Origin of the sequence: Arthrobacter sp. fls2-241-R2A-200, assembly GCF_030209745.1 — a bacterium.
Lineage (GTDB): Bacteria > Actinomycetota > Actinomycetes > Actinomycetales > Micrococcaceae > Arthrobacter.
Window position 1 is genome coordinate 167420 of record NZ_JARVRJ010000007.1, and the last position, 55553, is coordinate 222972.

At 62.5% G+C, this 55553-nt stretch carries 55 protein-coding genes (1 of these 55 cut by a window edge); 21 read left to right on the plus strand and 34 right to left on the minus strand.

From position 1 onward, the window contains the following. On the plus strand, window positions 1-196 hold the final stretch of the coding sequence (locus QRN42_RS08450; RefSeq protein ID WP_284978800.1) for a mannitol-1-phosphate 5-dehydrogenase. It extends 953 nt beyond the left edge of the window; only the last 196 of its 1149 coding nucleotides appear in the window; its start codon lies beyond the left edge, outside the window; its stop codon occupies window positions 194-196. 88 nt (window positions 197-284) lie between these two features. On the opposite strand, the gene QRN42_RS08455 is transcribed toward QRN42_RS08450, so the two are convergent. Genes QRN42_RS08455 through QRN42_RS08470 form a run of 4 tightly spaced genes read right to left on the minus strand, consistent with a single transcriptional unit; the run spans window position 285 to window position 2545 of the window. Further along, a complete protein-coding gene (locus QRN42_RS08455; RefSeq protein WP_284978801.1) occupies window positions 285-1046 on the minus strand; it encodes an ABC transporter permease in 762 nt (253 codons plus the stop codon). Beyond that, the gene (locus QRN42_RS08460; protein ID WP_284978802.1) at window positions 1043-1852 is read right to left on the minus strand and encodes an ABC transporter ATP-binding protein; all 810 of its coding nucleotides are present in this window, start codon (window positions 1850-1852) and stop codon (window positions 1043-1045) included. Before QRN42_RS08460 ends, QRN42_RS08455 begins: the two co-directional genes overlap by 4 nt. Then, complete coding sequence (locus QRN42_RS08465; RefSeq protein WP_284978803.1) at window positions 1849-2214, minus strand: DUF1048 domain-containing protein; 366 nt, start codon at window positions 2212-2214, stop codon at window positions 1849-1851. The genes QRN42_RS08460 and QRN42_RS08465 overlap by 4 nt, the downstream gene beginning before the upstream one ends. Window position 2215: 1 nt before the next feature. Continuing rightward, on the minus strand, window positions 2216-2545 hold the full coding sequence (locus tag QRN42_RS08470) for a PadR family transcriptional regulator (RefSeq protein WP_284978804.1): 330 nt from the start codon (window positions 2543-2545) through the stop codon (window positions 2216-2218). A gap of 125 nt (window positions 2546-2670) precedes the next feature. Between QRN42_RS08470 and QRN42_RS08475 the strand changes: the two genes are divergently transcribed. From QRN42_RS08475 to QRN42_RS08485, 3 genes are read left to right on the plus strand one after another with little or no spacing between them, the layout of a single operon-like run. Then, window positions 2671-3153 carry a GNAT family N-acetyltransferase gene (locus QRN42_RS08475; protein ID WP_284978870.1) on the plus strand — a complete coding sequence of 161 codons (483 nt, stop codon included), beginning with the start codon at window positions 2671-2673 and terminating at the stop codon, window positions 3151-3153. A 42-nt stretch (window positions 3154-3195) separates the two neighbouring features. Further along, the gene (locus QRN42_RS08480) at window positions 3196-3639 is read left to right on the plus strand and encodes a MarR family winged helix-turn-helix transcriptional regulator (protein ID WP_284978805.1); all 444 of its coding nucleotides are present in this window, start codon (window positions 3196-3198) and stop codon (window positions 3637-3639) included. Between the two features lie 24 nt (window positions 3640-3663). Continuing rightward, complete coding sequence (locus QRN42_RS08485; protein ID WP_284978806.1) at window positions 3664-4890, plus strand: MFS transporter; 1227 nt, start codon at window positions 3664-3666, stop codon at window positions 4888-4890. Between the two features lie 62 nt (window positions 4891-4952). Here QRN42_RS08485 and QRN42_RS08490 read toward each other — a convergent pair whose 3' ends face one another. Both QRN42_RS08490 and QRN42_RS08495 read right to left on the minus strand, forming a co-directional pair. Beyond that, window positions 4953-6422 carry a sugar porter family MFS transporter gene (locus QRN42_RS08490; protein ID WP_284978807.1) on the minus strand — a complete coding sequence of 490 codons (1470 nt, stop codon included), beginning with the start codon at window positions 6420-6422 and terminating at the stop codon, window positions 4953-4955. Window positions 6423-6624: 202 nt separating this feature from the next. Continuing rightward, the gene (locus QRN42_RS08495; RefSeq protein WP_284978808.1) at window positions 6625-8277 is read right to left on the minus strand and encodes an MDR family MFS transporter; all 1653 of its coding nucleotides are present in this window, start codon (window positions 8275-8277) and stop codon (window positions 6625-6627) included. A gap of 226 nt (window positions 8278-8503) precedes the next feature. Between QRN42_RS08495 and QRN42_RS08500 the strand changes: the two genes are divergently transcribed. After that, window positions 8504-9802, plus strand: a complete 1299-nt coding sequence (locus QRN42_RS08500) for an MFS transporter (protein WP_284978809.1) — start codon at window positions 8504-8506, stop codon at window positions 9800-9802. Between the two features lie 16 nt (window positions 9803-9818). On the opposite strand, the gene QRN42_RS08505 is transcribed toward QRN42_RS08500, so the two are convergent. From QRN42_RS08505 to QRN42_RS08515, 3 genes are all read right to left on the minus strand, one after another. Next, window positions 9819-11063 (minus strand): FG-GAP repeat domain-containing protein, encoded by a 1245-nt coding sequence (locus tag QRN42_RS08505; protein ID WP_284978810.1) that lies wholly within the window; start codon window positions 11061-11063, stop codon window positions 9819-9821. Window positions 11064-11245: 182 nt separating this feature from the next. Further along, complete coding sequence (locus QRN42_RS08510) at window positions 11246-12397, minus strand: FG-GAP-like repeat-containing protein (protein WP_284978811.1); 1152 nt, start codon at window positions 12395-12397, stop codon at window positions 11246-11248. Between the two features lie 51 nt (window positions 12398-12448). Next, window positions 12449-13573, minus strand: coding sequence for an FG-GAP repeat domain-containing protein (locus QRN42_RS08515; protein ID WP_284978812.1), 1125 nt, complete (start codon window positions 13571-13573; stop codon window positions 12449-12451). Between the two features lie 264 nt (window positions 13574-13837). On the opposite strand from QRN42_RS08515, the gene QRN42_RS08520 reads away from it, so the two are divergent. From QRN42_RS08520 to QRN42_RS08530, 3 genes are all read left to right on the plus strand, one after another. Then, complete coding sequence (locus tag QRN42_RS08520) at window positions 13838-14446, plus strand: TetR/AcrR family transcriptional regulator (RefSeq protein WP_284978813.1); 609 nt, start codon at window positions 13838-13840, stop codon at window positions 14444-14446. Window positions 14447-14704: 258 nt separating this feature from the next. Next, window positions 14705-15904 carry an NAD(P)-dependent malic enzyme gene (locus tag QRN42_RS08525; protein WP_284978814.1) on the plus strand — a complete coding sequence of 400 codons (1200 nt, stop codon included), beginning with the start codon at window positions 14705-14707 and terminating at the stop codon, window positions 15902-15904. Between the two features lie 102 nt (window positions 15905-16006). Further along, window positions 16007-16510: a DUF456 domain-containing protein gene (locus tag QRN42_RS08530; RefSeq protein ID WP_284978815.1), complete on the plus strand. Its 504-nt coding sequence runs from the start codon at window positions 16007-16009 to the stop codon at window positions 16508-16510. A gap of 12 nt (window positions 16511-16522) precedes the next feature. Here QRN42_RS08530 and QRN42_RS08535 read toward each other — a convergent pair whose 3' ends face one another. Both QRN42_RS08535 and QRN42_RS08540 read right to left on the minus strand, forming a co-directional pair. After that, window positions 16523-17470 (minus strand): polysaccharide deacetylase family protein, encoded by a 948-nt coding sequence (locus QRN42_RS08535; RefSeq protein WP_284978816.1) that lies wholly within the window; start codon window positions 17468-17470, stop codon window positions 16523-16525. Continuing rightward, entirely contained in the window at window positions 17467-19062 is a 1596-nt protein-coding gene (locus QRN42_RS08540; protein ID WP_502869485.1) for a purine-cytosine permease family protein, read from the minus strand. Before QRN42_RS08540 ends, QRN42_RS08535 begins: the two co-directional genes overlap by 4 nt. A 109-nt stretch (window positions 19063-19171) precedes the next feature. Between QRN42_RS08540 and QRN42_RS08545 the strand changes: the two genes are divergently transcribed. Continuing rightward, window positions 19172-20632, plus strand: coding sequence for a PucR family transcriptional regulator (locus QRN42_RS08545; RefSeq protein WP_284978818.1), 1461 nt, complete (start codon window positions 19172-19174; stop codon window positions 20630-20632). 12 nt (window positions 20633-20644) lie between these two features. Here QRN42_RS08545 and purU read toward each other — a convergent pair whose 3' ends face one another. Genes purU through glyA form a run of 7 tightly spaced genes read right to left on the minus strand, consistent with a single transcriptional unit; the run spans window position 20645 to window position 29512 of the window. Continuing rightward, window positions 20645-21541: a formyltetrahydrofolate deformylase gene (purU, locus tag QRN42_RS08550; RefSeq protein ID WP_284978819.1), complete on the minus strand. Its 897-nt coding sequence runs from the start codon at window positions 21539-21541 to the stop codon at window positions 20645-20647. A gap of 2 nt (window positions 21542-21543) precedes the next feature. Beyond that, window positions 21544-22935 carry an L-serine ammonia-lyase gene (locus tag QRN42_RS08555; RefSeq protein WP_284978820.1) on the minus strand — a complete coding sequence of 464 codons (1392 nt, stop codon included), beginning with the start codon at window positions 22933-22935 and terminating at the stop codon, window positions 21544-21546. Then, window positions 22935-23579 carry a sarcosine oxidase subunit gamma gene (locus QRN42_RS08560; protein WP_284978821.1) on the minus strand — a complete coding sequence of 215 codons (645 nt, stop codon included), beginning with the start codon at window positions 23577-23579 and terminating at the stop codon, window positions 22935-22937. The genes QRN42_RS08555 and QRN42_RS08560 overlap by 1 nt, the downstream gene beginning before the upstream one ends. Next, entirely contained in the window at window positions 23572-26517 is a 2946-nt protein-coding gene (locus tag QRN42_RS08565; RefSeq protein ID WP_284978822.1) for a 2Fe-2S iron-sulfur cluster-binding protein, read from the minus strand. The genes QRN42_RS08560 and QRN42_RS08565 overlap by 8 nt, the downstream gene beginning before the upstream one ends. A gap of 2 nt (window positions 26518-26519) precedes the next feature. After that, window positions 26520-26885 carry a sarcosine oxidase subunit delta gene (locus QRN42_RS08570; protein ID WP_284978823.1) on the minus strand — a complete coding sequence of 122 codons (366 nt, stop codon included), beginning with the start codon at window positions 26883-26885 and terminating at the stop codon, window positions 26520-26522. A gap of 27 nt (window positions 26886-26912) precedes the next feature. Next, the gene (locus tag QRN42_RS08575) at window positions 26913-28133 is read right to left on the minus strand and encodes a sarcosine oxidase subunit beta family protein (RefSeq protein ID WP_284975017.1); all 1221 of its coding nucleotides are present in this window, start codon (window positions 28131-28133) and stop codon (window positions 26913-26915) included. Beyond that, entirely contained in the window at window positions 28130-29512 is a 1383-nt protein-coding gene (gene glyA / locus QRN42_RS08580) for a serine hydroxymethyltransferase (RefSeq protein WP_284978824.1), read from the minus strand. Before glyA ends, QRN42_RS08575 begins: the two co-directional genes overlap by 4 nt. 152 nt (window positions 29513-29664) lie before the next feature. Between glyA and QRN42_RS08585 the strand changes: the two genes are divergently transcribed. The 4 genes from QRN42_RS08585 to QRN42_RS08600 all read left to right on the plus strand — a co-directional run bounded on the left by QRN42_RS08585 (window position 29665) and on the right by QRN42_RS08600 (window position 34107). Next, window positions 29665-30336, plus strand: coding sequence for a GntR family transcriptional regulator (locus tag QRN42_RS08585; RefSeq protein ID WP_284978825.1), 672 nt, complete (start codon window positions 29665-29667; stop codon window positions 30334-30336). Between the two features lie 213 nt (window positions 30337-30549). Continuing rightward, complete coding sequence (locus QRN42_RS08590; RefSeq protein WP_284978826.1) at window positions 30550-31905, plus strand: MFS transporter; 1356 nt, start codon at window positions 30550-30552, stop codon at window positions 31903-31905. Between the two features lie 28 nt (window positions 31906-31933). Then, on the plus strand, window positions 31934-33190 hold the full coding sequence (locus tag QRN42_RS08595; RefSeq protein ID WP_284978827.1) for an aminopeptidase P family protein: 1257 nt from the start codon (window positions 31934-31936) through the stop codon (window positions 33188-33190). Between the two features lie 83 nt (window positions 33191-33273). Then, window positions 33274-34107, plus strand: coding sequence for an IclR family transcriptional regulator (locus QRN42_RS08600; RefSeq protein WP_284978828.1), 834 nt, complete (start codon window positions 33274-33276; stop codon window positions 34105-34107). Between the two features lie 90 nt (window positions 34108-34197). Here QRN42_RS08600 and QRN42_RS08605 read toward each other — a convergent pair whose 3' ends face one another. Beyond that, window positions 34198-34674 carry a DUF4383 domain-containing protein gene (locus tag QRN42_RS08605; protein WP_284978829.1) on the minus strand — a complete coding sequence of 159 codons (477 nt, stop codon included), beginning with the start codon at window positions 34672-34674 and terminating at the stop codon, window positions 34198-34200. 157 nt (window positions 34675-34831) lie between these two features. Between QRN42_RS08605 and QRN42_RS08610 the strand changes: the two genes are divergently transcribed. After that, on the plus strand, window positions 34832-35803 hold the full coding sequence (locus tag QRN42_RS08610) for a tetratricopeptide repeat protein (RefSeq protein WP_284978830.1): 972 nt from the start codon (window positions 34832-34834) through the stop codon (window positions 35801-35803). 3 nt (window positions 35804-35806) lie between these two features. On the opposite strand, the gene QRN42_RS08615 is transcribed toward QRN42_RS08610, so the two are convergent. Further along, window positions 35807-36454 (minus strand): LysE family translocator, encoded by a 648-nt coding sequence (locus QRN42_RS08615; protein ID WP_284978831.1) that lies wholly within the window; start codon window positions 36452-36454, stop codon window positions 35807-35809. Window positions 36455-36555: 101 nt separating this feature from the next. Here QRN42_RS08615 and QRN42_RS08620 point away from each other — a divergent pair, with 101 nt between their 5' ends. Continuing rightward, window positions 36556-37011 carry an Lrp/AsnC family transcriptional regulator gene (locus tag QRN42_RS08620; protein WP_284978832.1) on the plus strand — a complete coding sequence of 152 codons (456 nt, stop codon included), beginning with the start codon at window positions 36556-36558 and terminating at the stop codon, window positions 37009-37011. A gap of 6 nt (window positions 37012-37017) precedes the next feature. On the opposite strand, the gene QRN42_RS08625 is transcribed toward QRN42_RS08620, so the two are convergent. Further along, complete coding sequence (locus tag QRN42_RS08625; protein ID WP_284978871.1) at window positions 37018-37476, minus strand: Lrp/AsnC family transcriptional regulator; 459 nt, start codon at window positions 37474-37476, stop codon at window positions 37018-37020. 401 nt (window positions 37477-37877) lie between these two features. On the opposite strand from QRN42_RS08625, the gene gluQRS reads away from it, so the two are divergent. After that, window positions 37878-38765 (plus strand): tRNA glutamyl-Q(34) synthetase GluQRS, encoded by an 888-nt coding sequence (gene gluQRS, locus QRN42_RS08630; protein ID WP_284978833.1) that lies wholly within the window; start codon window positions 37878-37880, stop codon window positions 38763-38765. Window positions 38766-38804: 39 nt separating this feature from the next. Here the strand turns inward: gluQRS and QRN42_RS08635 are convergent, their stop codons facing one another. Next, entirely contained in the window at window positions 38805-39416 is a 612-nt protein-coding gene (locus QRN42_RS08635) for a TetR/AcrR family transcriptional regulator (RefSeq protein WP_284978834.1), read from the minus strand. Window positions 39417-39535: 119 nt separating this feature from the next. Between QRN42_RS08635 and QRN42_RS08640 the strand changes: the two genes are divergently transcribed. After that, window positions 39536-40324, plus strand: coding sequence for an SDR family NAD(P)-dependent oxidoreductase (locus QRN42_RS08640; RefSeq protein ID WP_284978872.1), 789 nt, complete (start codon window positions 39536-39538; stop codon window positions 40322-40324). Between the two features lie 69 nt (window positions 40325-40393). Continuing rightward, a complete protein-coding gene (locus tag QRN42_RS08645) occupies window positions 40394-40930 on the plus strand; it encodes a phosphohydrolase (RefSeq protein WP_284975030.1) in 537 nt (178 codons plus the stop codon). 29 nt (window positions 40931-40959) lie between these two features. Here QRN42_RS08645 and QRN42_RS08650 read toward each other — a convergent pair whose 3' ends face one another. From QRN42_RS08650 to QRN42_RS08675, 6 genes are all read right to left on the minus strand, one after another. Continuing rightward, window positions 40960-41835, minus strand: coding sequence for a fumarylacetoacetate hydrolase family protein (locus tag QRN42_RS08650; protein WP_284978835.1), 876 nt, complete (start codon window positions 41833-41835; stop codon window positions 40960-40962). 130 nt (window positions 41836-41965) lie between these two features. Next, a complete protein-coding gene (locus tag QRN42_RS08655) occupies window positions 41966-42637 on the minus strand; it encodes a FadR/GntR family transcriptional regulator (RefSeq protein ID WP_284978836.1) in 672 nt (223 codons plus the stop codon). A gap of 127 nt (window positions 42638-42764) precedes the next feature. Then, complete coding sequence (locus tag QRN42_RS08660) at window positions 42765-44273, minus strand: amino acid permease (protein ID WP_284978837.1); 1509 nt, start codon at window positions 44271-44273, stop codon at window positions 42765-42767. Window positions 44274-44411: 138 nt separating this feature from the next. Next, a complete protein-coding gene (locus QRN42_RS08665; protein ID WP_284978839.1) occupies window positions 44412-45845 on the minus strand; it encodes an aspartate ammonia-lyase in 1434 nt (477 codons plus the stop codon). A 13-nt stretch (window positions 45846-45858) separates the two neighbouring features. Further along, window positions 45859-46881, minus strand: a complete 1023-nt coding sequence (locus QRN42_RS08670; RefSeq protein WP_284978840.1) for an asparaginase — start codon at window positions 46879-46881, stop codon at window positions 45859-45861. 11 nt (window positions 46882-46892) lie between these two features. Continuing rightward, window positions 46893-47621: a FadR/GntR family transcriptional regulator gene (locus QRN42_RS08675; RefSeq protein WP_284978842.1), complete on the minus strand. Its 729-nt coding sequence runs from the start codon at window positions 47619-47621 to the stop codon at window positions 46893-46895. A 92-nt stretch (window positions 47622-47713) separates the two neighbouring features. On the opposite strand from QRN42_RS08675, the gene QRN42_RS08680 reads away from it, so the two are divergent. Next, entirely contained in the window at window positions 47714-48220 is a 507-nt protein-coding gene (locus QRN42_RS08680) for a hypothetical protein (protein ID WP_284978843.1), read from the plus strand. 71 nt (window positions 48221-48291) lie between these two features. Further along, on the plus strand, window positions 48292-48897 hold the full coding sequence (locus QRN42_RS08685; protein WP_350224868.1) for a hypothetical protein: 606 nt from the start codon (window positions 48292-48294) through the stop codon (window positions 48895-48897). A gap of 679 nt (window positions 48898-49576) precedes the next feature. Here QRN42_RS08685 and QRN42_RS08690 read toward each other — a convergent pair. From QRN42_RS08690 to QRN42_RS08710, 5 genes are all read right to left on the minus strand, one after another. Beyond that, window positions 49577-50503 (minus strand): hypothetical protein, encoded by a 927-nt coding sequence (locus QRN42_RS08690; RefSeq protein WP_284978873.1) that lies wholly within the window; start codon window positions 50501-50503, stop codon window positions 49577-49579. Window positions 50504-50522: 19 nt separating this feature from the next. Continuing rightward, complete coding sequence (locus tag QRN42_RS08695; RefSeq protein WP_284978845.1) at window positions 50523-51188, minus strand: DUF6318 family protein; 666 nt, start codon at window positions 51186-51188, stop codon at window positions 50523-50525. Window positions 51189-51347: 159 nt separating this feature from the next. Then, a complete protein-coding gene (locus QRN42_RS08700) occupies window positions 51348-51725 on the minus strand; it encodes an RNA-binding S4 domain-containing protein (protein ID WP_018779945.1) in 378 nt (125 codons plus the stop codon). A 54-nt stretch (window positions 51726-51779) separates the two neighbouring features. Continuing rightward, complete coding sequence (locus QRN42_RS08705) at window positions 51780-52883, minus strand: sulfite oxidase (RefSeq protein ID WP_284978846.1); 1104 nt, start codon at window positions 52881-52883, stop codon at window positions 51780-51782. Between the two features lie 163 nt (window positions 52884-53046). Then, window positions 53047-54081 (minus strand): aldo/keto reductase, encoded by a 1035-nt coding sequence (locus QRN42_RS08710; RefSeq protein WP_284978847.1) that lies wholly within the window; start codon window positions 54079-54081, stop codon window positions 53047-53049. A gap of 247 nt (window positions 54082-54328) precedes the next feature. Here QRN42_RS08710 and QRN42_RS08715 point away from each other — a divergent pair, with 247 nt between their 5' ends. Further along, window positions 54329-54820, plus strand: coding sequence for a flavin reductase family protein (locus QRN42_RS08715; protein WP_284978848.1), 492 nt, complete (start codon window positions 54329-54331; stop codon window positions 54818-54820). A 2-nt stretch (window positions 54821-54822) separates the two neighbouring features. Here QRN42_RS08715 and QRN42_RS08720 read toward each other — a convergent pair whose 3' ends face one another. After that, on the minus strand, window positions 54823-55479 hold the full coding sequence (locus QRN42_RS08720; RefSeq protein ID WP_284978849.1) for a hypothetical protein: 657 nt from the start codon (window positions 55477-55479) through the stop codon (window positions 54823-54825). Between the last annotated feature and the right edge of the window lie 74 nt (window positions 55480-55553).

Below are 55553 nucleotides of genomic sequence, written 5' to 3' on the forward strand. Positions count from 1 at the left end.
TGTGGCGTTGCTCGCGGCAATGTCTGCGGCGCTGCGCTTTGATGATGCCTCTGATGTCGAGGCGGTGGAGCTGGGCAAGTTGCTTTCCGAGCTGGAGCCGGGTGCCGCCGTCGAACGCTTGACGGAACTGAAGCCGGAGCACCCGCTGTTCCCGGCGGTGAAGAAGCTCATAGAGGACCGCCAAGCCGAAGTGTAGGCGTCCGGTACTTGTGTTTCGTGAAGCTCCCCGGCGGGGAAGCGAGTGCGCTCGCTGGCCTCCGTCGGGGAGTTTTTTCAGCTCAGCCTTAGGCCATTTTGCGGCGGTACGCGGCATTGGCGAACGCGTAGGCGATGACGAGGATGCCCAAACACCAAGCGAGGGCGATCCAGAGATCGCTTCCCACCGGACGCTGGGCAAACAGGTCCTGGATGGAGTTCACGATCGAGGTAACGGGTTGGTTCTCGGCGAACCAGCGGACCGGTCCTGGCATGGTCTTGGTAGGCACGAAAGCAGAGCTCACGAACGGCAGGAAGATCAGGGGATAGGAGAAGGCGCTGGCACCTTCGATGGTGCTGGCACCGAGTCCCGCGATCACGGCCACCCAGGTCAGGGCGAGCGTAAACAAGACCAGGATGCCTCCCACAGAGAGCCACGCCAAGGGACCGGCCGAAGTGCGGAAGCCCATCATTAGGCCCACCAGCACGATGATCACCACCGAGAGGAGGTTGGCGATCACGGAAGTGAGCACATGGGCCCACAGGACCGAGGAGCGGGAGATGGGCATGGAATGGAACCGCTCGAAGATACCGCTTTTCAAATCCATGAAGAGCCTGAAGGCGGTGTAGGCGATGCCGGAAGCGATCGCGATGAGCATGATGCCGGGCAGCAGGTAATTCACGTAGTTGTCCGTGCCTGCTTTGATGGCTCCGCCGAGTACGTATACGAACAGCAGCATGATCGCGATCGGGGTGATCGCAGTGGTGATGATGGTGTCCGCGCTGCGGAAGATATGCCGCAACGAGCGCCCCAGCAGCACTGAGGTGTCGGAGAAGAAGTGAGTGCTCATGACATGTCCTCCACAGATTCCCGGCTTCCCACTGACGCCCTATCGCCCACTGACGCCCTGTTGCCGACGAGCGCCAGGAAGATGTCCTCCAGGCTCGGCTGCTTCTCGACGTATTCGATTTTGGCCGGCGGTAACAGCCCTTTCAGTTCGGCGAGGGTGCCGTTCGCGATGATGCGCCCCGAGTGAAGGATGGCGATCCTGTCCGCGAGTTGCTCCGCTTCATCGAGATACTGGGTGGTGAGCAGGACCGTGGTCCCTTGGTTGGCCAGCTTCTTGACGATTTTCCAGACCTCGAGGCGGGCTTCCGGATCCAATCCGGTGGTGGGCTCGTCGAGGAAGATTACCTTCGGGTCGCCGATGAGGCTCATGGCGATGTCCAACCGCCGTCGCATCCCGCCCGAGTACGTGGCCACCCTGCGGGACCCCGCATCCACCAAATCGAACTGGGACAGCAGGTCCTCGGCAACGTGGCCGGGGTTCCTTACGTGCCGCAGCCTAGCCACGAGGACCAGGTTCTCCTTGCCGGTCAGGATTTCATCCACAGCCGCGAATTGCCCCGTCAGGCTGATGGACTCCCGTACCTGCCTGGCTTCGCCCACGACGTCGAAACCCTCGACGGCGGCCGAACCGGCATCGGCTTTCAGCAGCGTGGACAAGATCTTCACGATCGTCGTCTTGCCGGTGCCGTTGGAGCCGAGGAGGGCGAAGATAGTGCCGGAGGCCACCTCGAAGTCGACGCCGCGGAGCACATGTAGATCTTTGTACGACTTCTCCAAACCGCGCACGTGGATAGCCGTTGTGGTCATGACTCAGCCTCTTTCGCCTTGTCGACTGCTTCAGTGAGGCGGGCCTTCTCCTTATCAATCCAGCGTTTGCCGCCGTAGGCCTGAGCGAAGCTCTCGGCAAACTCGACGGGATCTTCGCCCACGATCTCGCTGACGGGTGTGCCGTCGACGGCGGCGCGTTCCCAGAGATCCGCGAGATCCGAGAACATCTGCACCATAGTGTCGCCCTCGGTGACACCGGCGTAGTACATGAGGTAGCGGTTGAACGCCGTAGCCACGGAGAGGTAAGGCTGGGGGAGGGCTTCCATCCGGGCCTTGGCTTGCTTGTACTGCTTTTTCTGTTCGAGCGAGCCGGTCACCAGCTCGATCCACTTTGCCGCCATGTCAGTTTCCTTCCCTGCGGAGCTGTTCAAGCCGTTCGGACAAGAAGCTCCAGGTGTTCCAAAATTCGTTGAGTTCTTTTTCACCCCGGGCGTTGAGCGTGTACACCTTGCGGGGCGGCCCCTTTTCGGATGGTCGCTTCTCCACGTCCACCAGGCCCTTTTGCTCGATCCTGACCAGCAGCGCGTACACGGTGCCCTCAGCGATCTCGGTGAAACCCTGTGCCCGGAGCGAGGTGGTGATCTCGTACCCATAGGCGGGGTTTCCGGTCAAGAGAGCTAAAACGATGCCCTCCAGTGTGCCCTTGAGCATCTCGGTCATTTGCTTGCCCATCGGACACCTCCTTGCTACTCAGTAGTGCTAGCTACCACTACATAGTAAAACTAGGTAGCACTACTTAGCAATACTGATAACCCGAAAGGTGCCATGCTGTCAGGGTGACCACCAACTCTTCGGACATGCCCTCCTTCCTGGCTGTCGACGTCGGCTCCGGCATCTTCAGCCTCCGGCGCGCCGTGCGGGCGGACCTGCCACGCATCCTCCAGTTGCTTGCCGATGACCAGCTAGGCGCGGCCCGCGAAAACGTCGATGACTTGGAGCCCTATGAGCGGGCGTTTGAGGCGATCGACGCCGATCCCGCCCACATCCTGATCGTCGGCGAGCTCGGGGGTCAGGTGGTCGCGACATTCCAGCTCAGCTATCTCCCGGGCCTCTCGCGCGGAGGATCCTGGCGCGCGCAGATCGAGGCGGTCCGGGTGGCTGAGGCGTTGCGGGGCCGGGGTGCGGGGGCCCTCATGATTGGATGGGCCGTCGATCAGGCCCGCCAGCGGGGCTGCACGCTGGTCCAGCTCACCACCGATAAGTCGCGGGTTGGGGCGCATCGGTTCTACGAGCGGCTCGGTTTCGAGGCGAGCCATGAAGGTATGAAGCTCACACTCTGAAGGCTTGACTGTTAGGGGTCCTAACTATTAGGCTACCTAAGTATGAACGGTAATTTTGATCCTCGTCTTCTGGAACTCGCCAAGGGCTTCCGTGAAGCCCTCCGGCTAGGCGTGTATATGTTCCGCCGACTGGACCCCGAGGGCGAACTTACTGCCGCGCAACTCAGCCTGTTATCGATGATTTACGACGGCGGCCTCCGTGTGGGGGACATTGCCAAGAACCTGGGCATCAGGGTCCCAAGCGCCACTGAACAGATCATCAAGCTCGAACGTGCCGGACTGGTCGGCAGACAGCCGGATGCGGATGATTCCCGCGCGGTCCGGGTGGTCATCAGCGGCGCCGGGAGTGCCGCCGTCGACTCCGCCAACCAGCGCCGTAACGCCATGGTCGCCGGGCTGTTGCAAGACCTAAGCACCGAGGAAATCGAACAGCTCGAAGCTGCGCTGCCCGTCATCAGCAAACTCAACAGCGCCTTCCAAAACTAGATGCAAACCGACAAGGAGCCTTTCATGTCACGCCAGCTGGCTGACGCCTCAGCAAGCGCCGGATCCACCCTTGAGGCCGAGAAAGCCTCGTTCCTTAAGCAGCCCAAGGCGGTGTGGGCAACTGCCCTTGCGGCCGTCTTCGCGTTCATGGGCATTGGCCTTGTGGACCCGATCCTCCCGGCCATCGCCAAGAACCTCCAGGCTTCCACCAGCCAGGTCTCGCTCCTGTTTACCAGCTACTTCCTGGTCACTGCTGTGGCCATGCTGATCAGTGGCTTCGTCTCCTCGCGGATCGGAGGCAAGAAGACGCTGCTGATCGGCCTGGTGATCATCGTGGTGTTCGCGTCCTTGTCCGGTTTGTCCGGCAGCGTCGGGCAACTGGTGGGCTTCCGCGCCGGCTGGGGCCTCGGCAACGCCCTGTTCGTAGCAACGGCCCTGGCCGTAATTGTCGGAGTGGCCAGCGGTGGTACGGGAACCGCGATCATTCTCTACGAGGCCGCCCTTGGCTTGGGCATTTCACTCGGCCCGCTGCTGGGCGCGCTGTTGGGTGGGTGGCAGTGGCGTGCACCGTTTTTTGGAACCGCTGCTTTGATGGCTGCGGCCTTCATCGCGCTCCTCGCGTTGCTCCCCAAAACTCCCGCACCCGCTACCAAATCGCGTCTGCGTGACCCGCTCCTTGCCCTCGGCCACAAGGGCCTGCGTACCACCGCCGCCAGTGCCTTGTTCTACAACTACGGCTTCTTCACCATCTTGGCATTCACGCCCTTCATCCTGGGCATGGACGCCTACGGCATCGGGGGAGTGTTCTTCGGTTGGGGCGTGGCCGTTGCTGTGTTCTCGGTGTTTGTGGCTCCTGCGCTCCAAAAGCGCTTCGGGGCGGTCAAAGTCCTGACGGGAACGCTTGCGGTGCTCATGCTGGACCTGATCGGGCTGGGCCTGGCAGCGGGGCACTCGGTGCCCGCCGTCGTCGTGCTCGTCGTTGCGGCCGGCGCCCTGCTGGGGATCAACAACACGATCTTCACTGAATTGGCCATGGGTGTCTCGGATTCACCCCGCCCCATTGCCTCCGCCGGTTACAACTTCGTGCGCTGGATGGGTGGCGCGCTGGCCCCGTTCATGGCGGCGCAGCTGGGCGAGCACTTCGGCCCGCAGGTGCCGTTCTTCGCTGGCGCAGTTGCCATGGTGGTCGCGATCCTTATCGCCTTCGGGGGCCGGAGCTACCTGAAGTCGCACGAGCCGCATCTCGTGTAAACCCCCACCAAGTAGCGGCAGAGCGCGTTGTGAGATCCATCTCGCAGCGCGCTCTGCGCTTTCTAGTGTTGGTCGCCGGTGGTAGTCGGCAAGGGTGGGACGTTACGGCCTTTAGGGACGAACAATGTCTCGGCTTGTTCCAATGACATGCCGTTCGTTTCGGGGACCTTGAACATCACAAAGAAGAACGACGCCGCTGCAAACGCGGCGTACATGGCGTACGTGAGGGGCAGCGAACCCGCTGCCATCACGGGGAAGCTGAGTGTGACGGCGAAGTTGGCGATCCATTGGGCCGCAGCCGCCAAGCCCAAAGCGCGGGCGCGGATGCGCGAGGGGAAAATCTCGCCAAGAAGCACCCAAACGAGCGGGCCCCAAGACGCACCAAAGCTCACTACGAACACGTTTGCCGCAATCAGGGCCGCCGGGCCCCAACCGCCGGGCAGGCTGATGTTGGCTCCCGAACCGGTTGCTGATGAAAATGCCAAAGCCATCACGCCAAGGGAAAGAGCCATGCCGATGGATCCCGTGAGCAGGATGGGCCTGCGGCCCACGCGGTCCACCAGGGCGATGGCCACGAGCGTCACCAGGATGTTGGTGATCGATGTGGCAACAGAGATCGTTAACGAGTCCTTCTCATGGAAGCCCACGGCTTTCCACAATGTAGTGGAGTAGTAGAAGATGACGTTGATCCCAACGAACTGCTGCAGGACGGACAGGATGATGCCGATCCATACCACCGGTTGCAGGCCGAACCGCTTGCCCCGCAGGGAGCCTTTCCTGCTGGAGAGCTTGTCTTCTTGAATGGACTCACGGATTTCCCGGATGTGGCGCTCTATGTCGTCACCGGGAATGAGGCGCTCGAAAACCTCCCGAGCGTTGTCCTCCTTGCCGTTGAGGACGAGGAAGTGCGGGGATTCCGGAAGGCGGAAGGCGATCAAGCCGTAGACCGCGGCGGGCACAGCGCAAGCGATGAACATCCACCGCCAGGCCTCAATACCCAACCAAAACTCTGACCCTGCCCCACCTGCGGAGTTGGACAGAACGGCGTCGGACAGCAGTGCCGCGAAGATGCCTGTGGTGATGGCGAGCTGCTGGAGCGAGGCCAGTCGCCCACGGACGTGGCGCGGGGAAATCTCGGAGATGTAAGCGGGGGCGATCACAGACGCGAGCCCGATGCCTAAGCCGCCCACCAACCTCCAGAAGATGAGGTCCCACACGCCGAAGGAAAGCCCGGTGCCCACCGCGCTCACCAAGAAGAGGACCGCGCCAAGCTTCATGGCGGGGATGCGACCGTAGCGGTCTGCCACCCGACCGGCCGTGTACGCGCCAACTGCGCAGCCGAGCAAAGCGACGGCAACAGCAAAACCTGTCACAGCCTCGCCAAGGGCGAACTGGGCTTTCATGGCATCCACGGCCCCATTGACCACGGAGGAATCGAAGCCAAAAAGGAAGCCGCCCACTGCACCGGCGACCGCCAAGCCAATCACTTTCCGGGAAACGTGGGCAGTGGCTTCGGTACTGGATGTGGACATGGGACTCCCTACGGCTGGTCTTGTGGAAGCGGCTGCGGGACGTCATTGGCTGTTCCGGCTGGGATGCCGGCGCACTCGCGCTACACAGTGTGGCATGGAGTACCACCAACTGCCAGTCACACGGAACCAACGAAGAAGCGGCAGGCGGCCCGTAGGCCGCCTGCCGCTTTGTTCAGGGGAGAAAAACCCTTTGTGCGATTCCCTAGTGGGCCGGGACCGAGTCCTTGGCAGCAGCCTTCGGGTCCGTGAGCTTCTTGTTGGGCAACGCGAAGCTGATCAGGAATGCGACGATCATCAGGCCGGCAGCGGTGAGCATGACGACGTCGATCGACTGGGCAAAGCCCTCTGTGATCGGCCGGGTGAGCGTGCTGTTTGCCGAGTGCAGCCAGCTCGTGTCGTTCAAGGAATCGTTGCTGGCACCGTTCTTGAAGAAAGCAAACAGCTTCGCGTTGGCCGGATCCGCCGCGACTGCCGGATCATGCATGACAGCCAGGTAGTCCGGGCTGGCTACTGCAGTCTTCATGCCGTTGGCGATCTTGTCCGCAGCCGTGCTGAACAGCATGGAAATGAACACTGCCGTGCCTACTGCTCCGCCCATGGACCGGAAGAACGCGGCCGTGGACGTGCCTACTCCCATGTCCTTCGGCGGCACGGAGACCTGCATTGCGAGGGTGAGCGGCTGCATGCAGAAGCCAAGGCCCACACCAAAGAAGACGGCGATCAGCCCAGGAACCCAGAGGCCTGTATCTACTCCGAGGACAAAGCCCATGACGCCGGCTGCACTTGCCAGTATCGCGGTGCCCAAGATCGGGAAGACCCTGTAAACGCCCGAAGAGGAGATGGTCCGTCCGGCAGTGATGGAGCCGAACAGGATTCCGACAGTAAACGTGATCATCATCAGGCCTGCCTGGGTGGGGGTAAGCCCCTTAACCAGTTGCAAGTACATGGGCAGCATGGCGATAGCGCCGAACATGCCCACGCCGATGATGAAGTTCAACAGGGACGACAACCCGAAGGTCACGTTCTTGAAGAGGCGCAACGGGATCAATGCGTAGTCGCCCGCACCGCGTTCGATCAGCAGGAACGCCACAATGCCTACGACGCCGAGTCCGTAGCAAAGCCATGAACCACCCGAGGACCAGCCCCAAGTGCGGCCCTGTTCGGCGACCAGGAGGAGGGGGACGATGGCCAAGGTGATGGCAGCCGCGCCCCAGTAGTCGATCTTTTGCTTGACGTGCCGGGCAGGCAGATGGAGGTGGAGGAAGACCACCACGAGTGCCGCCAAGCCGATGGGCAGGTTGATGAAGAAGACCCAGCGCCAGCCATCGAAGCCCAGGATATTGGAAGCCCCAGCGAAGGCACCGCCAATCACAGGGCCCAGAACGGAGGAGACACCGAAGACAGACATGAAGTAGCCCTGGTACTTTGCCCGGTCCTTCAGCGCGACGATGTCGCCGATGATGGTCAGGGCCAGAGCCAGCAGGCCACCGGCGCCAAGGCCTTGGATACCGCGGGCCACGGCCAGTTCGGTCATGGAGTGGACCGAGCCGGCGTAGAGGGAGCCGGCAAGGAAAATCACGATGGCCGTGAGGTACAGCGGGCGTCGTCCGAAGATGTCGCTGAGCTTGCCGTACAGCGGGGTGCTGACGGTCGAGGTGATGAGGTACGCCGTGGTGGCCCACGCCTGGAGGGACAATCCGTCAAGGTCGTTGGCGATGGTGTAAATGGACGTGGACACGATGGTCTGGTCCAGGGATGACAGGAACATGCCGAGCATGAGTCCTACCATGACGGTAAGCGTCTGACGATGGGTCAGCACTTCACCAGCGGCCCTGACGGGCGTGGATTTGGACATATCTACTCCAAGGTGGCAGGGAGGGGAATAAGCACGATAGTTGCTTTCAGTAACTATCCTAATGCCAGTTTGATTCCCGGAAGTACTTAATTCTTTTTCACAAGCTTTACGACGCCGGAGGAAGGTCGCCGAAGAGGGCGCACTGAATGGGGCGCACTGCCGCACCGCTAGGCTGGGTGCAGTCATTGAATGGTTCGGGATCGTCGAACATAGGGGGAAACCAGCAATGAGCCAGTCCGACGTGCCGGAACCACATCCGGTCGAGCCCGGTCATGGTCCGGCTTCGGCGCTCCTGGAACCAGTAGAAAAAGTCCGGGCGGTGTGGATCACCGGCGTCGTCCTGGTGAATCTGGGCATCAACGCGGCGTTCTTTGGGCCGTTGCAAGTGCTCCTGGGCCAGCAGGCTGCCCACTTCGACGAGGGGCAGAAGGAAGCGATCCTGGCCTTGGTCACCGGCTGCGGTGCAGTAGTTTCCTTGGTGGCAAACCCGTTGTTCGGGGCTTTCAGCGACCGGACCGCTTCCCGCTTTGGCCGCCGGGTTCCGTGGGTCGTTGTCGGCGCCATTCTGGGAGCGACGGCGCTCGTTGCGCTGGCAGGCGCTCCGAACGTGGCCGTCATGACGGTTCTGTGGTGCCTGGTCCAGGCAGGAGCCAATGCCATGTACGCGGCCATCACGGCCGCTGTGCCGGACCGCGTCCCTGTGCCTCAGCGCGGAACCGTGGGAGGTCTGGCCGCCATGGGACAGACCGTCGGCATCCTGCTCGGCGCGGTGATTGCCGCCGTCGTTGCTGGAAATTTCGCCGTAGGTTACTGGCTCTGCGCCGCTGCCTTGCTGGCCGGCGTCGTTCTGTATCTTTTCAAAAACGACGATCCCCAACTCCCCGTGACTGCGCACCCTCCCTTTAGGCTTGGGGCGTTCGCCAAAGGGTTCTGGATATCCCCGGCCCGCTACCCGGACTTTGGCTGGGCATGGATGACCCGACTGCTGGTGAGCACCGGAAACCACATGATCACGCTGTACCTGCTCTTTTTCCTCATCGATGCCGTGCACCTGCGGGAAACAGAGAACATTGATCCCGCGTTCGGTGTTCTTATCCTCACGGGGCTCTATGCCATCACGGTGATCATCACCAGCGTGCTGGGGGGACGGCTGAGCGACAGGATGGGGAAGCGGAAACCGCTGGTGATAGCGTCATCCGTCATCATCGCCGTCGCCTCCCTCATCTTGGCGTTTGCGCCCACGTGGGCTGGCGGACTGACCGGCGCGGTGGTCCTGGGGATCGGCTTCGGTGCCTACCTCGCCGTGGATTTCGCGCTCATCACCCAGGTCCTTCCGACGGCGGCGGACCGCGCCCGCGACCTGGGCGTCATCAATATCGCCAACTCGCTGCCACAGGTGATCGCCCCGCTCATTGCCTTCCCGTTCGTCACCTACTGGGGCGGCTATGTCTCCCTGTACATAGCCGCCGCGGTCATAGGCCTGTTGGGGGCGGTGTTCGTGGTGAAGATCAAGAGCGTGGACTAGGCCTGTAGGGATAGGCCTAGAAGACGCCGGTGAAGGCGCCCCAGCCCCAGCCGACTACTGGGGAGCCCTTCCACCGGTAGCCGTAGATTCCGGCGCTCAAAAATCCACTCGTGTCCCCGAGGTACATCGTTAACCTGCCGCTGGAGTCAATTCCCCAGACGTCCGGATCGCCGTCGCCGTTAAAGTCTCCGGCCACGCCGAAGCGGGAGACGGATTCCCAGCCCCAACCTATGTTTCCGGCGTAGCTGCCTGGCATGCCGTAATCCTCGAACCAGCCATTGCGGTGTCCCGTGTGGGCTCCGATGTTTCCGGCAGTGTCGCGGCCAAGAACAACCAGATCCGCGTTGCTGAAGAAATGGCCTGCACCGACGGCGGAGAGACCGTTCCAACCTTGGCCGATTTTCTGGGGTGCGAGCCAGCCACCGTGGCCATTGCCCGGGTAGAGGAATATGTTTCCGGCATAATCCTTGGCGATGATGTCATTGGTGTCATCTCCGTTGAAGTCGCCGGGTGCTATCAGGTCCGTAAACCCCTGCCAGCCCTGCCCGATCTGGAAGGCTTGCTTCCACCCACCCGAACCATTTCCTTGGTAGAGGAAGAGCCGGCCTTGGTTGTCGCGCGCCATAACATCGACGGTGCCGTCGCCGTCGAAGTCACCGGGAGAAACGAGCAAGTTGAAAGCGTTCCAGCCCCAACCGATGACTTGGGTAGGTTGCCAGTTACCGTGACCGTCGGTGGGGTACAGCAGCAACCTGCCCGAGGAATCGCGCGCGAAGATGTCCATGGTGCCATCTCCATTGAAGCCCCGTTCGCGGGCGGTTGCAGCGATCCTCAAGGGGTTGGCTGCTTGGACCGTGGTCTGTGACGCGGAGTCGTAAGTAACCGTGAGGTTACCGGCCACCACGTGCCCCAGATCATATGCAGTCGGCCGATAGCTCTGGCCAGTCACTCCCGGCATGACGGCTCCGTCGCGGGTCCACGAATACGAGATCGACGGGGTTCCACCTGCCGGAGAGACGTAAGCCCTGGTCAGGGACACATCGACCGTCAGGAGTCCTCCCACGCTTGCGTCACCCCGTAGTTGAGGTGCGGAGTTGATGAAGACATACCGGGAAGCGGCAGCCCCGCCCGTGCCAGCCTGCGCCGGCAACACGGTACCCAGGAGTGTCGTGGGTGCGAAGGTGGTGGCGTCGGCAGTCGCAGGAGATGCGGCGCTGAGACCCGCCACCAAGACGATGCTCGCCATCAAAGTGGCAAGCATGCAGCGGACACGGCGAGGTGAAGTGCTCTCCAAGGATTCCCCCAAGTCAGGTCGGCCAGAATGGCCGGCGAGTATAAATGACTTGAGAGTACAGCTAAGGAATCGAAATCTGGGTATTACCTGAGAATATTTCCACCCCGGAGCGTCCTACGCTCCGAAAACAACCGGAATCGGGTGCGGAACTAGAAGATCCCGTTGAATCCGCCCCAGCCCCAGCCGATCGCCGCGGATCCGTTCCAACCGCCGTCGCCGTCCCCGTAGTAAGCGAGCAACTGGCCGGAACCGTCCACTGCGTAGACGTCCACGTTCCCATTTCCATCGATATCACCGGCCGCGCCAATGGTGGACATGCCACCCCAGCCTTGGCCGATGACGCTCATGCCGCCCCAGCCACCGGAACCATTGCCACGGTAGAGGCGCAGGCTGCCGGACGTGTCCCTGCCGAGGATATCTACGGTGTTGTCACCGTTGAAGTCGCCCGGAGTGGCCACTTGATTGACCACATTCCATCCCGTGCCCACGACCGAACGGGTGAGCCACCCGCCGTGTCCGTCGCCCGGGTAGAGGTAGAGCACGCCGTTGGCATCACGGGCCAGGACGTCGTTGTTGCCGTCGCCGTCAAAGTCGCCCGGTGAAACGATCGACGTGAAGCTGTTCCATCCACTGCCTACCTGACGGCCGGCCTGGAAACCGCCGTTGCCGGTTCCCGGGTAGAGGAACAAGCGGCCCGCCGCATCGCGGGCCAGGATGTCATTGGTACCGTCGCCGTTGAAGTCGCCGGGGGAGAGAATGGTGTTGAATCCGTTCCAGCCGGGTCCGATGGTGCGGGGAGACTCCCAGTTGCCGCCCACCCGTGCGTACATCAGCAGGGTGCCGTCTTGGCGTCGGGCCAGCAATTCGAACGCACCCCGGCCAGTGAAACCGTTGGCCCGGTTGGAGGCCGAGATAGGTGCGGTTTCTGCGCTGGCGACCTCGACGGGGTCGCAACGGTTCGGGCTGGCCACGAGGTGGGCGACAATTGTTGCTCCTTGGTCATCCTCCGTGACGACGTAGTTCGGCCACTGCCGGGAAACGGTGACGCCGTCGCGTGTCCAGTAGATGCTGTAGTCCGGCCCGGCAGCAGCGCCGCAGCCACTGAAGGAGCCCTGTTCGATTTCAACGGTCAGCTTGGAACCGACGAAGGGGGAGCCATGAATCACCGGAGGTTCCGGGTTCATCGTCGCCACTGCGGGAGCGGCGGAAGATGCGACGGCGGTTACAACGGCAGCCATTATGGCAGCGGCAGTTCCCAATACGCGCCGCACGCCGGACGTCGGGCGTGATGAAGTAAACATGGTGTCCTCCCCAGACTTTGTGCGATTAATGGTACCGCGGCTGGGATTTTGCTAAAAGATTGCTGTGAATCCACCCCATCCGTTGCCCACGACCTCAGAGCCTTTCCAGCCCGTACGGCCGTCGCTGTAGTAGCTCACCAAGCGGCCTTGGGCGTCAACGCCATAGACGTCCGCAAAGCCGTCGCCGTTGAAGTCACCGGCTGCCCCGAGGAACTTCAGCGCACCCCATCCGGTACCGATCAACCAGGACCGGGTCCAGCTGCCGGCACCATTGCCGCCGTAAAAGTACAGATATCCATTTCGGTCACGCGCCAGGACATCGACCTTTCCGTCCCCGTTGAAGTCTCCCGGAGTCAGGATGGCGTCCATGACATCCCAACCGGTTCCGACGACGGTGCGCGTCAACCAGCCCCCGGCACCATTGCCGGGGTACAGGTAGAGGGTGCCGTCCTTTCCGCGGGCGAGGACGTCGTTGGACCCATCCCCGTTGAAGTCGCCGGGACTCACGATGGAGTCGAAAACGTCCCACCCTGTGCCGATGACTTGCGCCGGTTTCCATCCGCCCGTTCCGTCTCCGGGATACAGGTAGAGGACTCCCGAAGCGTCGCGTGCGATCAGGTCGCTCTTCCCGTCGCCGTTGAAATCACCGGGCGAGAACACAAGGTTGAAACCGTTCCACCCCCATCCCACGGTGCGCGGGGCGTCCCACGCTTTGCCGGTCCGGCCGAACAGGGAGAGGGTGCCGTCAGTTCCGCGGGCCAAGAGTTCGAAGGTCCGCCCGGTGAAGCCGCTCGCCCGGTTAGCTGCTCCGACAGGGCTGGTTTCGGCGCTGTTGATCGTTTCGGCGCTGCACGCTGTTCTGCTGGCAGACACGTGGGCAGCCATGCGGGAGCCTGCGTCACCGGGCCGGAGGACATACGTGCGGCCGGTTTCACCCGCCACCAGGAACCCGTCACGCGTCCAGTAAATGGTGAAATCCGGTCCTGTTCCGCCGCCGCAGCCGTAGAAGGTGTAGGGGCCGATCACGGTGCCCAGCGTCTGGCCCACGATCGCGGTACCGGTGACCACGGGATCGGGACCGCTGGGCGCCGCCGACGCCGGCAATGGGCTGATTGCCATGGCAGTGACGACCGCTGCGAGAAGCGCGACTGCCATCCGGCGTCGAAGTGTTCCCATGCTGTTCCTCCTGTGTGTATCCAACCAGCCAGGGATAAACCCGGAATGGCTCCCTAGGGGGTGGCGTGGTTGGGGTCGAGTCTTCATGAAGTGTATGTGGGGCACGAAGCGATCGCGGGCAGCGGCATGGCCAATGGCCGGACCGACCTGGCTGCTCTCAGGAAACGGTCACTTTGCTCCCGTATCATGGATGCGATCGGCCAGCCCTGTCCATTGGGACCGAGCACGCCGCTTCCTTGTCAGCTTGCCAAAAGATCGCCGGAAATGACCGCACCGAACTCACTGGAACCGTACTCCCTTGATCTGACCACGGGCTTGCCCCGCATGGCTGCCGCGCCCACCACGCCGCGACAGCAATTGCGCTATGCCCGCATCTTGAAGACCGCGGCGGGATTTGCCCAACGTCAATTCGACACGTTAAGCCTCTCCGATGTCGCTTCACGGGCGGACGTTCCGCTTGGCACGCTGTACCGCTACTTTCCCTCCACTGCCCACCTGATGCTGGCCGTGTACCGGCAACAACTGCGCGAACTGCGGGACGGGTTGCGCAAGCGAGTGGGTAAGGGCCATGACCTTGCCGGTGTGATGATGGAGATCTTCCACCTAAGGGTCATGCAACCCGGTGTTGAACATTGTTTGATCCGCCCCGCAGGCAGGGACGAGGACACTACCCAGTTGCTCCGGGAGATCGACGCACTGTCCGTCGAAGCGGTTGGCTCCCTGAGTAAGGACACCGCGAACGACGCCGTCCGGGCTCGGATTCTGCTACATCTGGTCAGCGGTTTGGTCCAGGCTGTCCGCTGCCGCCGGCTTTCGCTGTTCGAAGCCGAGAAGGACCTGAAGAGGGCCTGCACGCTGCTTACCGCCAGCTAGCGCCGGGGCTCGCAACTAACGAAACCTGCATGAAGCACGTCACACTAACCGATGGTTAATCGTTTTACTCTCGAATCATCTCTGTTGGTATTGAATCTTGTCCCCGTTGCAACTCCTTAGGCTGGAGACACCGAAGCGGCTAGCAGCCCCCTTATCTGCAGAAGCAACGCCGGGCCAGTCACCCTTGGCCCGCTACCGCAGTTCTGTTCCTGCCCGAATCATGCCGTGGGTCCACGGCTAGCCTGAGGAGACAAAGACGTGTCCATCGAGACAATTGCAACTGATAATGACGCCCTGGTACTGAGCGAAGAAGAGATTTTTGCAGCCCACGAAGGCGGCAAGCTCAGTATTTCCAGCACCGTTCCGCTGAATAACAAGCGTGACCTTTCCATTGCGTACACCCCCGGTGTGGCCCAAGTCAGCCGCGCCATCCACGCCAACCCCGAACTTGCCCGCACACACACCTGGGCAGAGCGCCTTGTTGTGGTGGTCAGCGATGGCACCGCCGTTTTGGGCCTTGGCAACATCGGCCCCAGCGCTTCCCTGCCAGTCATGGAAGGCAAGTCCGCGCTGTTCAAGTCTTTTGGCGACCTGGACTCCATCCCGTTGGTGCTCAACACCACCGACGTCGACGAGATCATCGAGACTTTGGTACGACTCCGCCCGAGCTTCGGTGCGGTAAACCTCGAGGACATCTCCGCACCCCGCTGCTTTGAACTCGAAGAGCGGCTCATTGAAGCACTCGACTGCCCCGTCATGCATGATGACCAGCACGGCACCGCCGTCGTGGTTCTTGCAGCCCTGACCAACGCCGCCAAGGTGACCAAGCGCGAGCTGGCCGGCTTGAAGGTTGTTGTTTCCGGCGCAGGTGCCGCAGGCATCGCCATCGCAGAAATCATGCTTGCTGTTGGAATCAAGGACGTCATCTTGCTCGACTCCAAGGGCGTGGTCAACGCCGAGCGCGCAGACCTCGTTGCCGATCCGCACAGTGTGAAGGCCCGGATGGCCCAGCGCACCAACCCCCGCGGCGTGAGCGGTGGCCCTGGGGAAGGCCTCACGGGGGCCGACGTCTTCGTAGGCGTTTCCTCCTCGAAGGTCGACGAAGCGCACCTGAAGCTGATGAACGATCAGTCGATCGTGTTCGCCCTGTCCAACCCGGACCCGGAAGTTCTTCCCGAGGTCGCGCAGAAGTACGCAGCCGTGGTTGCCACGGGCCGGAGTGACTTCCCGAACCAGATCAACAATGTCCTCGCCTTCCCCGGCATTTTCCGCGGCGCGTTGGACGCTGGCGCCCGCCGTATTACCCAGGCCATGAAGATCGCTGCCGCCAACGCCATCGCTGAGCTGGCTGCCGAGGAGTTGTCCGCAAATTACATCGTGCCCAGCCCGCTGGATGCCCGCGTGGCACCCGCCGTCACCGCTGCGGTCGCCGCAGCCGCCTCGGCGGCGGACGCCTAACGCTACAAGCAAGACCGACGACGGCGACGCCCCCGCTGGGGAGCGTCGCCGTTTGTCCTGCTGAAGAACAGAGCCAGCCTTTCCCGACCGTAGACTGGGCCCATGAATGCCGAACTCGCGGTGACGATCTTGTGCGGCCTGGCCATTGCGGTGGGCGTGGCCGGAGTCATCATCCCTGTCCTGCCAGGCAGCATGCTCATCGGTGCGAGCCTGCTGGCTTGGGCCATCTGGGGCGGTGCCGGCCCACTAGGCTGGATTGTCTTCGCAGTCGGCATGGTGTTTGTGGTTGCCGGGATGGCTTCAAGCGCTGTCTTAACTGGTCGCAGGCTCAAGCAGCACGGCGTTCCCAACAGGTCGGTGCTGATCGGTGTTGCGCTGGCGGTCGTGGGGATGTTCGTGATTCCGGTGCTGGGCCTCTTCATTGGTTTCGCCCTTGGTTTGTTGCTCAGCGAAGTCCAACGCACCCGTGACTTCCGGGCTGCGCTCCGGTCGAGCGGTGCGGCGCTGAAGGCCACCGGCGTCGGAATACTGGTGGAGTTTGGCCTTGCCTGCGCCGCGGCGAGTACGTGGATCATCGGTGTGTGGATCCACGCCGTGACCGGCTAAAGCCCGGATTGGTTAGCGAAGTGAAGGAACGCTGACTTGAGCCGGGCGGAATGTTGCTCCGGCGCCCGGGAACAGCGGCACATCGATCCGGGCGTGCGTGTGAACTTCCTGCACAGTGGACTTGGTGTGCCCCGCGATCTCCGCCAACGTGGTGACCCACATTCCTTCAAGGTCTTTCACCCGCTCGATCAGTTGTTCCAGGGCCACCGCGCGTGACGGCCTACCGGAGATAAACGGATGGTTGGTCAGTACGAAGCAACTGCCTTGGGCGTGGTGGGCTTGGGCCTCCAGGGTCCACATTGCCAAGGCCTTGGCCGGGTTCTCGATCACGCCGCTGCCGGTTACGCCGGGGTAGAACGCGTACTGCTCCCAGTCGTCCAATGCCCAGTCGACAGGAATCTCCACGATGTCCCGGGAGTCATCTTCGGCGACCGCCATACGGTAAGGGGCATCGCCGTCGAGCAGGCTTGAATCGTAGAGGAAGCCGCGGTCCGCCAACAGGGCCGGGGACTGCCAGTTCAGTTCCCACCAGGGTGCCCGGTAACCTACCGGCCGCACGCCGGCCACACGGGCGAGCGCCTCCAGGCCGCGATCGAGGTAGCTGGCTTCGGTGGCCGCATCAATGCCCTGCATGGGCTCGTGGAGGTAGCCGTGGTGGGCGATCTCATGCCCGGCGTCCGCGATCCTGCGGACGACGTCGGGGTAGCTGTCAGCCGTGAACCCGGGAACGAAGAATGTTCCCTTGATGTCCTGGCGGTCCAGGATCTGGAGGAGCCGCGGGACGGCGATTTTGGGCCCATAGGACTGATGGCTCATGAGGGACATCCGCCGCGTGCTTGCGGGATCATGGGCGATGGTGCAGGACTCGGCATCGACGTCGAAGGTGAAGGAGGCTGCGGCTTTGAAGCCTTCCGGCCATACAACCGGGTGCAGCGAATCGGCGAATGCGGGATGGTTCATGCTGTGGTCCTTTCCGGAACGGCCGGTGAGCCAGGTGTTGCCGGCGTTGGCGGTGTGACTGAAACGTGGTTCGCGTCGGCACGCAGGAACTTCCGGTGGGCCCGCGGCCCGAGGAGTGCGTAGGCTCCGGCGCTGGTGAGTCCGCCGGCCAGCCATGAGAGGTCCCAGCCGCCCAAAGCCACCGCAATGGGGCCTTGCATGATGGGAATCAGCCCATACATGAATAGCCAGGTGGCGAAGATGCCAAGGACCAGGGAGGTGATTCCTGCCCAGTTGACGACGGGGAGCCGGCGCGTACCGATCGGATCAAAGAGCCGGTCGACCTTGGCGGGCCAGCGCTTCTCGAGCCAGAAGTAGTGCACCAGCATGATGCCGCCCCACGCAGCTACCCAGGCAACGAGCCCGATCAGCCAAGCATCCAGTACGGAGGCGAAGTCTTCCTGGAAGATGAAGAACACCACAGCAAGAAGTGAGAAGACGCCCACGAAGAGGTTGAGCTTGCGGCGGTTGATGTTGATATCCAGCGCCTGCGTGGCCACCGAAAAGGTGTAGATGTTGAGGATGTTCGTGGCGATCGGGCCGTGCAGTACAAGAAGGAGCACGGGCAGTGCCATGGCGCCGAAGTTTTGCACGATCAGTTTGCCGGGATCAATCTCGCCGCTGTTCGTTGCCAGGCTTGCGCCGAGGACACCGAGCCATACAACGGGAATGAATTGGCCCAGAACAGATGCGAGGTAGACCTTGCGCTTGGGAACCGAGGTACTCACAAAGCGTGAGTAGTCTGCTGCGTAGGTGAACCAGGTGATTCCCCAACCGATTCCAATGGCGGTCATCACGGCGCTCATTGCGGCAATCCGGTCAGGTCCGGCCAGGATGTGTCCGGCAGGGCCGGGGTAGCCCCAGTCGATTTTCATGCCGAACCACGCGACGGCTGACATCACGGCAAGGATGATGATGGTTGGCGGAACTGTCCACTTCTCAAAGGCGGCAATGGCCTTGTAGCCGAACCAGGCGATCGCCACCTGTGCTGCCATAATCACCGTGGCGACGCCGATCTTCCAGGCGTAGTTGTGGGCGGTGGGATCCACCCAGCCGAGCGTTCCGAAAAGGGCCATGACCAAGTCCAGGATGATCCACGTGTTGACGGCACACCAGCCGATCACCAGGAGCGCCTGGATGGCAGCCGGCAAGTAGTTGCCGCGACGCCCGAACGCCGCACGCGCCAGGACCATGCCGGTGGCGCCGGTCTTTTGGCCCAGGAGCACGAAGCAGCCGAACAGCAGCATGCCGATCAGGTTTCCCAGGACCAGGACGGTCACGGTGTCCGCGAACCCGAGTCCGAGGTTGATTCCGAGCGCCCCGAGCACCCAGTTGATGGGCGCGAGGTTGGCGCCAGCCCATATCCAGAACTGGCCGGAGACCTTGCGGGTGCGGTCTGATTCGGGGATGGGTTGGAGCCAGGCTTCGCTGTCATGGCCCGGCGCCATTGCCGGACCTGACTGCGCTGTGCTGTCTTGGGAGGAAGGGCTGTGTTGGGAAGCTGGGCTGTGTTGGGAAAAACTTGGTGACGCAGGAGAGAGGTTGTCTTGCATGGGGAGAGCCTCCGTATGTGAAAGGGACCCCCTAAGGCTATGTGCCCCAGATCACAGCAACAAGATACGATGTGTCTAAAGAAACACCGGTCACAGCTTACGGAGTGTCATGTCAATTCTGCTTGGGCAAGCCCTGAACAGTGAAACCCTTCAAGGTGCGGATCCCCGCATCATGTGCGCGGCAGACGGCGCCCTTACAAGGCCCGTCCGCTGGGTTCACTCCAGCGAGGTCCTGGACATCGCGCCGCTGCTGCGTGGCGGGGAACTGCTCCTGAGCGGGGGCCAAGCGCTCGCGGGTCAACCGGCGGAACGCCGCGTCGAGTATGTCCGGGGGCTGGCCGCCCGGGGCATCGCGGCCCTGGCTCTGGAAACCGGCCCAGCCCTGCCGGCCATCCCCGCCGAAATGTTGGAGGTCGCCCAGTCCGCCGGGCTGCCGATCATCGAGCTCCGTCACGTTGTCCCGTTCGTTGCCGTGATGCAGGAAATCAACTCACTCCTGGTCAGCGAGTCAGTGGAGCATCTCCAGCGCGGCGATCAGGCCAGCCATGCCATGGCTGCCGAGCTGGCCCACGGCGGCGGGCTGGATCAACTGCTGGCTGTCTTGGCGGAAACCACCGGGGCTGGCGCAAGGCTCGTCTCGCCGTCGGGCATTACCCTCGGGGCGGCCGCTGGACCCGGCGCGGGCGGGACGGTCACCACCGTTGATGTCCCGGTCCGCGGCGTGCTGGCCGCCCGCCTCGAGTTGGAAGTGCCCGACGACGGCGACAGCGGCCTTGCGCGCGTGGCAGGCGAGAGGTCCGTGGACATCCTTGGCCTGGCCCTGTTGCAACGGATGCCGCCGGGATTGAAGGAATTGGCTGGCATTGAGTTGATGCGCGCCATCAATTCGGGCAGCCAAACGTGGCAACTCCGGCAACTGGGGCCGGCGTCGGGCTTTTCGGTTGATGGGCCCGTCGCTGCCGTGGTGATCCGGTCTGCACGGGCCGGGCATCTTCGAGCCGGTTTGGATGCGTTGATGCGCGAAGTCGTGTCCCACAGCGCCAGTTATGCCAACAACGCGGAGCTGATCGCGCTTGCCTCACTCAGCGGTGGCACATCGACGCGCGCTGCCTTGGTGGCGGGGCTGCGGGGTTTGGCGTTGCCCGCCGGATCAGCCATTGCCGTGGGGCCCCTTGGCAATGGCATCGATGAGGCACCGTGGTCCCTGGCTGAAGCGCGCCGCAGCCTTGATATGGCCGGGGACGAAGGCAGCCTGGTGGACGCTGAAGCCTACGCCGTGGAGCGGCTTGCCGGGGAACACCTGGACGTCGCCTCCCGGGGCTCGTTCGTTCAGCGTCAGCTGGGGGCCGTCGTCGAACATGACCGGCTGAGGCGGTCCGAGCTCCTCCGCACGCTGACAGTGTGGCTGGATACCGGGTGCAACACTGCACAGGCGGCGCGCGAACTGCACCTGGAGCGGCAGTCCATGCACCACAGGTTGCAGAAGATCTTCGAGCTCTGTGGGGGCGACCCCAGGGGAACCGGCCGGCTGGCCGGACTCCACCTGGCAACGAAGTTGGCGCGGTTGTAGGTCCTGAGGGGCCTACTTCAGCACGATCGTACGGTTCCCGTTCAGGATGATCCGGCCCTCGCAGTGCCAGCGAACCGCGTTACTCAGCGCCTTGCACTCGGTATCCCGTCCGGCGGCTACCAGATCATCCGGTCCGAAGGTGTGGTCCACCTCCACCACCTGCTGGGCGATGATGGGTCCTTCATCCAGCTCGCCGTTCACGTAATGCGCAGTGGCGCCTACGGTTTTCACTCCCCGCGCATAAGCCTGGTGGTAAGGCTTGGCACCCTTGAAGCTGGGCAGGAATGAGTGATGGATGTTGATCGCACGGCCGTCGAGCTTCCGGGCCAGGTGATCGCTGAGGACCTGCATGTACCGGGCCAGCACAATGAGTTCCACGTCCAGTTCGTCAATGATTTCCAGCAGGCGCCCCTCGGCGGCGGGCTTTGTGGCGGCCGTGACCGGCACGTGGAAGAACGGAATCCCATGCCACTCCACAATGCCCTGATGATCGGTGTGGTTCGACACCACCCCCACCACATCAATGGGCAGCTCGCCGATCCGGGCGCGGAACAGGAGATCGTTGAGGCAGTGCCCGAACTTGGACACCATGATCAGCACTTTGCGCTTGTAGCCCTGGCGTTCCAGCTGCCATGACATGCCGTACTTTTCGGCCACCGGAGCGAAAGCATTCCGCAATTCATCCAGCGTGGAGGAATCGCCGGCGGACGCGAAGTGCACGCGCATGAAGAAGTGGCCTTCTGCGCGGTCGCCGAACTGCTTGTTGTCGATGATGTCGCAGCCGTGCTCCAGCAGGAAGCCGGACACGGCGTGCACAATGCCGGGGCCTTCGGGACAGTCAAGGGTGAGCACATGCTCCACCGTGGTGTCCGGCGAAACAGCAGCAGTTTCAGTTTGGATGGCAGTCATGGCTAGCACTCCACTACGTTGACGGCGAGGCCTCCGCGGGAGGTCTCTTTGTACTTGGTTTTCATGTCTGCGCCTGTCTCGCGCATGGTCTTGATGGCTTTGTCCAGGGACACCTTGTGGCTGCCGTCTCCGTGCAAGGCAAGACGGGCCGCATTGATCGCCTTCACGCTGGCAATGGCGTTGCGCTCGATGCACGGGATCTGAACCAACCCGCCCACGGGGTCGCACGTCAAGCCAAGATTGTGCTCAATGCCCACTTCTGCCGCGTTCTCCACTTGCTCGGGCGTACCGCCCAGCACCTCGCAGAGACCAGCGGCGGCCATGGAACAGGCAGAACCCACCTCGCCCTGGCAGCCCACCTCGGCACCGGAAATGGAGGCGTTGATCTTGAACAGAATCCCGACGGCGGCCGCCGCGAGCAGGAAGCGAACAACGCCGTCGTCGTTGGCTCCCGGAACGAACTTCATGTAATAGTGCAGGACGGCCGGAACGATGCCCGCAGCCCCATTGGTGGGTGCGGTGACGATCCTGCCGCCCGCCGCATTTTCCTCGTTTACTGCCAACGCGAACAGGTTCACCCACTCCATGGCGAGCAACGGGTCGGCTGATCCTGCACCCTTCAGGTCTGCGTCAGTGGCAGCCAGGGTCTTAAACAACGACGGCGCCCGTCGCCTCACGTTCAGACCTCCCGGCAGGATTCCCTCGGCCGAGCAGCCGTTGTCCACGCACTCACGCATCACGGCCCAAATGCCCAGCAACTTTTCGCGGAGCTCGTCCTCGGATCGCCACACGAGTTCGTTGGCCAACATGATGTCCGAGATGGATTTGCCTTCGCGCTCGCAGATGCCCAGGAGCTCGTCGGCGGTGGTGAAGGGGTAGGGGAGCACGGTGTCATCGGCTACTACTTTGTCGGCGCCGGAGACATCGCCGTCCACCACGAAGCCGCCCCCGATGGAGTAGTAGCTGCGCTCGCGCAAAACAGCGCCCGAGTGGTCCAATGCCCGGAAAGTCATGCCGTTGGGGTGGGCGGGGAGCGATTTGCGGCGATGCAGCACAACGTCCTCGTCCCAGTTGAAGTCCACCCGGTGATCGCCACCGAGGTGCAGCTCGGCGTCGAGGGCTGCTGCTGCCACCTGGTCATCCGCTGTTCGCGTGTCCACGGTTTCGGGTGATTCACCTTGAAGCCCGAGCACCACGGCCTTGTCCGAGCCGTGGCCCCGGCCGGTGGCGCCCAGCGAGCCGAAGAGCTCAGCTTGGACGCGCACCGTTGCCGAGAGCTGGCCCGACGATTCAAGACCATCCGTGAACTGCTTTGCCGCCCGCATCGGGCCCACCGTGTGGGAGGACGACGGCCCGATGCCAACGGAAAACAGGTCAAGCACACTCAATGCCATTAGGGGACCTCGGGCGAGGCGTACTCCCGCATGGCGTCCAGGATCCAGCGTCCCAGGAAGTCGGCAAAGGATGCCCGCGGGAAGACCCGGTAGCTCTCCTCGCCTGTCTTCCACAGCAACACGGGGATGTGCGCCAGCTCGGTGGCCAGAGCAGTTCCGGCCTTGAAGACCCGCGGGTGCAAGTCCAAGGAACAGGTCTTCTCAAGGACTGCGCGTGCCCGGCTGCCCGAGAGTTCATACGTGGTCCGGTTAGCGGAGAGGTCCACCACCTGGCCTGGATCACTGCCCAGCGCCGCGGTCAGGTCGGCAACCAGGGAACCACACAATGAATCGTGGGCCTCTTCCGGCGCCACAACCAGGAACTCGGCCGGGCCGAGCCACAGTGAGTTGATTGAACCTGCGCCCGTTACCTCACCGCACGCAGCCGGCAAGCCGCCGGTCAGCGACGCCACGCGCGCACCGCCGTCGGACTCCCTGTCTACCCGGATACCCACCATGGTTTGGTACGGAATCTCGGTGAGCGTCACAGTGCCGGGCACTGAACCGGAAGCGAAAGCCTCAGCCAGGTGCTGGCCGGGGCTGCGGCGCGCCGCCCTGACATGGTCGACGTTTGCGGTTTCTGCTGGTGTTGCTGTTTCAGCCATCTTTGCGGGTCCCTTCAACATCGAAAAGTACGGTTTCGCCAACAACCACGTCCACCAATTGGTCTCCCAACGAGGCCACCAGGGTCTCGCCGATGCGATTGCGGCCGTTGTGAATCAGGGCCAAGCCGAACGAACGGCCCAACGCGGCGCTGTGGTAACTGGAGGTCACGAAGCCCTCCATGGGAACCGGTCCGTAGGCCGGGTTGACCGGAATGCCCTTCTCCACGAGCTGGGTACCTTCGGGCAACCTCAACGAGTGGTCCACTGGCAGGACGCTCACCAAGTGCTTGCGGTCCTCCCGGCTGGCGTCGGCCCGGAGGTAGGAACGCTTTCCGATGAAGTCCTTGGCCTTGGAGACGATCCATTCCATCCCGGCGTCCTGCGGAGTCACTGTGCCGTCGGTGTCCTGGCCGACGATTGGGTATCCCTTCTCGGCGCGGAGAACGTGCATGGTTTCCGTGCCGTAGGGCGTGATGTTGAACTCGGCACCGGCGGCGGCGACTGCCTCCCAGGTGTTCAAGCCGTACCAGGACGGAACGTTGATTTCGTAGGCGAGCTCACCCGAGAAGGAGATGCGGCAGATTCGCGCCTGCACTCCCGAAGCCAACGTGGTCTCGCGGAACGTCATGAACGGGAAGGCCTCAGTGTCCAGACCGCCATTCCCGGCAAGCTGCGGGGCCACCTTTGCGATCACCGCACGGGACTTCGGGCCGACGACGGCGATAGTGGTCCACTGCTCTGTCACGGACGTGAAGACCACATCCAAACCCGGCCATTCGGTCTGGTGCCATTCCTCCAACCAGTCCAGTACCTTGGCAGCACCGCCGGTGGTGGTGGTCATGAAGTAGCGGTCCTCGTCCAAGCGGAGCGTCACGCCGTCGTCGAAAATCATGCCATCGAGCGTGCACATGACGCCGTAGCGGGCGGAGCCGGGCGCCAACTTCTTGAAGGCGTTGGTGTAAACGCGGTTCAGGAACTCCCCCGCGTCCTTGCCGCGGATCTCGATCTTGCCCAGGGTGGTGGCGTCCATGAAGCCAACGGATTCCCGGACTGCGGCGCACTCACGCAGGACCGCAGTGTCCATGTCTTCCCCGGCCTGCGGGTAGTACCAGGGGCGCCTCCACTGTCCAACGTCCTCGAACAGGGCGCCCTGGGCGACGTGCCACGGGTGGATGGAAGTTACGCGGGCGGGGTCGAACAACTCGCCGCGCTGGCGGCCGGCTAAGGCAGCGAAGGCCACGGGTGTGAACGGCGCACGGTAGGCCGTAGTGCCGATTTCGCCGATGCCGGGGACAGCGTCCGCTCCGCCGTACTTAAGCGCTGCGGCGATGACGCCGATCGCGTTGACGCCGGAGGTTTTGCCTTGGTCATTGGCGGTGCTGATGGAGGTGTACCGCTTGACGTGCTCCACCGAGCGCATTCCCGCTCCGGTGGAGCGGAGGACGTCGGCTACGGTCTGGTCGCGCTGGAAATCGACGAAGTGCTGGTGCCATTCGCCCGGTTCACCGGTTTGGCCGGGAACCAGCCAGAGTTGACGGGTCGGGGCGCTCGCTACCGGCGCCGGAAGTTCAACGGGGGTGGTCGAGGACTCGAAACCGGCGGCGATCGATGCGGCCGCTCCTGCGGAGATGCCTTCTGCCAAGCAGTCCTGGAGTTCGAAGCTTCCACGGCCTGAGCCCACCACCTGCTGGTCGCGGACCGGCTTCGCGGGAACGAACGCAGCGAGCCCGTCATCCCAACGGAGCTTGCCCTGGCGCTGGCTGTGGAGGTGGACCACCGGGCTCCAACCCCCGGAGACTGCCAGCAGATCGGCAGCCAACTTTTCGATTCCCGAGGTGAGTTCGCCGTCGTCGTTAATACTGCGGACGGTGACGCCGTCCAGGCGGCCGCTGGCATTCGCGGAGGTATCCGCCACCGCGCTGCCGATCAGGACCCGGATACCGGACTCGACGGCGGCAGCAGCTTTGGCGCTGATCTGCGGACGGGCGTCGACGACGGCGGCAACGGACACGCCTGCAGCCAACAAGTCCGCGGCAAGAGCGTAAGCGGAGTCGTTGGTGGTGCTGATGACGACGCGGGATCCGGCTGCCACGGCGTAACGGTTGAGGTAGGTCCGCACAGCCGAGGCGAGCATGATGCCGGGGCGGTCGTTGTTCTCGAAGACCAGAGGACGCTCGTGGGCTCCCGGGGCCAGGACAACCTGCTTGGCACGGATGTGCCAAATACGCTGGCGGGAGACGCCGGACGCCGCGGGGACGCTCAGGTGGTCGGTGCGGTTCTGCGCCGCGATGAAGTAGTTGGAATCGTACGAGCCGAAGGCCGTGGTTCGGTTCAGGACCGTGCATTCAGCGGCGGAAACGAGCTCGGACTCGACGTCGGCTACCCATTCCAATGCGGGCATGCCCTCGATGGTTTCGGCAAGGCCCTCGGCGGTGGAACCGGAGAGCAGGGAGCCGCCCAATTCGGGCTGGTCGTCGATGAGGATAACCCGGGCACCCGTGCGCACGGCTTCCCGTGCAGCTGCCAGGCCGCCAATCCCGCCACCGACTACCAAAACGTCGGTGTGGACGTACTTCTTGTCGTACTCGGCCTTGTCCTCGGCAGGGTCCAGCTTTCCCAGGCCGGAGAGGAACTCCACGTTCATCCCGTCCACCAAGGAAACGGCTGTGGCAGGGAGCATGGATTCTGCCACATGGCCGGGGAAGCGCGGCGCGATCTTGACCAAGGCGTTGGACTCTTCGACGCCGGCGGACATGATGCCTCGCGGACGGTCCTCGTAGAGGGAGTTGCCTGCGTTAATGCGGCCGTTGGCCAGCAGGGCTGAAGCAATGGTGTCGCCGGGGTGGCCAACGAACTCCTGACCGTCCACGGTGAATCGCCAGGAGATGCTGCGATCAATGCGGCCGCCTGCAGCGAGACGTGCGTTCTTGCTAGTCATCTCTAGACTCCTTCCGAAGAGGTGGGGGTGGTGGCGGACGAAGCCGGGGTAGCGGCGCCTGGCGCGAGGCCAGGTGCGCTGGCTTGGTCGGCCGGGTAGTCGGGGCGGGGCTGACCCATTGCGTAGATGGCGTGGATGTCATAGCTCACGGTGTCGCGGAGCATGTTGAACCACTGCCTGCAACCAGTGCTGTGGACCCAGCGTTCGGCGAAGGTGCCCTTGGTGTTCTCGCGGTAAAACAGGTATTCGGCCCATTCACGGTCGCTAAGGTCATTGGGGTTCTCCGGGTAGGCGATGTGCGCCTGGCCACCGTAGTGGAATTCGGTTTCGTCACGCGGCCCGCAGTTGGGGCATGAGATGAGGAGCATGTCTTTCCTGTCCTGTGCTGGAGGCTGCTAGTGGGCTACGGCTGCCGCGCCGTGTTCGTCTATCAGGGCACCGGTCTCGAAGCGTTCAAGCGCAAAAGGCTTGTTGAGCTCGTGCGGAGCGCCAGTGGCGATGGTGTGGGCGAACGTAAGTCCCGCCGCCGGGGTGCCCTTGAATCCACCGGTTCCCCAACCACAGTTGACGAACATGTTCTCCACGGGGGTGACTCCCACGATGGGGGAAGCATCCAAGGTGGTGTCCACGATCCCGCCCCACGTCCGGAGTACGTGTGCACGGGCGAATATCGGGAAGAGCTCAACAGCTGCCGCCATCTGCTCCTCGATCACGTGGAACGAGCCGCGCTGGCCGTAGCCGTTGTAGGAGTCGACGCCGGCACCCATCACCAGTTCGCCCTTGTGGGCTTGGGAGACATAGACGTGGACGTGGTTGGACATAACCACCGTGGGGTGGACAGGCTCGTGGAGTTCGGAGACGAGTGCCTGGAGCGGGTGGGACTGGATCGGCAACCGGAACCCGGCCATCTCCGCCAGGACCGAGCTGTGCCCGGCGGCGCAGAGGCCCACCTTTTCGGTGTTGATGGTTCCACGGCTGGTTTTGACGCCTGTGACTTTGTCGCCGTCTTTGATGAAGCCGGTGACTTCGCAGTTCTGGATGATGTCCACGCCGAGCTCATCGCACTTTCGTGCAAACGCCCAAGCCACGTGGTCATGCTTGGCGATGCCGGCACGCGGCTGGTAGGTGGCGCCCATGACGGGGTAGCGGATGTTGTCGCTGGTGTTCAGGATGGGACACAACTCCTTGACCTGCTGCGGGTCAAGCCATTCAGCATCCACGCCGTTGAGCCGGTTCGCGCCCACGCGGCGGATGCTTTCGCGAACATCGCCTAAGGTGTGCGCCAGGTTCATGACACCGCGCTGGCTGAACAGGAAGTCGTATTCGAGTTCCTCGGGGAGGATTTCCCACAACTTGAGGGCGTGCTCATAAATGGCTGCGCTCTCGTCCCAAAGGTAGTTGGACCGGATGATGGTGGTGTTGCGGGCCATGTTGCCGCCGGCCAGCCAACCCTTTTCCAGGATGGCGATGTTGGTCATGCCATGGTTCTTGGCCAGGAAGTAGGCCGTGGCAAGCCCGTGCCCGCCGCCGCCAACAATCACGGCGTCGTACGACTTCTTGGGGTCAGGGTTGCGCCAGAGGAAGTCCGGGTGCTCTGGGAGGTGGTCTGCGCTCACTGGGCTGCTCCAATCATTTCTGCGTCCAGTTCGGTGAGGGCGCCATTGCCATTGCCGTTGGAAAGGTGCGGGTAAAGGGGGAACCTGTCAGCCAGGGCGGTGACACGGTTGCGGAGTTCGACGGCGGTCTCCTCAGCCAAGGTGCCGCTGACCGCTGCTTCGTCTCCTTCGGAGTTGCTGGTCGCTGCGGCGATCAACGCCGTCGCAATGATGTCGGCAACTTCCGTGAATTCCGCAGCACCGAAACCGCGGGCGGAAAGGGCTGGAGTGCCGATCCGCAGCCCTGAGGAGACCATCGGCGGGCGCGGGTCGAACGGGACCGCGTTGCGGTTCACCGTGATGCCGATCCGGTGCAGGGCGTCTTCTGCCTGCTGTCCGTTCAGTTCGGAGTGGCGCAGGTCGGCGAGAACAAGGTGCACATCTGTTCCACCGCTGACCACGGAGATGCCGGCGGCTGCGACGTCGTCCTGCAGGAGCCGGTCGGCCAGGATCTTGGCACCTTCGAGGACGCGTACCTGGCGCTCCTGGAACTCGGGCTCGGCGGCCATCTTGAAGGCTACTGCTTTGGCTGCAATGACGTGTTCCAGTGGTCCGCCTTGCTGGCCCGGGAACACAGCTGAGTTGACCTTCTTGGCGATGTCGGCGTCGTTGGTCAGGATCACTCCACCGCGCGGTCCGCCGAGCGTCTTGTGCGTGGTGCTGGTAACGATGTGGGCGTGCGGCACCGGGCTCGGGTGCAAGCCCGCAGCAACCAGGCCGGCAAAGTGGGCCATGTCCACCATCAGGTATGCCCCCACGGAGTCCGCGATACGGCGGAACTCGGCGAAGTCGAGGTGGCGAGAGTAGGCAGACCAGCCCGCCACGATCAGTTGTGGCTTGTTCTCTACGGCGAGGCGTTCCACCTCAGCCATGTCGATGGTGTGCGTGTCTTCGCGGACGCTGTACGGAACAACCTTGTACAGCTTTCCGGAGAAGTTGATCCGCATGCCGTGGGTCAAGTGGCCGCCGTGGGCCAGGTTCAAGCCCATGATGGTGTCGCCCGGGTTGATGAGCGCGTGCATGGCCGAGGCATTGGCTTGTGCGCCCGAGTGGGGCTGTACGTTGGCGAATTCGGCTCCAAAGAGTGACTTCAGCCGGTCGATGGCCAGCTGCTCGATCACATCAACGTGTTCGCAGCCGCCGTAGTACCGCTTGCCGGGGTAGCCTTCGGCGTACTTGTTGGTCAGCACCGAGCCTTGGGCTTCCATGACGGCGGTAGGGGCAAAGTTCTCGGACGCGATCATCTCAAGCGTGCTTTGCTGCCGAATAAGTTCTTGGGCGATCGCCTGATCAACCTCCGGGTCCGCCTGTGCGAGCGGGCGGATCAGCGGTTCAACCATGGTGTTCTCCTTCGGAAGAGTGTGTAGTGGCCGACTGTTGGGCAACTGATATATTAGAACTGTTGCCATAGTATGTTGGAGATCACAGGGTCGTCAACAGGTCTACTGCAACTCGTCCAGCAGACTGGATGGTAAGGCGACGGGAGAGGCTCATGAGCGCGGCATTGGAAGCATTGCAATCAGCACCGGAAGGCGCCTCCTTGGCGGAGAACGCTTACCTGCTGTTGCGCGACAGGCTCATCATGCTCGACATCAAGCCGGGTGATCCCATCAATGATGGCCAGGTTGCTGCCGAGCTCGGCATTGGGCGCACTCCCGTGCGTGAGGCGATCAAGCGGCTCGAGGGCGACCATCTTGTGGTCTCCTATCCACGCCGCGGCACCTTTGCCACCGGCGTCGATATCACCCAGCTTGCGGAAGTCTCGGAAATCCGTGAGCTTTTGGAGCCGCTTGCTTCCCGCAAAGCTGCCCGGATGGCCAGCCCCGCCATGCGTTCGGAACTCCGCTCGGTGGCCGCCGCGATCCGTGAGCTTGAAGGCCAGGATGCGTCCTCGCAGGAACTGATGCGCTACGACATCCAGGTGCACCGGCTGATCTACAAGGCCTCCGCCAATGCGCATTTGGAAGATGTCCTGATCCGTTACGACAACCTCTCTACCCGCATCTGGTGCCACATGCTCGAGAAGATGCCGTCGGTGTCCGGACACATCTCCGAACACGCGGAGCTGTTGGCTGCCATTGCCGACGGCGACGAAGACCGCGCCGCCGAGCTCGCGCTGCATCACGTGGTCAGCTTCGAGGAAACCATCCGCAGCGTGCTCTAGGACCTCACACCTGACGGAATCGCCACTCCGTCGCAACATAGTTGCTGTGTGCGCAACTACATTGTTGGTTCTTCACCTTCTCATCGCCTGCGCAAGGCCGCCCCTCTTAGGTCTGCAACCATTTGTGGCGAGCCCTTGACCGTGACCCACTCCACACTTAGTCTGATGCAACAGCGTTGCGATAAATGCAACCATCTAGATTTTGGTGGACACATGAGTAATGAATCCTCTGTGGCAGCCGAACAAGGCAGCCCTTCCTCCAGCTCGAACCCGGCAAGCGCCCCAAACTACAAAGTCAGCAAGGACACTCGACGGCGAGTAGTCACCGCGAGCTTCATCGGAAACTTTGTCGAATGGTTTGATTACGCGGTCTACGGTTACCTGGCTGGCGTTATTTCAACAGTTTTCTTTCCCCAGTCCGACCGCCAAACCGCACTATTGGCGACGTTCGGAGTCTTCGCCGTCAGCTTCTTCGTCCGGCCGCTTGGAGGCTTCATTTGGGGCCATATCGGGGACAGGCTTGGCCGCAAGCAGGCCCTCAGCCTATCGATCGTCCTGATGTCGATAGCCACCTTCTGCGTTGCACTGATCCCCGGCTACGCAACCATCGGGGTCATGGCGCCCATCTTGCTCCTGCTGGTTCGGGTAGTCCAAGGTTTCTCCGCGGCGGGCGAATACGCCGGCGCATCGGCCTTCCTGGTGGAGTACGCGCCGGCCAATCGCCGCGGGCTCTATGCCGCCGTCGTGCCTGCAAGCACCGCAGCGGGACTGCTGCTGGGCTCTTTGTTGGCTGCCCTCCTTAGCTTGCTGCTCAGCTCGGAGCAGCTGGGCGGCTGGGGATGGCGACTGCCGTTCCTGCTGGCGGCGCCCATGGGTCTGATCGGCCGGTACATCCGGACGAAACTCGAGGACACTCCGGCCTTTCGGGAGCTGGCCGTGAAAGATCACAACGCTAAAGCGCCGGCATTGGCGATGTTCAGGACCTACCGGAAACAGCTGGTTATCGCTACGGGTGCGGTGCTGCTCAATGCTGTGGGATTCTACGTAATCCTCAGCTACATGCCCACATACCTGTCCGAAGAGCTGGGTTTCGGTGCCACGGAATCGTTCCTTGCCACCACCATTGCCTTGGCCAGCTACATCGGCTTCATCTTCCTGACGGGCATCGCTTCGGATAAGTTCGGTCGCAAACGCATGCTTCTCAGTGCATCCGTGCTCTTTATCTTGTTGACCGTTCCGGCCTTCCTGCTCTTGGACACCCGGAACTTCCTGGTGATTGTGCTCGTCCAGATCCTTCTCGGCGGCATGCTCACGCTCAACGACGGCACGTTGCCGAGTTTCCTCGCCGAGCTGTTCCCGACGAAGGTCCGTTACACGGGTTTCGCGGTCAGCTTCAACCTCTCGAACGCCCTGTTCGGTGGTACCGCCCCGTTTATGGCGACCCTCCTGATTGGCATGACCCACAGCAAGCTGGCTCCCGGCTGGTACCTCGTGGCCGCCTCCATAGTTTCCCTCATCGCGGTCCTGTTCGCTTCCGAGACTTCCAAGAAGCCTCTGCAGCAGGGCTGACTACACCCACCCATTGAAAGGAATACCCATGACCATTACCCAGAACGAGGCTGTCAACGACGTCGCCAAGCTCGAACGCACCAAGGTCCTCAACAATGGCGCGAAGGTGTCGTTGACCTTCTCCGACGCCGAGTTCGAGCGCCGTCTCGCCGGCCTTCGCAGCATTATGGCCGAGAAGGAACTCGACGCCGTTATCCTCACCAGCTACCACTCCATCAAGTACTACTCCGACTTCCTCTTCACCTATTTCGGCCGCTCTTACGGGATGGTGGTTACCAAGGATGACACGGTCACCATCACCGCAAATATCGACGCCGGCATGCCCTGGCGCCGTAGCTACGGCGAGAATCTGGTGTACACGGACTGGCGCCGCGACAATTACATCCACGCAATCCAGGAAGTCCTTCGCACCCGCGGTATCAACCCGCGCCGCATCGGGGTCGAAGATGACTCGCTTCCCCTGGATAACCGCAACAAAATCCAGGAGGCCTTCTCCGGAGCGACCCTTGTGGATGTTGCACAGGCCGCCATGCGGCAGCGCATGATCAAGTCGGCCGAAGAGATTGCTGTCATCAAGCACGGTGCGCGCATCGGTGACCTGGGCGGCGAGGCCATCCGCAACGCCATCACTGCCGGAATCACCGAGTACGAGGTCGCCCTGATCGGTACCGAAGCCATGGTCCATGAAATTGCCCGCACCTTCCCGGACTCCGAAATTCGCGATACCTGGGTCTGGTTCCAGTCAGGCATCAATACGGACGGGGCGCACAACTGGGCCACGACGCGCAAGATCCAAGAGCACGACATCCTGTCCCTGAACTGTTTCCCCATGACCAGCGGCTACTACACGGCACTGGAGCGCACCCTGTTCTTCGGTGAGCCGGATGCCCGCTCCCTCGAACTGTGGAACATCAATGTGGAAGTCCACAAGCGCGGCCTGGAACTCATCAAGCCGGGCGCCGTCTGCAAGGACATTGCCGCCGAGCTCAACGAGATTTACGTCAGCCACGGCTTGCTGGCCAACCGCACCTTTGGCTACGGCCACTCGTTCGGTGTGCTCAGCCACTACTACGGTCGGGAAGCCGGCTTGGAACTGCGCGAGGATATCGACACAGTCCTGGAGCCGGGAATGGTGGTCTCGATGGAACCGATGATCACCGTCCTGGACGGCCAGCCGGGCGCCGGTGGATACCGGGAGCACGACATCTTGGTAGTGGGCGAAGACGGTGCCGAGAACATCACCAAGTTCCCGTTCGGCCCCGAGCACAACATCATCGGAGCCTAGGTGAGGGGCCGGCGGACGCAGTGCACGGTGTCCGCTGGCCTGTGCCGGGACATCCGGCCGCTCCGGGCAAATATAGTGAACCCATGACTCCCTCGGAATCCAGCGACACTCCTGACAACGGAAACAGCAACGGTGACAGCAAGAGCACTTCGGTCATCGTCAACGCCATTGCCGTCCTGAGGAGCTTCACTGCCGACGAGCCACTCCTGGGAGTGACCGAAATTGCCGGGCGGATTGGCTTGCACAAGAGCACTGTTTCCCGCATCCTGGCCACGTTGGAGCAGGAGAACCTGGTGGAGCGCGACGTCGATTCACGCAGGTTCCGCTTGGGGCTGGGGATGATCGCGATGGCCGGCCCACTGCTTGCCGAGCTCGAGGAGCGCCGAGTTGCCTACCCGGTGCTGCGCGAACTGACCGAGAGAACAGGGGAGACCAGTGCACTCATGGTCTGGAACGGCAGCGAATCTATGTGCGTGGAGCAGATTCCCAGCCGCCACCAGGTCAAGCACCTGGCCCCCTTGGGTGCCCGTTACAACGAGGCCTTCAGTTCATCTGTGCAGGTGTTCCTTGCGGCCGAGAACCAGGACAGGGTGCGTCAGTTGTTGCGCAGTGGTTCCATCAGCCTGCCCGGTGCGGACGACGACGCCGTCGAGTCCTACCTCGTGCGGCTGGAGGACTCGGTCGAGCGCGGATGGGCGGTGAATTTCGGTGAAACCTCCATCGAGGAAGTGGGTGTAGCCTCACCGGTCTATGACCACAGGGGTGACATCGTGGCTTCTGTGCTGATCCCGGCGCCCAAGTTCCGCGTTTCCCCGGACACACTAAAAGGCCTCGGCGAAGCCTGTGCCGAGGCTGCGGCGAAAGTCACGGGCCGCCTGGGTGGCCGCGCCCCGCGCTCGTCTCCCTCCGCCCACTAGTCTCCATCCGCCGTCGAGCTGGCATTTATTGGCAATCCCAATCCTTGGGACTGTTCGCTAAATGCCAGCTCGACCGGAGGTGACTGATCTCTACATGCGCCTCCGCGCGGCGGTCCCCTCCATGGCATCCCGTCCGAGCCACAGGCCAACGCCGATCATTGCAACGCCGAGGATGAGGTGCAGCCAGTTGTCCGCCGTGTTGAACGGAACGAAGTTGGCGCCCGTGTCTTGGTTGATGAGCAGGCCGTAGATCCAGAGAACGAGGTACACAGCGCCGCCGCCGATCAGGAACAGGCGGGCCATGCGATCGTTCCGAGCCATGGCCAAGCCGGCAGCGCCGAACAGCATGTGGACGATGTTGTGAAGTATGGACACTTGGAAGACTCCAAGCAGCATGGCGCCGGATTCATGCCCCGCGAAGGTCATAGCGCCGTAATTGGTGGTGATTCCCGGGATGAAGCCCAGGATGCCTACCAGCAGAAAAACAATGCCGACGCCCATGGCGGTGTTGTGAAGCGTTAACCCCATCATGTGGTGGTGTTCGGTGGGATGCGAAGCGGTGGTCATCAGTCCTCCCTTTCACGCGGTTACCCGGCTCTTCTCCTTGGAGAGCCGACCTGCGGCAAGGGCTGTGGCAAAACCTTGCCGACGCCGCAATAATACTCCTGAATTGCCTGCAATAGCAGGGGTTCGGCCGCAGTTCGACGGCGGCTAGCATGGGTTCATGAGCCAAGTACCCAACGGCCGCACGCACTCGGTGTTCCACGATACCCGTGACCTCACGCCCTTCCGCGAAGGGTATGTCCGCACTCCTGTGCGGGGCTTGGCTGACGGCGTGGGCGGGATGTTGTCCGGCGTCCTCAGCGGGCGCGACGGCGCGAGGCTTTCAGTCCTCGGCACGGTTCCCCGGCCCCGGATGATGGCCTCCAGGCCGGCCAAGGCAATGCACGATGCCGTTTTCAGCGCCACCGAGCCGGAGCGCCTGATTGCATTGGGCCGGATGTATCCGGGGTGGGCCGGGCTGTGCCACATCATGGCAGGCCTGCTGGCGTACAAGCAAGGCAGTTACCTGCGCGCATCCGAACTGCTCCGGCGAGGACTGACAACAAGGATCGACGACGACGCCAGCCAGTTCTCGGCGGCCTACCTGGGCCAGGTGGTCACCCGGGTTGAGGTGGCCGAACGCATCGAGGTGCCTGTCTTCTTCAGCGAGGAATCCGTGTTCCTGGCCCTGTCCCACTGCCTCCGCGAGATGGGTTTGACGGAGTCCGCCCTGGAAGCTGTGGTGGGCCTGCCGCCGTCGTTGCCGTCGGCCTTGGCGCGCTGCACGGCGGCGTATTCGCTGGGACGGTACGGGGACGTGGTGGTGTGGACCGAGGGCTTGCTGAATACGGACGACCTCTCCGCGGCCTTGCTGCTTATTCGGGCACGGGCCCAGCGGGCGAGGGGGGACCTTGAAGGGGCCCAATCGGCACTCAAGGAAGTTTTGCGGCGTCGGAAGACCAGCTTGGCCTTGCGCAACGACGCTATTACGGACCGCGCACTCCTTGCTTTGGACCAAGGTCGTCGCACCTTGACTCCCTGGTCCAAGCGGCAGTTACCGCCGGCGGAACTCGAAACAGTGGACGTGATCCGCAAGGACGCTGAGATGCGCCGCTTATGGGAGAGCGACTTCAGGGAACTGGGTGGGCAATAACCCCTAGGTGCTTGCCACGGGGATAAGGGGGAGGAGCTGTTCGGCTAGCAACACCGCGCCCAGACCCATCATGATGATGCCGCTGGACAGGGTAACCACGCGTGCCGCGCCCGGCCGTGAAGCCAGCAGCTTGCGCGATGTCATGGCCACGCCGGTGTAAACCACGCCGGCAAGAATGACGAACGTCAGGCCCAAAAGGCCCGACTGGACCGGAACGGGAAGGGCGGCCTCGGGGCTGACGAACTGTGGCACCAGGGCCACGAAGAACAGTAATCCTTTGGGGTTGACGCCGCTGGTGCCCATGCCTTGGAAGAAGGTGCGGACGTGGTTGTGGGACTGCACGACGCCGGCTTCCGCACTGAAGGTGGCACCGCGCCAGCCGCGCACGGTGGTGAAGCCAAGCCACAGCAGGTAGGCGGCTCCGGCTATGGTCAGCCAACCGAGGAGCCCGGGAACCCCGGCGAGCAACGCGGCCAGCCCTGCGGCCATGAGCAGCGTGTGGATGAGGTATCCGCTGCAAAGGCCCGCGACTGCAGGAACAAAACTGCGCTGGCGGAGCCCGGCCGAGATGGAATAGGCCCAGTCGACGCCGGGTGTGCAGGCCAGGGTGACCGCCACCAGCATGAAGGCGAGGAACAGCTGCGGGTTCACGATCTCTCCAAGAGTAGTTGGTAGCAAAACTCTAGAAGAAAGAGCCCGATAAGTGTTCACTGATTTAGCCCAATTCTCTGCCCTTTGAGTAAGATTATTGCGTGATTGACGGTATTGATAGAAGTATTTTGCGGCACCTAAAAGAAGACGGCCGGATGACCGCCACGGCACTGGCCTCCAAGGTGGGTTTGACGGTGGCGCCCTGCCATCGCAGGCTCCGGGACCTCGAGACCACGGGGGTGATCCGGGGCTACCGCGCGGAGATCGATCCCGCTGCCGTGGGCCTGGGCTTCGAAGCGATAGTCTTCGTCACCCTCCGGCAGGTGGACCGGGGGACCATGGCCGCTTTCGAAGCTCGAGTCACGGCAAGTCCCAACATCGTGGAAGCGCAGAGGTTGTTCGGCTCCCCGGATTACCTGCTGAAGGTGATTGCTGCGGACCTTCCCGCATACCAGCGGTTTTACGACGACGAGCTCGCGGCGCTACCCGCCGTCGAGCGCCTTACTTCAACGTTGGTGATGAAGAATCTCAAGACCAACACCGGGCCCCCGGTCTAGGGGCGGCTACTCCTCAAGCAGGCCGGTGGTTCGGTAGGGAATCACTTCCCTGAGGAACATGCTGGTGGAAGTGCGTACGATCCCGGGGCATAGCCGGATCTCTTCCGAGACGCGGTAAAGATCATCAGGGCTCTTGGCCACCACCCTGATGATGAGGTCTGTGTCGCCGGCAGGCGCGTGGCATTCGAGCACTTCCGGTATCTTGCGGAGGGCTGCGATGGCCTCGTCCAGGTGGCTCTGGTCGAGTTCGGCGCTGACCGCTGCGGCAACTCCGCGGCCCAGCGCCGAGGGTAGTACGCGGCTGCTGTTCAACCGAAGAGCTCCCGATCCCGCCATGCGCTCCAGTCGTGATTGGACGGTGCCCCGAGCCAGGTGCAGTTTCTGCGCCAGGACCATGATCGGTACCCGGGGGTCCTCGTCTAATGCCGCGAGAATACGGCGGTCCGTGGAGTCGAGTTCCTGCAAAGTGACCACTTCCTGTCTGCTGGATGTTCTTGGGATGGTCAGATTGACCAATGATAAGCCAGCCCGTTGCGCCAACTGTATGTGTCCTGCTGAAATAGTGGCAACGAAGCAGGACAAGGCTACCGCCGGATCCTGCAGGCAGCAGGGACGTGGCACACCACCCGCAAACCTGTACGGATTCCCGCAAGGAGACCGCCGCTGATTGACTCTTGTTCACAGCATCGTCATTCTGCATCTCGCCCGTCGTGGGGCGGACACCTCAAGAGCCCCTGAGCCACCGGATCGTTGCGGTCGCTGAGGGGCTCTTGTGTTTTCCGGTCCCGCCCTCCGGCCCTGCCAACCTCTCCTGCCGTCCGCGCCGCAGCTCCGGTCTTGCAACTGGGGCCACATAGGCTAGGTTCATGACTTCCGCAGGCCGATTTGCCCCGAGTCCGTCCGGCGAACTCCATGTGGGGAACCTGCGCACGGCCATGCTGGCCTGGCTCTTCGCCAAGTCCACGGGCCGGGACTTCCTCCTCCGTGTTGAGGACTTGGATCGGGCACGTTCCGGGGCCGAGGCCGGGCAGCTACGTGATCTCCAGGCCGTGGGCGTTAGTTGGGACGCCGCCGTCGTACGCCAAACGGAAAGAACCGCTTTATACCAAGACGCCATTGCGCACCTTGAGGCCGAAGGCCGCACGTACGAGTGCTTTTGCACGCGCAAGGAAATCCAGGAAGCGCCGTCCGCCCCGCACGCACCCCTGGGGGCCTATTCCGGGACGTGTCGGCGGCTAACCAAGGCCGAACGTGAGATCAGGCGAGCCTCGCGTCCGGCCTCCATCCGCTTACGTTCCGACGTCACCGAGTGGGCTGTTGAGGACGGGTTGCATGGCCGATACGTCGGCGTGGTGGACGACTTCGTGCTGCGTCGGAATGACGGGGTGACGGCCTACAATCTCGCCGTCGTTGTGGACGACGCCGCACAAGGGATCGACCAGGTGGTGCGCGGCGAGGATCTTCTTCCGTCCACCCCGCGGCAGGCGTACCTGGCGAACCTGCTCGGCCTTCCCACCTCGGAATTTGCCCATGTTCCCTTGGTGGTTAACCACGACGGCGCGAGGCTGGCGAAGCGGGACGGCGCGGTGACGCTGGCGGATCTTGCCGCCGTCGGACTTTCCGCAGAGCGCGTGCGGGACCTGATCCTGGAGTCGTTGGGGCTGCCACCGGGCCCGCTGCCATCAGCGCTAGGGGAGTTCGCGCCGGATCTGTTGCCTCGGCAAGCATGGGTGTGGAAAACGCCGGTCAGCTGAGTTGCTGGCTGGCGGTGTCAGCGAGCCCCCGACCCGAAATCAGCCAAGCTGGGCTGCTGGAACCCCGGCGGCCATGCCGGCCCATAAAGTGTCGGTCGTGGCCTGGACGATGTCCGACACGGCCATCCCGTCCAGATGCCTACCGGCGGCCAGGAGGGCGGCGCCGTGCAGGCTCACGAAACAGACTTTTGCCAAGGTATCGGGATCCCCCGGAGCTAACGCCCCTGCCTCTTGGGCCTCGGCGATGAGGGCGCGGGCCATCTCGATACTCTGCTCCCCGGTGGTGCGAAGCTCAGTGCTGGAACCGGGATGGTGCTTGGTGGAATACATGACGTTGACGAGGGTCGGATGGGCCACCGCGTAGTCCACGTAAACCTTCGCGACGCTGAGGAAGCGATCTTGCAGATCCTCGCCTGAGGCAGATGCTTCAGATAAAAGGTGATTCATGGAGCGAAATCCGGCCAGCGCCATGGCATCAATCAACGCTTGTTTATCCCGGAAGTGCTTTGCCGGGGCACCATGGCTGACGTTCATGTCCCGCGCCAACTGCCGGAGGGATAGCCCCTCCAGCCCGGCTTCTTCGATGGTTTCCATGGCCCGCTCAAGGAGTGCCTCGCGCAGCTTGCCGTGGTGGTAGGGCTGGTCGGTCATGTATCAAGCCTAAGGCAATGTTGGCATTGACAACAAAGTAGTCGGTGCCTACCATGTTGTCAGCGACTACATTGCTTCGACGCATCTCCCAGACCCTCAGCCCACCGATCGGACACACCATGACCATGACCTACCGCGGCACCACGGCACTCATCACCGGAGCGAGCTCCGGCCTCGGGGCCGAGTTCGCCGAGCGTTTCGCTGCCCGTGGCGCAAACCTCGTCTTGGTAGCGCGGCGCGCTGACCGCCTCGAAGAGCTGGCGGAGGAACTCCGTTCCCAGCACGGGGTCATCGTGACAGTACTGCCCATGGATTTGGCCCGCCCTGGCGCAGGGCGGGAGTTGGCCGCAGACCTCGGCAGCCGGGGAATCACGGTGGATACCTTGATCAACAACGCAGGTTTCGGCACCCGGTCCCCTTTCGCGGAGGAAGACCCGGACGCCATTGCATCCGAGATATCCCTGAACGTCGCCGCCTTGGTGGACATCACGCGCGCTTTCCTTCCAGGCATGCTGTCATCAGCAAAGGGCGCACTGGTCAATGTTGCGAGCACCGCAGCGTTCCAGCCCATTCCGGGCATGGCTGTATACGGCGCCACCAAGGCTTTTGTCCTGAGCTTCACTGAGGCTGTGGCGCACGAAACCAGGGCTTCGGGCCTCAGCGTGTTGGCCCTCTGCCCCGGAGCTACGAGCACCGAGTTCTTCGAGGTACTCGGAAGCGAGTCTGCCGCGGTGGGCCGCATGCAAATGCCATCGCAGGTTGTCGAGACCGCTATCAAAGCCCTGGACCGCAGCGGAACGCCCGGCAGCGTGGTGTCCGGCTGGGCAAACCGCTTGGCCGCCGGGTTCGCCCAGCGCCTGCCTCGGGCAATCACTGTGGCCATCGCAGCTAGGGCCGTGCAGGATTAGACGCCGAGGACCGGCTAGCCTGAGGTGAGGGCCGATCCCCCAGGCACGTCATCAAATCGGAGGCACTACATGACCGAACCACGCTTCACCGTCGAGACCGCCCGGGTCCTGGCCGAGGTGGCTCACAACCGTCAGAAGGACAAACTCAAGCGTCCATACCGCGAGCACGTCCTGGCCGTCGGAGATGCGCTCGCCGACTTCGATGACGATATTCAGATCGCCGGATACCTCCATGCCATCGCCGAGGATACTCCCATCACGAGGCAGGCCCTGCTGGATATGGGCGTTTCAGAGCGGGCAGCGGACATCATCGAACGCGTTACCCAGCGCTTCCACGAGGATCCCGATGATTACGCAGCCTTCATCCATGACGTCGCCAAGGACCATGACGCGACGCTGGTGAAAATTGCCGACAACGCGCACAACTCCCTGCCTGAACGGGTCCAAGCGTTGGCTGAGAAGTGGCCGGACAAGCCACCGGTGTCCCGTCATGACGATGCCCGGCCGGTGCTTTATACCGCTGTTCCCCGCGAGGAGGTGGAGGCAATCCTGCGCCGGATCAACCCCCACTTGCTGCCGGAACTTGACGAGCTGGTGAGCGAGTAGGGCTCTCTTGAGCTCCGGCAGTTGCTACGTCAGCGGATTTCTGCCCGGAAGTACTCCTGGCGTTGACGTCCCAGGCCCTCGATTTCCAGTTCCACCACGTCACCAGGCTGGATGAACGGGAAGCGGCCGGACATCGCCACGCCCTCGGGTGTTCCCGTGATGACCACGTCGCCAGGTTCCAGGACCATGTACTGGCTGAGGTGGTGGACGATCGTGGCCGGATCGAAGATCATGTCCGAGGTAACCGAGTCCTGTCGCCCGTCACCATTGACCAAGGTCCGGAGGCGCAAGTTGTTCGGGTCCACCTCCGAGGCCGGTACCAGCCACGGGCCCAAGGGCGTGGATCCGGGAAGCGACTTGCCCTTGGTCCACTGTCCGGCCGCCCCGGGGATCTGGTAGTCACGCTCGGAGAGATCGTTCGCCACGGCAAAGCCAGCGATGCATTCCTCCGCCGCGGCAACGGAAGAAAGGTACGACGCTTCCTGCCCGATCACAATGGCCAGTTCCACTTCCCAGTCGTACTTCTCCGACGACGGCGGGATGGGTGCGGCGTCGAACGGACCGGCGATGGTGTTGGTTGGCTTGAGGAACACAACGGGAGCTTCGGGCGCGGCGACACCCGATTCGGCAGCGTGGGCAGCGTAATTCAGTCCGATGGCAACCACGGCACCGGGGCGCGCAACAGGAGCCCCAACGCGTAGTCCCTCCGGTGAGATCTCGGGAAGTTTGCCCGTATTCAGGGCTTCGCGGGTGCGTTCGATGCCGCCCGAGGCCAGGAAGCCGCCGTCGATGTCCTGAGTCAGTGACGTGAGGCGGAAGTACTTCTCCGAACCGTCTGCGTCCGGTGCAATGACAACGGGTTGTTCGTTTCCGGCACTACCTAGCCTGGCGAATTTCAAGGTCATGGCTTCCTCCGTGCGATCGGGACTGACATCCGGACTCCAGTGTCGCTGCATCCGCCAGGATTTCGGAAATGTGACCCGACGCAGGTTACCGATCTGATGTTTAGCCGCTTTTCCTTCGAGGAAGCCCGCCTTAAAAGGTTTGCCGCAGCCACTTCTCCGCTGCGCTGATGTGCACGGTCATGAGGGCCCTCACCAGGTCAGCGTCGCGCCGTTCGAGTGCGTCCGCGATGGCGCGATGCTCGTCCAACATCTTCGCTACGGCATTTTCCTGCACCAATCCACGCCAGATCCGGGTCCGCGCCGTGCTGCTGGACAAGGCCTCGAGCAGGCCGCCGAGGTACTCGTTTCCGGCCGCATCGGTGATGATGCCATGGAAGGTGAGATCGTGGGCCACCAGTTCCTTGACGTCCGTGTTTTCGTCGATGCCCTCCAGGGTGCCGCGCAGGGCGCCCAGTTCATCGTCGCCGATTTTTCCAGCCGCCACCTGGGCAGTGGCCGGCTCCAGGATCCGACGGACTTCAAAGAGCTCCAGGATCGAGCGGTCTTGGTGCAGATCTACTACGAAGGCGACTGCCTCGTTGAGCAGTCTTGCGTTCAGGCTGGTCACGTAGGTGCCGTCTCCGCGGCGGACGTCCAGCACGCGGATCAGCTCGAGGGCTTTAACCGCCTCGCGCAGGGAACTGCGGGACAGGCCAAGCCTTTCGCTCAGTTCTTTCTCCGGCGGAAGACGGTCGCCAGCCTTGAGCTCCCCTCGGATCAGCATGTCCTTGATCTTGCTGATCGCTTCGTCTGTGACAGCCATGGACCAATAGTAGACACGAGTCATCGGACGTCTGGACTGCGACGCGTTAACGTACGACGGCGGCACCCGGGTTCCGAAAGTACGGAACCCGGGTGCCGCCGTCGTAAGTCGGTAGTTGGTACCGGTGCTACTTATCGCTGGCCGGAAGCGGGCGGTTCGCAATGACAGGGGCGCTGCCCGTGTAGCCGTCGCGGGTGGCGGCGAGCTCGTGGATCTGCTTACGGCACATGAACCAACCAACGATCATCAGGGCGCAGGCGATGGCCGTAACGAGCATGGTGAGGGGAGATTCGATGAATACCATGACCAGGACGCCCACCAGGAATAGCAAGGCGAGGTAACCGGTGTAGGGAGCCCCGAACATCCGGAAGGACGGCCGCTTGAGCCAGCCCTTTTCGGACCACCGCTTGAGCTGCATCTGGCACAGGACGATCGTGGCCCACGTGACGATGATGCCCACGGACGCTACGTTCAAGACGATTTCGAAAGCGTCGGCCGGGACCAAGTAGTTCAACGGAACGCCCAGCAAGGAGACACCTGCGGTGATGGCGATACCACCGTACGGGACACCGGCCTTGTTCATCCGCTGGGCGAACTTTGGCGCCGAGCCGGCAACCGACATGGAACGGAGGATGCGACCGGTGGAGTAAAGGCCTGCATTCAATGAGGACAACGCGGCCGTCAGGACAACGAGGTTCATGATGACGTCCACGCCCTGGATGCCGATGGAACCAAAGAACGTCACGAACGGGCTGACACCCTTCTGGTACGAGGTGTAGGGGAGCAGCAACGCGAGCAGGATGACGGAACCTACATAGAAAACGCCGATGCGGAAAACCACCGAGTTGATGGCCTTGGGCATGATCTTCTCCGGATTGGGCGTTTCACCGGCCGCAGTGCCTACGAGCTCAATCGAAGCATAGGCGAAGAGTACGCCTTGCATCAGGATGATCATGGGCAGAATGCCGTTGGGGAAGATCCCGCCGTGGTCAGAGAGGAGGCTGAAGCCCACTTGCTGGCCGGAGACCGGGGTGCCGAAGATGACGAAGTAGGTGCCCACCAGCAGGAACGAAACCAAGGCCGCGACCTTGATCAGCGCGAACCAGAATTCCATCTCGCCGAAGACCTTGACCGAAACCAAGTTCAGGCTCAGCACCACAACCAAGGCAATGAGCGCCCAGGCCCACTGCGGAACGGCGCCCATCCAGGGCACGTATTTGCCGAAGAAGTTCATGTAGAGGGCCGCCGCCGTGATGTCCACAATGGTGGTGGTGGCCCAGTTGATCCAGTAGAACCAGCCGGAGATAAACGCGGCCTTCTCACCGAAGAACTCGCGGGCGTAGGAGACAAACGAGCCCGACGACGGGCGGTGGAGGACAAGTTCGCCGAGGGCCCGGAGAATCAGGAAGGCGAAGAAACCACAGACGGCGTAGGCGATGACAAGGGACGGACCAGCAGCGTTCAGTCGACCACCGGCACCGAGGAACAGGCCGGTACCGATTGCACCGCCGATCGCGATCATCTGGATCTGCCGGGGTTTGAGGTCTTTGTGGTAGCCGGTGTCCTCCGTGTGGAGTGCCTTCTCGGTTGCGTGCGCTTGCGGCGGGACTGTGTGGTCCGTGATGGGTTTGCTCATGTGAATCCTTAGGGATGTCCTATTGGGTGTCCTGACGCGTCCGGCTGGGTTCCGGGCTCACGGGACACTGCCACGTGGGGTGTAGCTTATCGAAGGGACGGATAGCTCAAGCCGTTGGGGCTGGCTGGAGCTCCCGGATCATTGGCTGGGTTCAGCCTGTTTACTCAGATTTGCCAGACGTTCAGGGCTGAGCAGCTCCTCAAGCTGGCCAGCTGTCAGCAGGCCATGCTCCAGGACCAGCTCTGCTACGCCCTTACCGGTTGCCAGCGCCTCTTGGGCGATGGCGGTTGCCGAGGCATAGCCGATATGGGGGTTCAATGCCGTGACGAGACCGATCGACTGCTCCACGGTAAGCCGTAGCCGTTCGGTGTTTGCGGTGATGCCCCGGACGCAGCGTGCTGTCAGGGTGCGGCAGGCTGCTTCCAGGTGGGAGATGCTCTTGTGCAAGCTATGCACAATGATTGGTTCAAAGGCGTTGAGCTGAAGCTGTCCCGCCTCTGCGGCCATGGTGACGGTGACATCGTTGCCGATGACCTCATAGGCCACCTGGCTGACCACTTCCGGGATCACCGGGTTGATCTTGCCGGGCATGATCGACGAACCTGACTGCACCGCCGGAAGGTTGATCTCGCCCAGTCCCGCGCGGGGTCCGGAGGAGAGCAGGCGGAGGTCGTTGCAAATCTTGGATAGCTTTACCGCGACGCGCTTCAGCACGCCGGACAGGTGCACAAACGCGCCAACATCCTGGGTGGCCTCGATCAGGTCCACCGCGGTAAGGAGGGGCAGGCCGGTGATCTCAGCCAAGTGGCGGCAAGCAGCTTCCGCGTAGCCGGCAGGGGCGTTCAGGCCCGTTCCGATGGCTGTGGCGCCAAGGTTGATTTCGTGGATGAGCATGTTTGATTCATCCAGGCGGGCCCGGTCCTCGCCGATGGTTACAGCGTAGCCGCCGAACTCCTGCCCCAATGTCATGGGAACGGCGTCCTGCAACTGGGTGCGGCCCATCTTCACGACGGTCCGGAACTCCCGGCCTTTCTCCGCAAACGCGAGCTCGAGTTCTTCGAGTGCAAGCAGGAGCTCCTTGACCGAGAAGATCGTGGCGAGGTTCACCGCCGTCGGGTAGACGTCATTGGTGGACTGGCTCAGGTTGACGTGGTCATTTGGGTGCAACTTGGAGTATTCGCCTTTTGCATAGCCCAGGATTTCCAGGGCGCGGTTGGCGATCACCTCATTGGCGTTCATGTTGGAACTGGTGCCGGCGCCCCCTTGGATCACATCCACCATGAACTGGTCCTGCAACTGGCCGTCCATGACGTCCTGGCAGGCCTGGTCAATGGCGCCGGCGCGCTCGGCATCGAGGAGGCCGAGCTCGTGGTTGGTGCGCGCGGCTGCTTGCTTCACCGCGGCCAGGCCCCGGACGAGGTGCCGGTTGGTGGAAAGAGGCTGCCCTGTGATGGGGAAGTTCTCGATGGCTCGGAGAGTATGGACGCCCCAGTAGGCATCCGCGGGAACGTTGCGGTCACCCAGGAGGTCGTGTTCGGAACGGAGGGGGATCGCTTGATCAACGGTGGTCATCGCTGTCCTTGGATTAGTTCTTGCTGAAAGAAGGGGCCGCGCCGAGCTCGCCGACCGGGTGGCCGCCGCCCAACACGGGTGGGCTCTGAAGCGTGTCCAAGCGTCCGCCGTCGACGCCTAACCGGCGGAGCACCTCGACGGTGATGGGCATGCGGGCCCGGTCGCCGCCGTCGGAAATCTTGACTGCGAACCCGGTGCCATCCGGAAGCCCGACAAGTTGAAGGCCTTCGAAGCCGTCTTTGGCGAGCAAGCCCGGGACGGCGCGCATGAGTGCGGTCACGTCGCGCCCCTCACCGGCAACCATCTCGGGGTAGCGGCGCATGGCGTGAGCCACTTTGCCTTCGTTGGTTTCCTCATCGGCAGCGGCGAGGCGACCGTAGGCGCGCGCCATGCCGAACAAGGAGTGGGCGAACAACGGAGTGCCGCAACCGTCGGTGCTTACGGCCGCGGCTTCTTCGCCGGTCAGTTCTGTGATGGTGTCCCGGACCAGGACCTGCAATGGGTGTTCAGGGTGCAAGTACCCCTCCACAGGCCATCCGTTGATGACGCATACGGCCGTCATGGAAGCATGCTTGCCGGAGCAGTTCTGGGCGATCTGGGTGGGCCCATTGCCAGCGCGGAGCCATTCTTCGCGCTCTTTTACCCCGTAAGGAAGGTCGGTGCTGTTGCCGAGCGCTGCTTCGGTCAGGCCGTGCAGGCCCAGAATCTCCCGGGCGCCTTCGCGATGCATCGATGCGCCGGAGTGGCTGGCGGCGGTGAGGGCCAGGAGATTTTGGGGTAGGTCGAGCCCGGCTTTCAGGAGCGCCACGGCTTGGAGCGGCTTGAGGCTGGAGCGCGGGTACATCGGAGCTTGCGGCTCGCCGGCTTCTATCACCGGGGTGCCATCATGGGCCAGGGCGGCCAATGATCCGTAGTGAACGCTTTCCACCAAGCCATCGCGGGTTACCTCGACGAGTGGGACGTGTCGCGGCGTTCTCTGCGCCGGTGGGCTGTCCGATTTTTCGGGGGCGGGCATGGTGTCCTTTATGTGTGTCATGTGCTGGGGCGTCATTTGCTGAGGATCGTGTCCAGCGCGATGCTGACGGCTTGGAGGTGGTGTGCCATTGCTTGGCTGGCTGCCTCGGAATCGCCCGCTTCAATGGCGTTGAGCACAGCCACGTGCTCGTCGTCCGAGCGGTGTTGACGGTCTGCAATGAGGTTGAGGGTTTCGGACTGGTGAGCCAAGGCTTCCCGGATGTCCGAGACAACGCTGGCGAAGACCCTGTTTCCGCTTGCGCGGGCGACGGCGGAGTGGAAGCTCGCGTCCAGGTTCACCCACGCTTCGGGGTCGGTTTCCTGGAGCATCTCTTGGACAATCTCCTTGAGGTGCTCGAGTTCTTCGTCAGTGCGGCGCTCAGCTGCTAATCCGGCCGCGGGGACCTCGATGTGCGGCCGTGCCTCGTTGAGATCGCGTGCACTGTATTGGCCCAACGTGAGATCGTTTGCGACTTTGTTGGCCACAATGAAGGTGCCCTTGCCGGTTTTCGTCACGGTGAGGCCTAGAGTGTTGCAGGACCTCAAAGCCTCACGGATAACGGAGCGACTCACGCCGTACTGCGCAGCCAAGGTTGCCTCGGAGCTCAGTTTTGTCCCGATGTCGAACTGACCGCCCTCGATGGCGCGCCGGAGAGCCGCGAAGACCGCCTCGGCCGCCGAAATGCGGGAGATAGGGGTGTGCGACGTTTGGGCCCTCTGGGACTCGGGCTGTCCGGCTGTCCGGCTGTCTGACAGGTTCACGCTTTGAATATGGCACGGGTCACAAGGCACTGTCAACGCTGAAAGAACCGCTTCACGGTTTAGTGCTGTCCTTCGCTGAAGCACAATGGACCATGCTCTTCACCAAAAAGTCCCTCACCGCGGATGGCTTCACCGGGTTCAGGCCGCTCGATGAACTCGACCCCATGCGGATTCCCCAAGGACCCGGTATCTTCGTGGTGCTCCGCCCTGCAGAATTCCAGCCAGTATTCCTTAGCAAGAGCACGGCCGGGACATTCAAGAAAAAGGACCCCTCCCTCAAGCGGGAAGCCCTGGAAGCCGAATGGCTACCGGAAGCTCCCGTACTCTACTTGGGCAAAGCCAGCGCCGGCAGTCAAGGTAACCGAGGACTTCGTCAGCAGATCCAGGAGCTCATGGACTACGGCCGTGGACGTCCGACCGTCGTTTGGGATGCGCGGCTCATCTGGCAACTGTGCGACGCCCTCGACTTGGTGATTGCATGGAAGGAACTCCCCGCGCCCGACGTGAACGCGGCCGAAGCCGCCTACCACGCTGACTTTATTGCCATCTTCGGGAGGCTTCCGTTCGCCAACCTCGTCCAGGCCCGTCCAAGGAAGTAGCTCCCCGACGGCGGCAGTTCGTTCCGTCGTCGGCCTGCCGCTGGCTTTGCATCCGGCGCATAATGTGGTTCATGACCGCCAGCGATCGCACCCCCGGCAAACCGGAGGAACCTCGCGTCACAGTTGAGGTTCCGGTCCTTCGAATTGGCGCCGGACTTGCCGACTACGAGGGACTCAGCCGTTTCGTCGTCTCACTCCGCAAGCCACAGGGACTGCACATGACACTGCTGCACGTCGGCATCCTGGACCACTTGGTGGCCGACATTGAGGCTTGGACCAAAGGGCGCTCGACGCCGGAAAGGGTACTTCCGGAAATTGTGAGCTGGCTGACCGAATTGCCGGTCCTGGAGGGATTCCTAGGCAAGTCTGACAGGCTGGTTCCTTTGGGCGGCGGACGCCTTATGGGTCTCGAAGTGGACGTTCCACAGGAAGTGCATGACTACCAAGCACTCCTTGTCCAAGGACTTCACGTGCTGTTGGACGACCTTGGGCTCGACAACATTGACGACTTCATCCTGTCTTCCCATGCCCTGGGCTACAGGTCCCCGCGGTGGCTGCCCCACATTGCCGTGGGCAAGGCCCAGTCCCGACAGCAAGGGGCCACGGAGCTTGCGCCTGTCGCCATAGAGTTCGGCGATTCGAGGATCCGGCACCGGGAGTCGCTTCCCGCGCAGTGACGTTGCGGGCCGTCCGCCACGGTTTCTCAGCTCCTGAGCCGACTGCTTCTTGCACCCCTGATCAGGCATGGGGATCGTAGAAGCACGTTGGACCGCTTACCGGAACCCAGTCCTGCCATCCGGGGCTGGCTACTGTTCGTAACGCCTTCTTCCAGATGACAGGCCTCCCTTCTGCCTTGCTGTCAGCGGTGGCAGGGCACTCCAGCGTCAGGCATCTGTTGTCCTCGGAATCCGGGCCATCATCACGGCAGTGGAAGTCTGGCATGAGTTGATACAAGCCGTCGGAGGAGATGATGGTGCCCTGTGCCGAAGCGGGCGACGACACCTGTTTCGACAGCGGTGCGGGACTTGTGGAAGTGGAACGGTCTTCGCCGCCCTGGCAACCAGATACGAGAAGCAAGCTGGACACAGCCATCGCCACCGTACCTAGACGTGTGGCTGTCTTTTTGCAGGCGTGAAGGTCTCGAATCATTCGGTACTCCTAGCTGGTTTGTGTGTTTGTGTCGATCAGCCTAGATCGGTGAGGGGAAATGACCGAAGTGGGATTCGAAGACCTGTGGATATCCCTGAAACACCCACGCAAGCGGCATCTGAGGTCTTCGATCTGATGGGTTTGAGATCGGTTTTGGGCACGACAGCATCACGTGCCCTGCACCAATCGTTGGCAGTTGCGGCGTGGCTACCTGGTTGCTCCGGGGCAGCCCCAGGAGTTGGGGTTTTGTTGGCAGGTGTCGGCGACGAGTGTTTTTTGGGTTTTCCAGACGTGGATGGTGGTGGGTGGTGTGGTGAGGTTGAGGGTTCCGCTGATGGGTAGTGGGGGTCCGTTGTTGACGGTGTAGGTTCCGGTGAAGGTGGTGATGAGGGTGGTTTGGTAGTTGCCGGTTTGGGTGTAAGTGTGGCTGGTGCGGGTGTTGGTGGTGAGCCATTGGGTTTGGGGGAGGGGTTGGCCGGGGGTGGGGGTTGGTCCGAGGGTGGTGCCGTCGCCGTAGGTGTAGGTGTAGCTGGTGGGGGTGGCGGTGAGGTGGACGTTTTGGCCGAGGATGGTGAGGTTGAAGGTCTGTTCGCCGGTGGTGGTGGTGTAGAAGTTGGTGGGTCCGCCTTTGAGGGTGTTGGGGGCGGGTTGGGTTTGGAGTGTTCCGGGGTTGACGGGTAGTTGTCGGAAGTCGGTGAGGATGCGAGCTGCGATGTTGGCCAGGACGTTTTCTGGTTGGGGATCGTAGAGGCACGTGGGTCCGGTGATGGGGATCCAGTCGGTCCAGCCGGGGTTGGTGATGGCTTTGGGTGCTTGTTTCCAGATGACGGGTGTTCCTTCTTGGCCGCCGGGTGTTTTTGGCGGGCAGTCCAGGGTGTTGCAGCCGGGGTCTCTGGTGTCGGGGCTGTCGGTGCGGCAGTGGACATCAGCCATGTACTGATTCGGATCCTCCGCCGCCGGGCCAGAACCAGCGTCCAACTTGGGAGTGGCTTTTCCCGTCTCGGGGTCGAATTTCCAATCCGATCCCACATCGATGGACCCGGTGGCTTTGTTTGCCGAAGCCCACTCCTCGCCGTCGGCGGCGCTTGCCGATACCGGCGAGTAAGTAAGTATGCAGCCCAGAACTAGGCCCATCACAACCCGGTGGGCCCGCCTAGCGAATGACACCCGTGTCCACTATCTGCCACGAGGGCTGGAAGATCGCAACCACTGCAAATGCGTCATTCGTGGCAGGATCGGCTGGTCTTCCCTCCGTCCCGTCGGAGTTGTAGTAGTGAATCGCGTCTTGAACGACTTGTACCGTGGATAAATGTCGCCGTTCTTGGGGGTCCCAAGCGATATCAATGTTGGGTGTCAGCACCGCGCCGCCTACCATCCAGCGGCCGTTCTTGTAGCTGTCGGTTGTAGCTTTTTGAAAAAATGTACAGGCTCTGCATTCCGGAGTACTCAAAGCGCTCAGAACGGTGATGTCCCCAGTTGCATTCGCGTAGTTGCCCACCGCGTACCAGTACCGGATGAACGCCTCCAACCCTGCTTTCGAGTTTTCCTTCGCTAGCTCCGGCATCACCGGAACCGGCACGTTTTGCGCCTTCCCCTTCGCATCCGCCGGCTTGTACCCCGCAGCCGTCGAAGGGCCAGCAGACGCGGGGGAGGCCGGCCCCGATAAGGTGGGCGACGCCGTCGTCGAGCTTGTCTCGGAGAGTGAGCTGGCAGGTGCGGGGCCGTTTTGGCACCCGCTAAGAAGCAGAAGTGCGATGACTCCGAGACACGCTGTCCGGAGACCCAATGATGGAAAAAAGGCGAACGAAAATCGTGACATGACAAGCTCCCCCAGCAGCCGTTTGGTGATGTGTCGGCCAGTCTAGGCCGGGTGCTGAAGTGGATTCATGTCAAGAATGAGGGTTTGTGGATAACCGATCCCGATGCCCCGAATGGCAAGCGAAATGTGCTGGATCCAGAAGTGGGGCCCGTAAGCCACTTACCCCCGCAGCTTCTCCATATCCCGGCGGTCCTTTTTGGTGGGGCGCCCGGCACCGCGGTCCCGCTGGGGCAGACCGAGCTTGGGTGCAACGGGGCGCGGGGGAGTGTGATCGGTGAAGCAGTGCGATGCCGCCTCGGCTCCAACGCGCTTGGCGATCAACCTCCGTACCTCGAGGATCCGCTCCCACCCGGATTCCCGGACACGAATGGTGTCGCCAATAATCACGCTTTGTGATGCCTTCACAGGATTTCCATTAATGCGGATGTGCCCGGCTCGGCAGGCTGCAGTGGCCGCTGATCGGGTTTTGTAGGCGCGGATTGCCCACAACCAAGCATCAACGCGGACGTTCGCCGGGGATGAAGACGGGATACTCATGATTTGAACGAGTCTAACGCGGCGAAACCACGAACCCCAGCCGCCAAAACGGCCCTACCGCACCGTCACCTCAACCCGCTGCGCCATGTTGTTTCCCATGCCTTGGTAGTTCCACACCTGCTCCACGGGTTGCAGGGCGCCGGACGTATCCATCGCCCGGCACTGCAGTACGTGCTCGCCCGGGCTCGCGACCCACACCATGGACCATCGCCGCCACGCGTAGTCACCCAATGGCGGTTCCAAATGCGCAGGCATCCACTCGCCGTCGATCCCTACTTCCAGCCGCTCAACTTCCCCGTGTCCCGACCAAGTCCGGCCATGCAACATCACGGGACCGGCATCAACAACGCGTCGCCGCGTGTAGAAGTCCGGTATCCCGGGCGGCACCATCAGTGAGCGGACGCGGATGTGTGTCACGGGCAGTCCGGGCCCGTCGGGACCCTGCAGGTAGTGATACGCCACCGCCTGCTGGTACCCCAGGAATCTGGTGGTCACGGCTTCAATCGAGGTCAACCACTTCACGCTCGCCATGCCGTACCAGCCTGGAACCAGTAGCCGCAGCGGGTAGCCGTGCTGGAGGGGCAGAGGTTCGCCGTTCATCGCGTAGACCAGCATGACATCGGGATGCATCGCTTCCTCGATGGTCAGGCTGCGGGCGTACGGTTCTTCCACGCCGCCCTGAATGCCGCTATCCGCGCCGGTGAAGACAAGTTCGACGGCGTCATCGGCCAAGCCTGCCTCGTCCAGCAACGGTGCCAAGGGCGTACCGGTCCACTCCGCGGTGCCCACGGCCCCGAGGCCCCACGGCTGGCTCAGCGGACGTGGCTTAAGGAGCGACCGCCCATTACCGGCGCACTCCATGGTGACCGGCATGGTGACGGCCGGCCTGGCTTTGATGTCTTCCAGGCTCAATTCAAGGCAGCGTTCAAAAGAACCGCTCAAACGCAATCTCCAGCAGTCAGTCGCAAGATGCGGGATGTCGAAGTGGATCAGCAGGTAGTGGAGCCCGACGGGCGTGATGTCGTCGTGCAGAGCTTCAAAGGGCATGGAGTGATTTCGCCCGGAAAGTTGCAGTTCTTCAGGAGTTAGCGGACCTTCGGTCGGCTGTCCGGCGGTGACAGCCCTGGCAGGACTTTGCTTGACGTGGTGCTTGGTCATGGGCCTGCGGCGTTCTACTGGAAACCAACGCTGCGGCGTGCCGCAGCACTTAGGTCAAGCATCACGCCGCGAACAGAACACCGTCAATACCTGTTTGCGGGGTCTGCTTTGCAGGCTACGAGGGGCGAGTAGGGGGTAAACCGGGCCTCGCAACGGAAGAGGACTACCGGCGTCGTAATTCCGGGTACTCGAGGTGCGGTGCAACCGTGCCGGCATCACGTTCGAGGAAATTGACCGCGGGGACCACGATCTCGTCGATTTCATCGAGAATCGACTCGCTGAGCACCACATCTGCGGCTTTCAGGTAATCGGTGAGGTGCTCCTCGGTGCGTGGCCCGATCACCACGCTCGTGACGGCGGGATGGTTCAAGGCAAAGCCGACCGCGAGTTGGATGAGCGTCAACCCGTGGCGGGCAGCAAGTTGTGCCAGGGCATCGGCCGCGTGCAGCTTGCCTTGGTTGAAAGGTGCTTGCACGTCGAAGCGTCCGGGAACTGCGGAGAAGCGCGAGCTGTCCGGCTGCCCGGATCCAACGCGATACGCACCGGCCAGCCAGCCGCCGTCGAGCGGCCCGTAGCTCAAAACCCCGACGCCGTATTGCTGCGTGATGGGGAAGACGTCGCGTTCGTTGGCGCGGACCAGGAGTGAGTACGGAACTTGGTCCACGGCGGGAGGAATCAGGTGGTTGGTGTTCGCGATCCACTGGGCTTCGACCAGCTGCGCGGGGCTGAACACGGACGTTCCGTAGTACAGGATTTTGCCTTGGCGAATGAGGTCGTTGAGGGCAGTGATGGTTTCCAGCAGATCGGTGGTGTAGTCGGGGCGGTGGGCCTGATAGAGGTCGATCCTGTCCGTCTTCAACCGTCGCAGGCTGTCCTCCACGGCCCGGACTATCCAGCGTCGCGAGTTGCCTCCATGCGCTGGGTTTGAACCCATTTGTCCGTGGAACTTCGTAGCGAGGAAGACATCATCGCGCCGGCCATGAATGGCTTGGCCAACCACTGTTTCAGCCTCGCCCTGTGAATAGATGTCCGCGGTGTCGATACTGGTGATCCCGGCGTCCAGTGCGGCCGAGATGATCCGGACACTCTCGGCGGGACCAGTGGGCGCGGCACCACTACCGAAATTCAGGGTGCCCAGAGTGAGGGGACTGATCAGGGCGCCAGTGCGTCCCAGCGTACGTAGCTCGTTGAGGCTCATGGAGGCTTCCTGTGGAGGGACTGTGCTGGTGGATTACTCGAGGCTACACATGGGCGCTCGGGGCATAAATGCACGTGGTAGAACTTCTTCGTTTTTCGTCTTTCGAAGTAATGGAACGCGTACCGGTTCGCACCATTTCTTGACATGGCGAAACACAAATGTCTTTCGAATCAACAAACGTTGTGGTCTTCCCTGCCCCGTGAATCATGGGATGGGAACGCACGTATCGGACGAAAGGCACCGCGGAATGAGACAGACAACGGTTGAGGAAACAGCGGCCATCAAGGCTGCCTTCGCACAGTTCCCATCAGGAGTTGCCGCATTCAGCGCCATGGTTGACTTCACACCCGAGGGCTTAGTGGCCTCGTCCTTCACCGTGGGGGTGTCCCTGGACCCGCCTCTGGTCATGTTCGCCGTCCAGAACTCCTCCACAACCTGGCCCAAGCTGCGTCTTGCCCAACGACTCGGGGTCTCGGTCCTGGCCGAGGGCCAGGAAGCGGCTTGCTTGCAACTGGCTTCGAAAACGGGCGATCGGTTCGCAGGCCTGGATACCAGTGTGAGTGACTCGGGGGCGGTCCTGATCGACGGGGCAGTACTGGGGTTCGAGTGCGAAATTGTTTCCGAAACCGTGGCCGGGGACCATTCGATCGTGGTGTTGGAAGTCAAGGCCAGCACGGTCAACCTCAACTCGAAACCATTGATCTATCACGGCGCTGCTTTCCGGCAGTTGGCAGCCTAGCGCTACGAGTTACGGCTGGCGCCGCTCAGCGAGCCTTTCCGGATCGCGCTGGACGACTTCCCTTTCCGCGGTGTGGCGCCGGCTTTTGGCCCACCGTTCCCGGGTAGCGACGGCGGGACATCCGGAGCCGCGGGGGTAGGGGTTTTCCCGCTGGTCGACGGCGGAGTGGGGTCCTCGATCTCGCGAACAGTTACCTTGATCGCGGGCGGTTGACCGGCCTTGGCCCGGGCGGCTTCCCTTTCCTTAGCTTCGGCAACGGCGTCCGCCCAGTCTTTGGCGAGGGCAGGGGTGTCTTTGGCCGGGGCCGATGCGCCGCCCAGTCGTCGTCGAGCAGCGCCCCAAAGGTCGCGCTTGGGCGCTGCAGCGGCAGCACCGCCCGACGTCGGGGTTGCAGTCACGGGCGCTGCGGGCTCGACGACGTCGGCAGTCGCCTCCCCGGGCCTACGTTCCGGAAGGGGCGGCAAATGGACGATGGGTGTGTTGGCCTTCTTGGGGAAGATTCCGATTAACGCCATCAGCGCGACGGCGAGCAGCCGCCCGATTCCGGCGACAACCAACGTGATGATGACCACGAACACGAGTCCTAGGAACATGAGGACGGCAAGCCCCAAAGTCCCGAAGTAGGTCAGATTGATGGCGAGTGTTGTCGGATCATCCACGTAGCCTCCCCTGGCTGTCGTTTTGTGATGCGCGCCTTGCCCACCTATCTTGCATACCTAGCCTAAGGTCCAGT

Coding starts and splice junctions, on each gene's coding strand:
- QRN42_RS08555 (WP_284978820.1), bottom strand. CDS start 22,935: ATGGCATTGAGTGTGCTTGACCTGTTTTCCGTTGGCATCGGGCCGTCG.
- QRN42_RS08590 (WP_284978826.1), top strand. CDS start 30,550: ATGAGTAATGAATCCTCTGTGGCAGCCGAACAAGGCAGCCCTTCCTCC.
- QRN42_RS08670 (WP_284978840.1), bottom strand. CDS start 46,881: ATGACACACATAAAGGACACCATGCCCGCCCCCGAAAAATCGGACAGC.
- QRN42_RS08520 (WP_284978813.1), top strand. CDS start 13,838: ATGACCGCACCGAACTCACTGGAACCGTACTCCCTTGATCTGACCACG.
- QRN42_RS08700 (WP_018779945.1), bottom strand. CDS start 51,725: ATGAGTATCCCGTCTTCATCCCCGGCGAACGTCCGCGTTGATGCTTGG.
- QRN42_RS08595 (WP_284978827.1), top strand. CDS start 31,934: ATGACCATTACCCAGAACGAGGCTGTCAACGACGTCGCCAAGCTCGAA.
- QRN42_RS08640 (WP_284978872.1), top strand. CDS start 39,536: ATGACCATGACCTACCGCGGCACCACGGCACTCATCACCGGAGCGAGC.
- QRN42_RS08500 (WP_284978809.1), top strand. CDS start 8,504: ATGAGCCAGTCCGACGTGCCGGAACCACATCCGGTCGAGCCCGGTCAT.
- QRN42_RS08540 (WP_502869485.1), bottom strand. CDS start 19,062: ATGCAAGACAACCTCTCTCCTGCGTCACCAAGTTTTTCCCAACACAGC.
- QRN42_RS08685 (WP_350224868.1), top strand. CDS start 48,292: ATGACCGCCAGCGATCGCACCCCCGGCAAACCGGAGGAACCTCGCGTC.
- QRN42_RS08645 (WP_284975030.1), top strand. CDS start 40,394: ATGACCGAACCACGCTTCACCGTCGAGACCGCCCGGGTCCTGGCCGAG.
- QRN42_RS08570 (WP_284978823.1), bottom strand. CDS start 26,885: ATGCTCCTCATCTCATGCCCCAACTGCGGGCCGCGTGACGAAACCGAA.
- QRN42_RS08705 (WP_284978846.1), bottom strand. CDS start 52,883: ATGACCAAGCACCACGTCAAGCAAAGTCCTGCCAGGGCTGTCACCGCC.
- QRN42_RS08715 (WP_284978848.1), top strand. CDS start 54,329: ATGAGACAGACAACGGTTGAGGAAACAGCGGCCATCAAGGCTGCCTTC.
- purU (WP_284978819.1), bottom strand. CDS start 21,541: ATGACTGCCATCCAAACTGAAACTGCTGCTGTTTCGCCGGACACCACG.
- QRN42_RS08560 (WP_284978821.1), bottom strand. CDS start 23,579: ATGGCTGAAACAGCAACACCAGCAGAAACCGCAAACGTCGACCATGTC.
- QRN42_RS08635 (WP_284978834.1), bottom strand. CDS start 39,416: ATGACCGACCAGCCCTACCACCACGGCAAGCTGCGCGAGGCACTCCTT.
- QRN42_RS08650 (WP_284978835.1), bottom strand. CDS start 41,835: ATGACCTTGAAATTCGCCAGGCTAGGTAGTGCCGGAAACGAACAACCC.
- QRN42_RS08495 (WP_284978808.1), bottom strand. CDS start 8,277: ATGTCCAAATCCACGCCCGTCAGGGCCGCTGGTGAAGTGCTGACCCAT.
- QRN42_RS08695 (WP_284978845.1), bottom strand. CDS start 51,188: ATGTCACGATTTTCGTTCGCCTTTTTTCCATCATTGGGTCTCCGGACA.
- QRN42_RS08710 (WP_284978847.1), bottom strand. CDS start 54,081: ATGAGCCTCAACGAGCTACGTACGCTGGGACGCACTGGCGCCCTGATC.
- QRN42_RS08605 (WP_284978829.1), bottom strand. CDS start 34,674: ATGACCACCGCTTCGCATCCCACCGAACACCACCACATGATGGGGTTA.
- QRN42_RS08530 (WP_284978815.1), top strand. CDS start 16,007: ATGAATGCCGAACTCGCGGTGACGATCTTGTGCGGCCTGGCCATTGCG.
- QRN42_RS08505 (WP_284978810.1), bottom strand. CDS start 11,063: ATGCTTGCCACTTTGATGGCGAGCATCGTCTTGGTGGCGGGTCTCAGC.
- QRN42_RS08465 (WP_284978803.1), bottom strand. CDS start 2,214: ATGGCGGCAAAGTGGATCGAGCTGGTGACCGGCTCGCTCGAACAGAAA.
- gluQRS (WP_284978833.1), top strand. CDS start 37,878: ATGACTTCCGCAGGCCGATTTGCCCCGAGTCCGTCCGGCGAACTCCAT.
- QRN42_RS08470 (WP_284978804.1), bottom strand. CDS start 2,545: ATGGGCAAGCAAATGACCGAGATGCTCAAGGGCACACTGGAGGGCATC.
- QRN42_RS08475 (WP_284978870.1), top strand. CDS start 2,671: ATGCCCTCCTTCCTGGCTGTCGACGTCGGCTCCGGCATCTTCAGCCTC.
- QRN42_RS08600 (WP_284978828.1), top strand. CDS start 33,274: ATGACTCCCTCGGAATCCAGCGACACTCCTGACAACGGAAACAGCAAC.
- QRN42_RS08665 (WP_284978839.1), bottom strand. CDS start 45,845: ATGACCACCGTTGATCAAGCGATCCCCCTCCGTTCCGAACACGACCTC.
- QRN42_RS08690 (WP_284978873.1), bottom strand. CDS start 50,503: ATGGGCCTAGTTCTGGGCTGCATACTTACTTACTCGCCGGTATCGGCA.
- QRN42_RS08515 (WP_284978812.1), bottom strand. CDS start 13,573: ATGGGAACACTTCGACGCCGGATGGCAGTCGCGCTTCTCGCAGCGGTC.
- QRN42_RS08610 (WP_284978830.1), top strand. CDS start 34,832: ATGAGCCAAGTACCCAACGGCCGCACGCACTCGGTGTTCCACGATACC.
- QRN42_RS08655 (WP_284978836.1), bottom strand. CDS start 42,637: ATGGCTGTCACAGACGAAGCGATCAGCAAGATCAAGGACATGCTGATC.
- QRN42_RS08490 (WP_284978807.1), bottom strand. CDS start 6,422: ATGTCCACATCCAGTACCGAAGCCACTGCCCACGTTTCCCGGAAAGTG.
- QRN42_RS08535 (WP_284978816.1), bottom strand. CDS start 17,470: ATGAACCATCCCGCATTCGCCGATTCGCTGCACCCGGTTGTATGGCCG.
- QRN42_RS08660 (WP_284978837.1), bottom strand. CDS start 44,273: ATGAGCAAACCCATCACGGACCACACAGTCCCGCCGCAAGCGCACGCA.
- QRN42_RS08480 (WP_284978805.1), top strand. CDS start 3,196: ATGAACGGTAATTTTGATCCTCGTCTTCTGGAACTCGCCAAGGGCTTC.
- QRN42_RS08510 (WP_284978811.1), bottom strand. CDS start 12,397: ATGTTTACTTCATCACGCCCGACGTCCGGCGTGCGGCGCGTATTGGGA.
- QRN42_RS08565 (WP_284978822.1), bottom strand. CDS start 26,517: ATGACTAGCAAGAACGCACGTCTCGCTGCAGGCGGCCGCATTGATCGC.
- QRN42_RS08585 (WP_284978825.1), top strand. CDS start 29,665: ATGAGCGCGGCATTGGAAGCATTGCAATCAGCACCGGAAGGCGCCTCC.
- QRN42_RS08455 (WP_284978801.1), bottom strand. CDS start 1,046: ATGAGCACTCACTTCTTCTCCGACACCTCAGTGCTGCTGGGGCGCTCG.
- QRN42_RS08485 (WP_284978806.1), top strand. CDS start 3,664: ATGTCACGCCAGCTGGCTGACGCCTCAGCAAGCGCCGGATCCACCCTT.
- glyA (WP_284978824.1), bottom strand. CDS start 29,512: ATGGTTGAACCGCTGATCCGCCCGCTCGCACAGGCGGACCCGGAGGTT.
- QRN42_RS08680 (WP_284978843.1), top strand. CDS start 47,714: ATGCTCTTCACCAAAAAGTCCCTCACCGCGGATGGCTTCACCGGGTTC.
- QRN42_RS08545 (WP_284978818.1), top strand. CDS start 19,172: ATGTCAATTCTGCTTGGGCAAGCCCTGAACAGTGAAACCCTTCAAGGT.
- QRN42_RS08460 (WP_284978802.1), bottom strand. CDS start 1,852: ATGACCACAACGGCTATCCACGTGCGCGGTTTGGAGAAGTCGTACAAA.